Consider the following 56,733-nt stretch of genomic DNA (forward strand, 5'->3'; position numbering starts at 1 on the left):
GGCCGGCATCGCCCAGACGCTCGCAGGCCGGGCCGCCCCGGCTGCCCGGGTCGCCCGCGATGCAGCGAACAGCGCCGCCGAGCACGCCCTGAAGGCCGCCGCTGCCGCCGAGGAAGCGGCCGACAACGCGGGCAAGGCGATCGAGTACGCCAAGCGCTCCACCGAGTACGCCAACGCGGCGGTGACGGCGGCGAACACCGCCGCCGACGCCGTCAAGGAAGCCCAGGAGGTGGAGCAGGCGGCCCGCGAGGCCGAGACCGCGCGCATCGCCGAAGACACGGAACTCGGCGTCGCCGAGGCGCGGTTGCGGGCCCAGGCCGAGATCGAGGACACCAAGCGCGCCGACCAGCAGCGCACCCGTGCGGACGCGACCGCCACCGAGATCAAGGACCTCGTCGCCGCCGCCGAGGCGGCGCTCGGCTCGGGAGACACCGCCACCGCGGTCACCAACGGCCGCAAAGCCGCCGTCGAGCTCCTCGACTCGACCGGCAGCTGGACCCGGGAGGCTGCCGAGTACGCACTCTCCGGCTCCGACGACGACATCCTCAACTGGCTCGGCGCGGACCGGCTCCTCGCCCAGGGACAGGACGACCGGGAGAACGTCCTCACCGTCGCTGAGCTCGCAACGCCCGCCGTCGCCGAGGCCGCCGCCCTGGCACTGGCGAGCACAGCCCCGAACGCGATCCCCGACTTCCTCCACAGCGGCGCCATCGAGGCGGCGGCCGAGGACAACCGCGTGGCGGTCTTCGCACTCCTCAACAACGACCCGGGCGCGGCCGTCAAGGCAGGGGCAGAGGCGGCACTGAACGACGGCAGCGCCCGCGCCCTGCACCGCTTCCTCACCGTGGAACTGGCGGACGCCACGAAGGAGGACGACAACGTAGAGATATTCCGCCTGCTCAACTCGGGCGGCCCCTACATGAAACAGGCGGCGCAGATCGTGCTGGAGGGCTCCGCCCGCATGCGCCGCGCCTTCGTCGTCCACGACAAGTTCAAGGTCGCCCGCCTCGACGAGGACCACGCCACCCATGTGGCCGCGATACGCGCCGCCATCGCGCATGCCGCCAAAGTCGCGGCCAAGGCCCTGGAGAACGCCGCGCTGGCGTCCAAGGCCGCAGCCGAGGCCCGCGAGGCCGCCTCGGAGGCGTCGGAGTGGGCGGCCAAGGCGCAAGGGTACGCCAAGGACGCGGCGAACTCCGCCAAGGAGGCCAAGGACAACGCGGACGCCGCCGACCGTTCGGCCGCGGCCGCCGCCCAGTCCGCCAAGTCCGCCACGTCGGCGGCGGCCACCGCGCGCGGCGCCGCCCGCTCCGCGAACTACTCGATGAGGCAGGCGGCGGCCTCCGCCAAACAGGCTGTCGCGTCCGCCGCCTCGGCCCAGTCCTCGGCCTCCGCGGCCCGGGCCTCGGCCATCCAGGCGGGCAAGGACGCGCAGGCCGCCGCTGCCGCCGCCAGCGAGGCCCGCGCCATTGTCGTCGAGAAGCGGCGCGCCGAGGCCGCCGCAGCCGCCCGCAAGGTGGCCGAAGCGGCCAAGAAGGCCGAGGCGGAGGGCACCAATCCCTCCGACAAGCCCGAGCACGACAACACCGGTGACACCGACTACTTGGGCTTGTGGCCGGAGGACGCGAGCGACGTCAGGGACTGGGCGGCGGCCACCGGACACTGGAGCACGGTGCTCGGCGGGATCTCGCTCGGACTCTCTCTCGTCGCCCCGTTCACCGGGCCGTTCGCGCCCATCGTCGGAGGAGTCGCCGTCGGGGTCGGGCTCGTCTCCTGGGGCATTCAGGGTGTGAGCGCCCTCCTGTCCCTCGGATACGACGGCGGCTGGAGGTCCCCCGAGTTCCACACAGCGCTCGGCGTCTTCGTCATCGGCGGCATCTTCCAGGGCAAGAGCGCGATCTTCCGCAACTTCAAGATCGGCGGCAAGAGCATCGCCGAAGAGGTCGGGTCCCGGATCTCGAGCGCCGTCGGTGACACGGCAACCACGGTGATCGGCCTTCTCACCTGGTAGGAAGCACGCACTTGGGGTGATGCCCACGCACCCATAGGGTGGGTGCGCATCACCCCGCCGCCATCCGCAACCGGCGAGCAGGGCTCGATCCGCATCCCGGCCCCGGCGACCGCTCTAGTGGCGCCGTCGCCGTCACGCCGTAAGCCCGCACCAAACGGAGACCTGCCGTGCTGACCTCCCAATTCTCCCGTGTCGACTGGTGGATCGCCGCCTTCGTGGCGGGCACCGCGGCGGCGGTGGCGTTCCAGTCGCTGATCCTGGAGAAGAAGAACAAGTGGAAGGTGATCGTGCTCCCCTTGGGCAGCGCGGTCGGCATCGCCCTGGACTCGGCGGTACGGAACTACGAGGGAAACACCCCGCTGGCGCTGTACACAGTGGCCATGCTCGGACTGGCCCTGACGAGAGTCGTCTTCGCGGGCTACATCGGACGCCAGATCCGACTGGCTCGTTCCGGACAGCCCGTGGAAGAGCCGACGCGCCGGCAGATCGCCCTTTTCATCCTCACGCTCATGGCCGTCATTCTGGCCATCGCCGTCACGCTGTAGGCCCCGCTGCGCCGGCGCGAGGTGGCCCTGCTGTGCCGTACCGCTCCCGCAGCTCGATCTTGCGCACCTTCCCGGAGACGGTCATCGGGAAGGCGTCGAGGATCTGCAGGCGGCTGGGCACCTTGTAGTGGGCCAGCTGGTCCTCGCAGTAGGCGCGCAGCTCCTCCAGCGTGAGCGGGTCGGCCGCGTCGCGCGGGATGACGCAGGCGAGGACCTCCTCGCCGTAGCGCTCGTGCGGTACGCCGACGACCTGGACGTCCGCGATCTTCGGGTGGGCGTAGAGGAACTCCTCGACCTCGCGCGGGTAGATGTTCTCGCCGCCCCGGATGATCATGTCCTTGATGCGGCCGACGATCTCGACGTAGCCGTCGTCGCGCATCACCGCGAGGTCGCCGGTGTGCATCCAGCGGCCCTGGTCGATCGCCTCGGCGGTCTTCTCGGGCTCCTCCCAGTAGCCGAGCATCACGCTGTAGCCGCGGGTGCGCAGCTCGCCGGCGTCGCCGCGCGGCACGGTCACGCCGGTGACCGGGTCGACGACCTTGACCTCGATGTGCGGCAGGACCCGGCCGACGGTGCCGGTGCGGTGTTCGAGGTCGTCGTCCATCCGGGTCTGGAGGGAGACCGGGGAGGTCTCGGTCATGCCGTAGCAGATGGAGACCTGCTCCATGTGCATCTCGGCGACCACCCGTTTCATGACCTCCACCGGGCAGGGCGAGCCCGCCATGATGCCGGTGCGCAGGGAGGTGAGGTCGTAGGAGGCGAAGTCGGGGAGGTTCAGCTCCGCGATGAACATGGTGGGGACGCCGTACAGAGAGGTGCAGCGCTCCCGCTGGACGGCCTCCAGCGTGGCCTTCGGGTCGAACGCGCGGGCCGGGATCACCATGCATGCGCCGTGGGACGTGGCGGCGAGATTGCCCATCACCATGCCGAAGCAGTGGTAGAACGGGACCGGGACGCAGATCCGGTCCTGTTCGTCGTACGCGACCGACTCACCGACGAAGTAACCGTTGTTGAGGATGTTGTGGTGGGAGAGCGTCGCCCCTTTCGGGAAGCCCGTCGTCCCGGAGGTGTACTGGATGTTGATGGGGTCGTCGCAGGACAGCTCCTCGAACGGCACCGGCGTCCCGCGCGCGGTCAGCGCCTCCCAGCTCGGGTCGCCGATGAACACCGTCTCCCGCAACCGCGGGCACCTGCCGCGCACTTGCTCGACCATCGCCCGGTAGTCGCTCGTCCGGTGGCTGAGGGAGGCGATAAGGAGCGAGACACCGGCCTGGTTGAGGACGTACTCGACCTCATGGGTGCGGTAGGCCGGGTTGATGTTCACCATGACCGCGCCGATCCGGGCGGTCGCGTACTGGACGAGCACCCATTCGGGGCAGTTGACCGCCCAGATGCCCACCCGGTCGCCCCGGGCGACCCCGCTCGCGAGCAGCGCGTACGCCAACTGGTCGACGTCGGCGGCGAACCGGGCGTACGTCCAGCGCCGCCCGGTCTCCACGTCGACCAGCGCCTCGCGATCCGGCCAGGCCACGACCGCGCGGTCCAGGTTGGCGCCGATGGTGTCGCCGAGCAGCGGGGTGTCGCCGACCCCGTGGGTGTACGAGTTCACCGGAAGTCCTCCTCGCGGTATTCGGCGTCCGAGCCCGCCGCCGTGGCCTCGCGCAGTTCGATGCGGCGGATCTTGCCGGAGACGGTCTTGGGCAGCTCGCCGAACTCCAGGCGGCGGACGCGCTTGTAGGGGGCGAGGGTCTCGCGGGAGTGCTCGAACAGCACCTTCGCGATGTCCGGGCCCGGCTCCCAGCCGGCCGCCAGGACGATGTACGCCTTCGGCACGGCGAGGCGCAGCTCGTCCGGGGCGGGCACGACCGCGGCCTCGGCGACCGCCGGGTGCTCCAGCAGCGCGCTCTCCAGCTCGAACGGGGAGATCTTGTAGTCGGAGGCCTTGAAGACGTCGTCGGCGCGGCCGACGTAGGTGAGGTAGCCGTCGGCGTCGCGGGCGCCGATGTCGCCGGTGCGGTAGTAGCCGCCGGCCATCGCCTCGGCGGTGCGGTCGGGGTCGCCGTGGTAGCCGGTCATCAGGCCGACGGGACGGTCGGACAGGTCCAGGGCGATCTCGCCCTCGTCGGCGCCGGGCGCGCCGGTGACCGGGTCGAGGAGTTCGACGCGGTAGCCGGGGCTGGGGCGGCCCATGGAGCCGGTCTTCAGCACCTGGCCGGGGCTGTTGGAGACCTGGACGGCGGTCTCGGTCTGGCCGAAGCCGTCCCGGATGGTCCTGCCCCAGGAACGGCGGACCTGTTCGATCACCTCGGGGTTCAGCGGCTCACCGGCGGCGACGACCTCGCGCGGCGGGGTGGCGAGCTGGGTGAGATCGGCCTGGATGAGCATGCGCCACACGGTCGGCGGCGCGCAGAAGGTGGACACCTGGGCCCGGTCCATCTCGGCCATCAGCCGGGCCGCGTCGAACCGGGTGTAGTTGTACAGGAAGACGGTCGCCTCGGCGTTCCACGGCGCGAACAGGTTCGACCAGGCGTGCTTGGCCCAGCCGGGCGAGGAGATGTTCAGGTGCACGTCGCCGGGCCTGAGCCCGATCCAGTACATGGTCGCGAGGTGCCCGACGGGGTACGACACGTGGGTGTGCTCGACCAGCTTGGGGCGAGCGGTCGTGCCCGAGGTGAAGTACAGCATCAGCGGGTCGTCGGCGGCGGTGGGGCCGTCGGGGGTGAAGGCGTCGGAGGCCGTGTACACGTCCTCGTAACGCCGCCAGCCGGGCTCCGTCGTTCCGCCCACCGCGACGCGCGTGTAGTCGCCGGGTACGTCGGCGAACTTGCCGGTGTCCTCGGCGCGGACGACGACATGGCTCACCCGGCCGCGGTCGACGCGGTCCCGCAGGTCGGCGGGGCCGAGCAGCGGGGTGGCCGGGATGACGACCGCGCGGAGCTTCATCGCCGCGAGCGCCGTCTCCCACAGTTCGGCCTGGTTGCCGAGCATGACGAGGATGCGGTCCTCGGGGCCGACGCCCCACTCGCGCAGCCGGTTCGCGACCCGGTCGGAGCGGGCGGACATCTCGGCGAAGGAGACCCGGACCTCGGAACCGTCCTCCTCGACGATGTGCAGGGCGGTGCGCTCGTTGCCGTCGGCGATGACGTCGAACCAGTCCAGCGCCCAGTTGAAGTACTCGGGGCGGGGCCAGGTGAAGCCCTCGTGGGCGGCGGTGTAGTCCTCGCGGTGTTCCAGCAGGAAGTCCCGTGCGCTGCGGAACAGCTCCGTGGCCGTCGTCATCTGTCCTCCTCTGTGCCGGACCTTGCCGGGCGGCTCTGTGCCATCGTCTAATCCGTGATGCAGGTCTCACTACCCCCGAACGGGGGTGTGCGTCCCGGGACGGGGGCGTGGGTCCCCGAACGGGCGCGAGGGAGGGCGGAACGAGTGGCGGTGGACGCGGCCGACGTGGTGGAGATCCGGAACGCGCTGGTGAGGATGCGGCGCACGACCGGGCTGCCGGTCGCCTTCGGCGGGCTGGTGGAGGCCGGGCGGCGACGGGTGCGCATCAGCGAGCTCAGCGGCACCGCCACGACCGCGCTCAGCGCCCTCGCGGTGACCTCGGGCAACGGCCTGGGCGGCAGGGCCGTGGAGCTCACCCGGCCGTGCGCCGTGACGGACTACTCCGTCTCCCGGCAGATCAGCCACGAGTACGACCTCCCCGTCGCCGCCGAGGGCCTGCGCTCGGTGCTCGCGGTGCCGGTGGTCGTACGGCGCCGGGTGCGCGGCGTGCTGTACGGCGCCCTGCGCACGGCCCAGCCGCTGGGCGACCGTACGTTGAGCGCGGCCGTGGCGGCGGCGCGGGACGTGGAGCAGGCGCTGGTGCTGCGGGACGAGGCGGGCGAACTGCTGGCGGCGGCCCGGCCGGAGCCGGCCTGCGACCCCGCGGGCGCCGGGGCCTGGGAACGGGTGCGGGAGGCGCACGCGGCGCTGCGGGCGCTGGCGCCCAGGATCGCGGACCCGTCGCTGCGGGACGAACTGCTGCGCGCGTGCGGGCTGCTGGCGGTGGGGAGCGGTCCCGCCGCCGCGGGGCCCCGGCCGGCTCCGCGCGAGATGGACGTGCTGGCCTGCGTGGCCGCGGGCGCGACGAACGCGGTGGCCGCGGAGCGGCTCGGCCTGCGGCCGGAGACCGTCAAGGGCTACCTGCGCTCGGCCATGCGCAAGCTCGGCGCCCGGACGCGCGGAGAGGCGGTCGTCGCGGCGCGCAGGGCGGGGTGGCTGCCGTAGCCCGTGCACGGAGCGGTGCCGCTGTCGTGGGCGGGGAATCGCGGTGTTTTCCGGGGCCTTTGTTTTCGGTGCCGCCGTTTGTTATTCGCCTCACCCGCTCGTCCCCCCGTAATTCAATGGACCGTTGCCTAATATTGGCCGGGACACGACATACGAGGGGAGCGGTCACCGTGCGAGGGGACTTCGCGGAGTCTGGCGGGTGCCGTTCCGACCTGGTCATCGGGCGGGAGGAGTCGTTCGGCGCGGCGCGTGAGCAGCTCGCCCGAGGGGGGAGTGTGCTGCTGCACGGGCCCGCCGGAATTGGAAAGTCGACCGTCCTGCGGACCCTGGCCGCGGAATATGCCCGCACGGCACACACCGTGTTGCGGTGCTCGGCCACCGAGTCCGAATCCCATCTCCCCTTCCTGGCCCTCGCCGACCTCCTCGGGCTGGTCCTGGACGACGTGTCGGACGGGCTGCCCGCCGCCCAGCGCACCGCGCTGGAGTCGGCGCTCACCGGTCGCGGCGAGTCCACGCTCCAGCGCGACGGTCTCGCGCTGCGCCTGGCCGTGCTCTCCGCGCTGCGCGCGCTCGCCGCCGACGGGCCCGTCCTCGTCGTCGCCGACGACCTGCAATGGCTCGACCCGGCCAGCGCCGAACTCCTCGGCTTCGCCGCCCGCCGCCTGGGCGACACCCCGGTACGGCTGCTGTGCGCGGTGCGCACGGAGGGACCGGAGACCGAGGGCGCGGCGTACGACCGCCATCTGCGCGCGTCCCCGCCGGACACCCGCGCGGTCCGCCTCGGCCCGCTGACCCGCGCCCAGGTGTCGACGCTGCTCGACGAGCGCGGCTACGCGGGCCTGCCCCGCTCCACGGTCCGCGACATCCACCGCACCAGCGGCGGCAATCCGCTGTTCGCGCTGGAGCTGGGCCGGGCGCTGGCCGAGAGCCCCACCCCGCCGCGGCCGGGCGAGCCGCTGCCGGTGCCGACCTCGCTGCGCGCCCTGGTCCTGTCCCGGCTGGAGATGCTGTCGGACGAGGCGCGCCGCACCCTCCTGGTCGCGAGCGCCGGCGCCCGCCCCACCCCGGCGCTGCTGCACGCGGCCGGCCGGGAGAACGCGGAGGCCGAGACCGCCCAGGCGGCGACGCTCGGGCTGCTGGCGACCGACCCGGAGGGTCCGACCGTACGGTTCGCGCATCCGCTGATCTCGGCCGCGCTGTACGCCGAGGCACCGGCGCCGGAACGGCGGGCGGCGCACGCCGCGCTGTCCACGGCGGCCTCCGACCCGATCGAGCGCGCCCGGCACCTGGCCCTGGCCACCACCGGTACCGACCCGGAGGTGGCGGCCCGGCTGGCGGAGGCCGCCGCGCTGTCCCGGGACCGCGGGGCGCCGTCGGTGGCCGCGTCGCTGGGGCTGCTCGCGGCCCGGCACACCCCGGCGGACAGCGCACCGGGACCGGACGAGCGCCGGCTGACGGCCGCCGAGGACGCGATCACCGCCGGCGAGCCGGACCTCGCCCGGGACATCGCCCGCGAGGTGCTGACCCGGACCGGCGTGCCCGGCGAGCGGGTACGCGCCTGGATGGTGGTGATCGAGGCGGCCGGGCAGGCCATCGGCGAGGTCGACGCCGTCTTCCCGCAGGCCCTGGCCGACGCGGGCGACGACCCGCGGCTGCTCGCCCTGGTCCACTACCAGCTGGCCTGGCGCTCACTGGTGGTGCAGGGCGACTTCGCGCAGGGCCGGGAGGAGGCCGCGCACGCGGCCGGGCTGGCGGCGCGGGCCGGGGACCGGCGCACCGAGCTGCTCGCGCTCGCGTTCCAGGCGCAGGCCGAGACGCTGATGGGGCACCCGGCCGCCCCGGCGACCATCCAGCGGGCGCTGGAGGAGCCGCAGGACCCCCGGGTGGCGTGCCATCACAACGGGGCCGGCTCGTCGCGGTTCCGGTGGCTGGTGATGAGCGACCGGCTGGCCGAGGCGCGGACCACCGTCACCGCGCTGCTGCGCGAGGTGCGCCGGCGCGGCATGGCCGAGAGCGAGGTCCACTACCTGCGCTTCCTCGCCGAGACCGAACTGCACTCCGGGCACTGCGGCCGGGCCCTGGAACTCTCCCGGGAGAGTCTGACGCTGGCGCGGGACGCGGGCATCGGCGAGGGCGCGGGCGCGATGCAGGCGGCGCTCGCCGAGGCCGCCGGCGGTGACGTGGAACGGGCGCTGGCGCTGGGGCGGGAGGCGGTGCGGCGGGCCGAGGAGGACGGCGACGCCGTGTACCTGTCGCGGGCGCTGGCCGCGCTCGGGCACGCGAGCCTGGTGGCGGGCGACGCCGGGGCGGCCGTGCGGGCGCTGCGCCGGGTGCGGGAACTGGAGGCCGGCGCGGGCATCACCGACCCGGCGCGCGGCCGGTGGCAGGGCGACCTCGCGGAGGCGCTGGTGCGTACCGGGGAGCCGGCCGAGGCCCAGGACGTCATCGAGGTCACGCGCGCGCACGCGCTCCGGCTCGGGCGGGAGAGTGTGCTCGCCGTGCTGGACCGGGCCGAGGCGCAGGTACGGGCGGCGCGGGGCGAACACCGGGCCGCCGTCACCCGGTTGGCGTCGGCGCGGGAGCGGCTCGCCGGGCTGGGCTACGGCCTGGAGGAGGCGCGGGCGGCCTTCGCGCTGGCGGCGCTGCACGCCGGACGGCCGGGGCGGGCGCCCGGACCGGCGTCGTACGACGAGGCGGCCCGGCTGTTCCGGCGCTGCCGGGCGCTGCCCTGGCTGCGGCAGGTGGAGGCGGCGGTCGCGGCGCAGGCGGCGGGGCCGCCCCCCGCGCCGCCCGCCGTGCCGGACGGCCTCGCAGGGCTCGCCTCGATGGAGCGTCAGGTGGCCGCGCTCGTCATGGAGGGCGCCACCAACCGGGAGATCGCCGCCCGGCTGTTCGTCAGCGTCAAGACCGTCGAGGCGACCCTGACCCGGGTCTACCGCAAGCTCGGGATCCGATCCCGGGTCGACATCGTCAGACTGGCGGCGGGCCGGCGACCCGACTGAGAGAGCACGGCTCACCAGCCCTGGGACGGGCAGGGTTTACCGACGGTGAACCGAGGGTTTTCCCTGCCCGACTCCCCTAGGGGCTTCCCTCATTGGGCGGTCCGTACCGCCGGTTCTAGCGTGAGCACGTGCCGCTCGCCCGGGCATACGGGGGTCTGTCCCGAGACCCCCGTGCTACCCCCCACGCCCGTGCGACCCCCCACCGGCAACCCCTTGAGGAGACTCATGTTCGGGCTCACCCGCGCCAGATCGGCCGCCGCCGCCCTGGCCACCGCCGGCGCCGCCGCCACCGCGCTGCTCGCCGCCCCCTCCGCCGTCGCCGCACCGCAGCCGATCGTCGGCGGTACGACCACCACGACGAGCGCGTATCCGTTCGTCATGCAGATCACTGACGCCTCGCAGAACCAGTTCTGCGGCGGCACCCTGGTCAGTCCCACCAAGGTCGTCACCGCCGCCCACTGCATGGTCGGCGAGTCCACCCGCAGCGTGCGCGTGGTCGGCGGACGCACCTACCTCAACGGCACCAACGGTACGGTCGCGCAGGTCAGCAGGATCTGGATCCACCCGGGCTACACCCGCGCCACCAGCGGCGACGACGTGGCCGTGCTGACCCTGTCGAGGTCGATGCCGTACACCCCGGCGAAGTACGTCTCCTCCTCGGACACCTCCGTCTACGCGGCCGGCACCACCGCCCGCGTCCTCGGCTGGGGCACCACCCGGGAGAACGGCAGCTCCTCCCACCAGCTGCGGACCGCGACCGTACCGGTCGTCTCGGACACGAGCTGCCGCGGCTCCTACGGCTCCGACTTCGTCGCGAGCGACATGGTGTGCGCCGGATACACCTCCGGCGGTGTGGACACCTGCCAGGGCGACAGCGGCGGGCCCCTGCTCGTCGGGGGCGTCCTCGCGGGGGTCACCTCCTGGGGCGAGGGCTGCGCGCGGGCCGGTTACCCGGGTGTCTACTCCCGGCTGACCACGTTCTCGGACCTGGTGACCGCGCAGGTCACCTCGTAGCCCCGAACCGGCGGCTCTCCTGATCTCCTGAGTACCTCTCAGGTGAAAGACCGGGGGGCGTTGCGAGCCTCCACGAGCGGCCCGCAACGCCCCCTCTCCATGCCCGTCCCCATGTCACCCGCGTACCGTCCCGAAACGGACGTCGTACGCGGCCCCCGGGTGCATCGTCGCCAGCATCCGCTCCCCCTCGGCCGCGACCTCGTCCTTCCGCGCCTTGGTGAGGCGTTCGAAGGGCTCGATGACGAGGGCGTCGTCGTCGAGCTTCCACAGTCCGGCCACGAAGCCGTCGACGAGGAGGACGCGGTAGGCCTGGTTCTTCTTCCAGGTGCGGCCCTTGTACGCGGGCGGGACGACGCGGGTGCGGTCGGTGTGGGAGAGGAGCAGGTTGTCGAACTCCGGGAGGAAGCGCGGCGGGGCCGGCGTGTCCGGGTCGGGGCGGGGCGCGTCCGGGAGGTCGAACAGCTCGGTGCCGTCTACGCTCCGGAAGGTGACGAGCCGGGGGCGGAGCCGTTCGAAGGCGTCCCGGAGACGGGTCAGGCCCGCCCAGGTCTGCATGTCCTTCACGGAGGCGGGACCGAAGGCGGCGAGGTAGCGCAGCACGGTGTCGTCGGGTGCCGGCGCGGGCCGGGCGGGGCGTCCGAGCCAGTGCTCGGCGGTGGTGAGCGTGACCTGGCCGCTCCTCCCCCACAGTCCACGCGGCGTCACCTGCACGAGCGGGAGCCGGCAGCGGGCGGCGACGGACAGCGCCTGCGGGTCGGCGTCCGGCCACTCGGCGAGGAGGGCCTCGCGCAACTGGCCCAGGGTGCGCGGCTCGGCCTCGACGAGTTCGCGGGCGAGGACGGTGAGCCGGTCCAGGTCGACGCCCACGAGGCCGTCGCGGAAGTTCCGCAGCTCCCGGTCCCGGGCGGCCTGCACCAGCGGACGCAGGGTGAGGCAGTCCTCGGCGGTGTGGGTGTGGATGGTCGAGCGCATGGTGACGAGGCGGGCGACGCGGCGGCCGGCCATCGGTTCGGACAGGTCGTCGGGCGTGAAGCCGTCGAGGCGGGCGGCGAGCGCGTAGTACGGGGGCTTCACTTTCTGCGCCTGGAGTCCGACGAGGTGCGCGACGGCGGCCTCGGCGGGCATCGACGCGCGGCGCAGCAGCAACTGCCGGGCCAGGGTGGCCCGGTTGAGGGCGCGGGTGCCGAGGACGGGGGCCGTCGTCGTTCGTGCCTTGGTCGTCATGGTGTGCACGGTAGCGGGGCTTGCGGACAGCTTCTGTCCGCGAGAGGCCCGGGTGCGCGGGGCACCGCTCGTCCGGTCCCGGGCTTCAGCCCTCGGCCGATCCCCGGCTTCAGTCCTCGGCCGGTCCCCGGCTTCAGCCCTCGGCCGATCCCCGGCTTCAGTCCCCAGCCCGGCTCAGCTCCACCGCGAAGCGGGCGCCCGCCAGCAGGGCCAGGTGCGACACCCACAGCCACACCAGGAAGACGACGACGCCGGCCAGGGAGCCGTACAGCCTGCCGTAGGTGCCGATGCCGGAGGCGTAGAGGGAGAAGGCCGCCGAGGAGGCCAGCCACAGCAGTGCCGCCAGGGCGCCGCCGGGCAGGGCCTGACGGCTGCGGCGGGCCGCTGCGGGGCCGGTGCGGAACAGGACGAGGACCAGCAGCGCGACCAGGCACAGCAGGAGCGGCCAGCGCAGCACGGACCATGCGGTGGTCGCCGTCGCGCCGATGCCGATCCACCGGCCGAGCGCCTGGGCCAGCGGTCCGGTGAGCAGCAGCACCAGGGCGCTGGCGACGAGGAGACCGAGCAGGCTCAGCGCGGTCAGGACGATTCGGTGCAGCCGGTGCCACAGGGGTCGCCGGTCGGGGACGCCGTGCATGTCGTGCAGGGCGCGCCGGAAGACGGCCAGGTAACTGGAGGCCGACCAGAGCGCGCCGACGCCACCCGCCACGGCCACGGTCAGGGCGGCGGAGCGCTGCCCGGCCATCTCGTGCAGGGTGCGGTGCAGTTCGGCACCGGACTGCGCGGGCGCCCAGGACGTCACGTCCGCGATGAGACGGTCCGTCAGGTCGGGGGCCACCAGGCCGATGACGGACGCGGTGACGACCAGGGCGGGTACCAGGGCGAGGACGGCGTAGTAGGTGAGGGCCGCCGCCCAGTCCGAGACGTTGTCGTCCCACATCGCCCGCGGCACCCGGCGCAGCGCCCCGGTCCAGGGCACCGAACGGTCCCTGAGCCGGGTCAGCCGTGCCTCCAGGTACGCCGTCATCGCGTACGCCGCTCGCGGCCGGACCGCACGCCCACGCGGACGTCGGTGTCAAGGGGGTGGGGAGCCAGGGAGCGGCGGGCCTCGTCGAGCGCGCCGTGGGTGAGCCGTTCCAGGACCGGTCCGGGTGCGGCGTCGGGCTCCAGCAGCAGGCGTACGCGGGCCCGCGACCGCTTCGGGCCCGCGGGCAGCCGTACGTGGGCGCGGGCGACGCCGGGGGTGGCCTCGGCGCGCCGGGCGACGGCGTCGGCCAGCGCGCGGGAGCGCAGGGTGAGGGGCGGGCCGGCCAGCGGCAGCCGGCGGCGTCCGCCGGGTCGCGACTGGGCCAGGAACCAGGCGAGGCACAGCAGCAGCGCCGAGGCCGGGCCGGCGACGACCACCGGCGTCCACCAACCGTGGCCACGGAGGTCGGCGAGGCCCGCGCGGTCCAGCAGCACCGTGCCGGCACCCGGGCCGGGCCACCATCCGGGCAGCCGCTCGGCGACCGGGCCGGCGGTGAGGACGAGCCACCCACCGCCGGCCAGCAGAGCAGCCCCGGTCAGCGCGAGCAGCGTGCGGTTGACGGTGGTGCGCAACGGGTTCACGAGTCGGTCTCCTTCACGGACGTCCGGTCATACGGCTGCCCCGGTTCGCCGCCGCCACCGGTACGGCGGTGCGCCGGTGGGGCTCGGTGCGGGGCGGGGCACGACGCGTCTCCCCCGCGGCCGTGCCGCCGGACGTCGATCGTGTCCCCGCGGGTCGAGTCGCGGGACGCCGCCGGCCGCCCGGTCGCGGCCGGCGGACGCCGGGAGGGCTCGGTGCGCGGGGGCCTGCGCGGCGTGCTCAGGGCGCGCCTCCCTCGCGGTCCGGTCGCCCCACGGCGCTCGGCGCCTCCGGCGTTTCCAGCGCCCCCTGGGCCCCCGGCGTCGAGTCGGCGGACTCCCCCGGACCGTCCGCAGTCCTCGGCCCGTCCGCGACGGCTGTCCCGGGCGGGCGCCAGTAGGGCTCCGTGCGCAGGGTGACGCGTGGCTTCAGGGGCCTGGACAGGCCCAGGCCGGTGAGGGTGGAGTCGGCCGCGGCACGGACGGCGGCGTGGGCCGTGGGCCGGTCGCCGAAGCCGAGGCGGGCTCGTAGCCGTACGCGCCGTCTGCCGCAGCGCACCCGGACGTCCGTCACGCCGGGTACGGCGGTGGCGGCGTCACGCAACAGTTCCGCCACCGCCGACCGCTCCAGCACCGCGCGCTGGCGGCGGTGCGCGGGCGCCGGGACCATCGGGAGCACCCCGCGCAGGCCGGGTGTCGCCGCCAGCCACAGCAGCCAGGCGCCCAGGAGGGCGGCGACGGCGCCCCCCGCCACGACCGGGCCGTCTCCGGGCCCGTGCGTCGCCAGCCAGTCGACCGCCCCCGTGCGCCAGGCGGCCGGAGGCCGGTCGGCGAGGTGCACGGACAGGACGTCGTAGAGGAGGACGGCGCACAGCACGGCAGCGGCCAGGGACACCAGCACGGCCGGGGCCCGGCGCGGCGACCAGGGCCGCCGGGCCCGGCCGGCCGGCCGTTCCCGATCGGCGGCGGGCGGCGGCGGGGTCGCCCGGTCCGCGGTCAGCGCCTGGACGCGGACGGTCGCCGCCCGCACGGAGAGGCCGCTCAGCTCGGCGACCCGGTCCGTCATCCGGCCACGGACCCGTTCCCCCGCCTCCCCGAGCGCCGCCGGGTAGGGCAGCCGCACGTCGACGGAGACGTCGGCGCGGCGTCCGTGCACCGTCGCCGTGCCGTGCACCACCTGGGCGCGCCGCCCGGCGAGGTCGGCCTCACCGGCCGCGCGTTCCGCGATCCGGCGCACGGCACGGTCGGCGACGACGGTCCTGCCGCGGTCGGCCGGCGCCGTGCGGTCGGGGTTGCCGGGAGACGGTGCCGTGCGGTGGGAACCGCGGGGGGCCGAAGCCGTGCCGACTCCACCGCCGGGGGCCGATGCCAGGTCGGCCGCACCACCGGGGGCCGGTACGGAGCCGGCCGCACCGCCGGAGACCGACGCCGCGCCGACCCCACCGCCGCCGCCCGGCGGCGCCCCAGTCACCGCGTCCTCCGATCCCCGGGGGCCGGGAACTCACGCCGGCCCACGCCGCTGGACCCACCGAGGGCCGAAGCCGCGTCGACCCCACCGCCAGAGACCGACGCCGGCCCGAAGGCACCGTCGGCCCCCGACGCCCTGCGGACCCCACCGCCGAACACCGACGCCGTGCCGACCCCACCGCCGCCGCCCGTCGGCGCCCCGGTCACCGTGTTCTCCGGTCGCCGGGGGCCAGGAACTCGCGCCAGTCCGTGCCGTTGTCCACCAGGCGTCCCAGGATGCCGCCGACCGCGCCCAGCGCGGCCACCAGCAGGAACGCGCCGAAGCCGCCGAACCAGCCGGCGAAGGCCAGCGCCATGCCCACCAGCATGCCGATCACCGCTCTGCTCATCACTCACCTCCGCCTCTGCGAAACCGGTCCCTACTCGACGCGCGTCTCCACCGGGCGCTCCGGGTCCTCGTCGTCGGGCAGGTGGACGTCGTTGACGGTGATGTTGACCTCGACGACCTCCAGGCCGGAGATGCGCTCGACCGCGTCGATCACGTTCTCCCGGACGTCCCGGGCGAGGTCGGCGATGGGCACGCCGTACTCGACGACCAGGTCCAGGTCGATCGCGGTCTGCCGCTCGCCGACCTCGACCTTCACTCCGCGGCCCACGTTCGGCCGGCCGCCGGGCACCCGGTCGCGGACCGCGCCGATGGTGCGGGACAGGCCGCCGCCCATGTCGTACACGCCGGGGATCTCCCGCGCCGCCGTGCCCGCGATCTTGACGACCACGACGTCGGCGATGGACGTACGGCCCCGCGTGCCGGCCGGTTCGGTGGCGCCGGTGGAGCCGCCGCTCACGGTGGTCGTCGCGCCGCCCTGCGCGCTCCGGCCGGTGCCGCCCGCCTGGGGCGTGATGCCGTTCTTCTTCTCCGTCGAGGTCGTCTGCGGTGTCGTCGTCATGGTGTCCTCCGTCAGCCGTGGTCGTTTGGTGCTTCTGGACGTTGGACACGGCCGGCGGTACGGCGTTACGCGGTCGAGGGGAATTTCTTCCGCACCGACCTTTTCGGTGGGTCCGCGTAACGCCGGGCGCGGTCGGCGTGTCCAACCGGGGAACCCGTTGCGGGGACTGTGGGAACGACGGAAGGGAGCGCACGTGCCGGGGGACGACGGACTGCTCGCGGTACGGGCCGCCGAGGGCGACGAGGACGCCTTCGAGGCGCTCGTGCGCCGGCACGCGCCCGGGCTGCTGCGGCTCGCGGCGCGCATGCTGGGGAGCCCGTCCGAGGCGGAGGACGCCGTGCAGGACGCGTTCGTGAGCGCCTGGCGCAGGCTGCCGGAGTTCCGCGGGCAGTCGGCCTTCGCCACCTGGATGCACCGCATCGTCGTCAACCGGTGCCTGAACATGCTGCGTTCCCGGCACCCCGTGACGGCCCTCGACAGCGTGCCCGAGCCCGTCGCGCCGGACCACGTGGCCTCGCCCGCCCGGGCCGCCGAGTCGCACGCCGCCGCGGTGGCGCTGGGCCGGTCGCTGTCCGCGCTCTCCCCCGAGCAGCGGGTCTGCTGGGTGCTCAGAGAGCTGGAGGGTCTGTCGTACGAGACGATCGCGGAGACGGTCGGGATCAGCCCCGAGGCTGCCCGCGGCCGGGTGTTCCGCGCACGACGCTGCCTGACGGAGGCGATGACCGAATGGCGATGAACACCGGGGCGGAGCTGCCCGGGCCCGGCGCCGGGCCCGGCGGCGCGACGGACGGCATGACGGACGACGAGCGGCTGGCCTGCGGGCGGATGCTGTCCGAGGTGTGGGAGGCCTGGGAGGAGGGCGCGGACGACACGCACCCGCGCGCCTGCCCGCACTGCGCGGCGGCCGTCCGGCAGCTCGACCTGCTCGGTGCGGCGGTGCGCGAGGCCGGGAGCGGGCGGGAGCCCGACTGGGACGCCGGGGCGCTGACCGAACGTGTCATGGACGTCGTACGGCTGGAGCTGCGGCCCGGACGGCCGCTGCCCCTCGGGGAGCGCGAGGAGGACCTGTGGGTGCGCGAGGCGATGGCCGCCAAGGCGCTGCGGGCCGCCGCCGAGACCGTTCCCGGCGTGCGGGCGGGCTCCTGCCGGATCCGGCCCGCCGAAGCCGGCGGTACGCCCACGCGCGGCCCGGTCCGGGTGCGGCTGGAGGTCGTCGTGCCGCTCGCGCCGGGCCTGCACGACCTCGCGGAGGAGATCCGCCGAAGGGTGCGCGGGGCGGCGGACGAGGCTCTGGGACTGCCGGTGGAGGACGTGGACGTGCACATCACCGACGTGACGGACCCGGCCGAAGCGGATACGGGCACCACCGAAGAAGAAGGGGAACGACCGTGACCACTGCCGCCACCGGCCGGGACGACCTCGCCGGCACCGTCGCGCGGGTCACCGCCGACGTGCCCGGTGTCGCCTTCCTGCGGCCGGGACTCGTGGACCTGTTCCGCGGCTCCGCCCGCACCGGACCGCCGCTCCCGCCCGGCCGGACACCGGCGGGCGTGCGGGTGACCCGGGGCTCCGGGTCGGGGCCGTGGGAGGTGGACGTCCAGGTCGTCGTCCGCCGCGGTCACCGCGCCCTGACCGTCGCCCGCGCCGTACGCGACGCGGTGAGCAGCGCCCTCGCGGAGACGGCGCCCGGCGCGCAGGTGACGGTGACCGTCACCAACGCGGTGTGAATCCGTAGCCGCCTCTCACCCGCAGGTGCGCCGGTAGGCGAGCTGCGGCAGGAGTTCGTGCCAGGTGGCGGGGGTGAGATCGCCACCGGTGCGGGCGCAGATGTGACGGACCGTCCGTTCCGTGTCGAGCGTCCAGAGCCGCGCCGTGAGGTCGTTGCCCGCGGAGGCGAGGGTGTCGCCGTCGGGGCTGAACGCGACCGAGGTGACCGTCTCCAGGTGGCCGGTGAGTTCGTTGCCGAAGGGCTCGGCGTGGGCGGGGTCCGCGACGTTCCACAGGCGTACCTCGTGGTCCTCCCCGCCGCTCGCGAGGGTGCGGCCGTCCGGAGCGAAGGCCACGGAGGTGACACCGCCGCGGTGCCCGGTCAGTTCCTCGCCCAGGGGGCGGATCCGGCCGGGGTCGGTGGCGTCCCACAGCCGTACCGTGCGGTCCCGGCCGCCGGTGGCGAGGGTGCGGCCGTCCGGGGAGAACGCCACCGAGTTGACCCAGTCCCCGTGGGCGGTGAGGGGTTCGCCCAGGGGGCGGGCCCGGTCGCGGTCGCCCACGTCCCACAGGCGGGCCGTCTTGTCCTGGCTGCCGGTGGCGAGGGTGCGGCCGTCCGGGGCGAAGGCCACGGAGGTGATCCAGTCCGTGTGGCCGGTCAGGGGCTCGCCGAGGGGGCGTACGTCGTCCGGGCCGCGTACGTCCCACAGCCGGGCCCTGCCGTCCGCGCCGCCGGTGGCGAGGGTGCGGCCGTCCGGGGCGAAGGCGACGCTGAGGACGCCGCCCGGGTGCGCGTCCGGGAGGGTGCCGACGGGGGCGGGCCGGGCCGGTTCGGAGACGTCCCACAGACGTACGGTTCCGTCCTCCGCGCCGGTGGCGACCGTGCGGCCGTCGGGGGCGAAGGCCGCGGTCAGGACGGGGGCCTCGTGGCCGGTGAGGTGCCTCGGCAGGGCGCGGGGGTGTCCCGGCCGGCCGACGTCCCAGAGCCGGACCAGGGCGTCGTCCGTGCTGGCGGCGGCGAGGAGGCGGCCCTTCGGGTCGTAGGCCACGGAGGTGAGCGGGTTGGTGAAGTCGGTGAGGACGTTCTCCGGCAGATGCCAGACGCGGACGCTGCGGTCGGCGCCGGTGGTGGCGAGGGTGCGGCCGTCCGGGGCGAACGCCACGTCCCACAGGCCCTCCGTGTGCCCGGTCAGCGGTTCGCCGATCTGCTGTGGGTACTTCGGGTTGGCCACGTTCCACAGGATCACGGTGTCGTCCTGCCCGGCCGTGGCCAGCGTGTGTCCGTCCGGGCTGAACGCCACGGCCCACACGGCGGCGGAGTGCGTGGTGAGCGGATCACCCAGCGGGGTCGGGCCGTCCGAGCCGGACACGTCCCACAGGCGCACCGTCTCGTCGTAGCCGGCGGTGGCCAGGGTGTCGCCGTCCGGGGAGAACGCCACCGACCAGACGGCCTCCTCGTGTGCGCGCCGGGGCTCGCCGAGCGGGGTCGCCCCGTCGGCGCCGTCCAGTCGCCACAGGCGCACGGTGCCGGTGTGGCCGGCCGTGGCGAGGGTGCGGCCGTCGGGGGCGAAGGCGACGTCGCGGACGCTGCGGGCGTCGGCGCGGACCGGTGCGCCGAGCGGCTCGGGCCGGGCCGGGTCGCCCACGTCCCACAGGCGGACGGTGCCGTCGTCGCCGGAGGTGGCGAGCGTGCCGCCGTCCGGGGCGAAGGCGACGGCGACGACGGATTCCCCGTCGTGGCTCACCAGGGGCCGGCCGACGGGCCTGGGCCGCTCGCGGTCGTGCGCGTCCCAGAGCCGGACGGCGCCGCCGTGCCCGGCCGCCACCAGCAGGGCGCCGTCGGGTGAGTAGGCCACGGCGCCCACCGGTCCGCCGGCGAGGCGCAGCGGCTCGCCGAGCGGCTCGTCCGCGCCCGCCGTGTCCCACAGCCGTACGGTGCCGTCGTGGCCGCCACTGGCGAGGGTCCGGCCGTCGGGGGCGAACGCGACGGCGCTGCCGATGTCCTCGTGTCCGGACAGCCGGGTGGACAGCACCCGGCCCGCGTCCGTGGTGAGCCGGGTCCGCAGGTCGGCGGTGGAGCGCATGCCGAACGCGGCGACGTCGAGCCGGGCGGTCAGTGCGGTGTTGGTGCCGCGCAGCCGGTCGGCCTCCGCGGTGATCCGGCTGAAGACGGCGTCGTCCCGCTCGTCCTGGGCGGTGGCCCACGCCCGCAGAGCGACGACGGCGGTGCCCGAGGCGACCAGGACCAGCAGGGCGAGCGCCGCGGACAGGCCGCGCCGGAGCCATACCGCGCGGCGCCGCCGGCGGATCGACGCGGCCAGGAACTCCCCCTCCAGCGCCGTGAGTTCCGTACTCCGGTCGTCCTGCGGGAAGGCGTCGTGCGCTGCGGACAGGCGCGAGCCCGCGTAGAGCGCGGCGTTCTCCCGGCCGAGGGTCAGCCAGGTACCGGCGGCTTCGGACAGCGCCCGGTGGACGCGCAGCCGGTCGCGTTCGGCGTCGATCCAGCCACGCAGCCGCGGCCAGGCGGTGATGAGTGCCTCGTGGGCCAGTTCCACGGTGCCGTCGTCGAAGGTGAGCAGCCGGGCCCGGACCAGCCGGTCCAGCACGGCACGGGCGCCGTCGGGGTCGCCGAGGTCGAGTTCCGCGTGCTCGGCGGGCCGCCGGGTGTCGGGGGTGCCGTCGCCCGGGGCGACGAGCCGCAGCAGGATGCGCCGGGCCAGGTCGGCCTGGGGCCCGGTGAGTTCGCCGTACACCTCCTCGGCGGTGCGGACGACGGCGCCGCGCAGTCCGCCGGCGGCCTCGTAGGCGGACTCGGCCAGGGTCCGGCCGGTGCGGTGCCGCCAGGTCTCCAGCAACGCGTGCGACATCAGCGGCAGTCCGCCCGGCGCGTCCTCGACCTCGTCGAGCAGCCGTGCGGTCAGGGCGCGTTCGACGACCAGTCCCGCCGCGGCGGCCGGCCGGACGACGGCCTCCCTCAGCTCCTGACGGCACATCGGTCCGACGAGCAGGGTCGCGTCCTGCAACGCCGCGGTGAGCTCCGGGTGTTCGGCGCACCGTCCCAGGAAGTCGGCGCGTACGGCGATCACCACCCGCAGTGCGCTGTCGGGGGCGGTGGCGGCGAGCAGCCGGTCGACGAAGGCGTTCCGCTCCGCCGGGTCCGTGCAGAGGGTGTACAGCTCCTCGAACTGGTCGACGATCAGCCAGGTGTCCGCGTCGGTGTCCGGCACGGGGGCCAGCCGGTCCGCGTGGGTGCGCAGCGGGTGCGCGCCGGGGGTGAGGATGCGTACGGCCGCGGGGGGCTCCGGGGCGTCCGCGTCGGTTCCCGGCTCGCGCAGGCGCGGGATCAGGCCGGCCCGCAGCAGGGAGGACTTGCCGCTGCCGGAGGGTCCGAAGACGGCGGTGAAGCGGTGCCGACGGGTCAGTTCGGTCAGCCGGCCGACCAGCCGGTCACGCCCGAAGAACAGGGCCGCGTCGTCCGGTTCGTACCGGGTCAGGCCCCGGTACGGCGGTCGCGTGTCCTCGTCCGCGGCGGCGAGGGCGGCGGCCTCCGCGCTCGTCTCGCGCCAGCGCCGCTCCCATTCCTCCGGGTCGCCGCCGCAGACGTCGACGTAGGCGAGGGTCACCGCGAGCGTGGGCAGCTGCCGGCCGGCCGCCGCCTGCGACAGGGCGGTCACCGAGAACGGGACCTTCTCCGCCATCGTCCGGTACGTCGGTCGCCCCACCGACTCCCGCAGCGCGCGGAGTTCCGCGGCGAACCGCTGCACCGGTCCGGCTCCCGGGTCGAGCCGTCGCTCCCGGCGCCCCACTCCGCTTCCGCTCACGTATCCCCGCCCACGCCGTCGTCGCCTGTCGCTCTCGGTTTCCGTCCGGGCGCCCACGGTAGGGAGCCGCTGGACGGGGCGGCAAGCGAACGGGTGATCATCGGCGGGTGACGCACGGGGAGTTCACGGCCTCTTCACTCCGGTTCCGCATTGTTCCGCGGCGATTCGTGCCGTTCCGCATTGTTCAGTGCCGGGTCCGGGCTGCTGAACAACGGTGCGGCGCGGTGGAATCGGTGGCCGGGGGAGTGCGGGGCGGCGCGGACGTCGAGTCCGGTGTCCATCACGGCCGTGCCACCCCGCACCCACTTCGCCCGCTTCGGGGAAAGGCACACGAGGGAAGTGATCCGATGACTCCCGCCACCACTCGCCGACCGGCCAGCGTCACGCTGGCCGTGGTCCTGCTGGCGCTGGGGACCCTGACGGCCGCCGTCGCGGGGACGACCGACCCGCAGGCGCAGACGCGGACGCTGATGTCCGCGCTCTGGCTCGCCTGCGTCTGGTTCGCGGTCCGGGCCGGCCGCGGGCGGCGGGTCGCGCGCACCACGGCCGCCTGTCTGACCGTGCTGACCCTGCTGCTGGCGGCCCCGTTCGCGCTCGTCGACCCGCTGTACGGCGGCCTCATCCTCCTGGTGGCCGCGGTTCTGGCGGTCCCGGGGCTGTTCCTGCTGTACGCGCCCGCCGCCGAGGCGTACGTCCGTGCCCGGCAGGACGGCGAGGGGAGCGAGGCATGACCCAGCCGCCGTACGACGAGCCGGAGTACCCCGAGTCCGAATTGCCCGAACCGGAGTACTGGCCGCCCGCGCCGCCGCGTGAACCGCGGGAGCCCGATCCGCTCGCCGTCGCCGTCGGCAACGCCTCACTGCTCGGCGCGGGCTACCTGATCCTGGGACGGCGGGGGCTGTTCTGGGGCGCCGCGGTGGTCACCGGCGCGCTGGTGTGGCTGACGGTCTCGAAGGCCGAGACGTGGTGCGAGCTGCTCCTGCTGCTGTGGTGGGCGGTGGTCGTCGCGCACGGCCTGTGGCTGGCGCGGCGCAATCCGGCGGCGGGCCCCCGGCGCGGACAGCGGGTGCTCGCGCTCGCCCTCGCCCTCCCGGTGCTGGCGACCGCCGGGTGGCTGCGCTTCGACGCCCACGGGATCGAGGACGCCGTCACCGAGGCCCGCGAGGACGGGGACTGCGTGGCCGTGGTGGCCGCCCAGGACAGGGTGGGTCCCGGCCACCGGCTGGCCGCCGCCCCGGTGGCCGCCCGCGGCGACACGGAGGTCGAGACGTGCGAGCGCCTGGACACGGCGGCGGGCTATCTGAGCGGCGGGCTCACCGGTGACCTGGAGATGCTGGAGGCCGGCTTCGGACGGCTCGGCACGGTCCTCGACGAGCCCGGCAACGAGCAGACGGTCGGCACGACCCTGAAACGCTTCCTCGGGCAGCTGCCCACCGACGACGGCTGCCGGACCATCCGGATCGCGGACTGGCTGCGCGACCGCGAGAGCGGGCCGAAGAGCCTGGACGGCCCGTCCTCCGCCACCGCGGCCCGGATAGCGCCCGAGGCGCTGATGGAGTGCGCCGACACCCTCATGACCGACGGGGAGTGGGCGGACGCGCGCGACCGCTACCGGCGGCTGCTCGACGAGCACCCCGGCGACGACCGCGCGGAGGCCGCTCGCAAGGGGGTCAGGAAGGCCGGTCTGGCCATCGAACTGGACCACGTCAGGGAGCTGGTGACGGCGGCGGACGGCATGAACTCCGGGTACTGCCGGGAACCCGCGAAGTACTCGCAGGCACCCGCCTACCGCAAGGGCACGAACCGCGCCCTGTTCGTGGGCGACAGCGAGTACACGGACAAACTGCCGGACGGGTGGCACGCCTCCGACGCGGCCAAGGCGGCGCTGGTGGTGTGCGTGGACTCGGCGGGCGTGGGGAACACCGTCGAGACCTGCCAGTACCGGGACGACGACCAACGAATCCGCAGCGTCACCTTCCACAAGGTCGAGGTCCGGGTGAAGGCCTACGCGCTGCGGACGGGGAAGCTCGTGACCGACCGCAAGCTGCAGATCAGCGGCACCAGCTGCCCGTACCTCATCTCGTACTACGGCAGCCCGCCGTCGCAGCAGTCCGTCACGCCCTCGGACGCGAACGTGCGCGACGCCTTCGAGTCGGTGGTCAAGCGCTGACCGGCCACCGGCGGTGATTGCCGCGCCGGCGCCGGGGCACCCGTGCGCACTGTGCACGGACGAGACAAGACCCTGGTGACCGGCTGGTTCAGCTTCCTGCACGGGGAGGCGACCGCCGGGGACGTGCTGGCGCTGCGGCGGGTGGAGGAGGTGCTGCGGGACGCGGGGCTCGCGTACGACGTCGTATGGAGCCCGGGGTTCCGGGCGGACGGGCCGCACTTCGCGGACGTGGACCCGGCGGCGTACTCCCGGCTGGTCTTCGTGTGCGGGCCGGCGCACGGGCCGCAGGTCGAGGAGTTGCACCGGCGGTTCGCGCACTGTGTGCGGATCGCCGTCGGCGTCTCCGTCGTCGACCCCGGCTCCCCGGCCGTCACGGGCTTCCACGAGGTGCTGGCCCGGGACACCGCCGGCGCCGTGCCGACCCTGGATCTCGCGGCCCGCGCACCCGCGTCGCCCGCCCGGCCCGTCGTCGGGGTGGTGCTCACCCACGGACAGCACGAGTACGGGGGGCGGCGGCGGCACGAGGAGGTCGCCGCGGGGCTGACGCGCTGGCTGGCCGGCAAGGACTGCGCCCGGCTGGAGCTGGAGACACGGCTCGACGCGCACGACTGGCGGCTGTGCGGCACGCCGGCCCAGTTGGAGGCGGTACTGGCCCGGCTGGACCTGGTCGTCACCGACCGGCTGCACGGGCTGGTCCTGGCGCTGCGCGCCGGGACGCCGGCACTGGCGGTCGACCCGGTCGCGGGCGGCGCGAAGGTGACGGCGCAGGCCCGTGCCTGCGGCTGGCCGGCGCTGGTGGCCGCCGAGCGGCCGGCGGCGGACGTGCTGGAGCACTGGTGGGACTGGTGCCTGACCGGCGGACGGGAGGAGGCACGGCGGATCGGTGCCGGGTTCCGGGCGGCGGACGCGGCCGCGGACGCCGCGGACGGTCTCCTGCGGGCGCTGGAGGCGCCGGGGGTGCGGTCGGCCGGTTAGTTCGCCGGCCGCGCGGGCACTCGGGGAGCCGTCGGTCCGCCCCCGGGAGGAGACATCGTCGTGAGCATCGGCCGACTCCCCGATCACGAACAGCGCATACTCGACGAGGTCGAACGGGCGCTGCGCCGCGACCGCCGGCTGGACAGGCGCCTGCGCACGCTGCGGCTCGGCCGCCGCCCCGACCTGGGCCGCCTGGCCGCGTACCGCCCGCGTACCCTGACCGTCCTCCTGCTGCTCGCACTGTCGGTGACCCTGATGGTCACCGGCATCGTCACGTCCGAGCCCGGCGTGATCTGGGCCTTCGCCGCGGTGTGGCCGGTGACGCTGTTCGCGGCGTTCCGGTTGCTGTGCCGGTGGACGGAGGGTTAGGAGAGGGACGGCGGGTCGGGGAGGCGGGCGGTCGCGTCGTGTCGCGTTCGTCAGCCCGTGTAGCTGCGGGCCGTCGAGTCGCGTTGGGCGGGTTCCAGTGAGCGCAGGCGGGCCTCGACCTCCGGCGGCAGCACCCGGCGTTCGCGCAGCACCCACGGCAGGGCGGCCGTCGCCTCCGCGAAGGCGCGCAGCGACGCGGTGTCGCGCGGGACCGTGCGGGCCAGGTGGAGGGTGCGGCGCAGGGCCGGACCGGCCGGGCGGCGCAGCCAGGTGAACCACAGGGTGTTGCGGATGCCGTGCGCCCGCCGCAGCGTCGAGTCCCTCGCCTTGGAGGGGTGGTGATGGATCGTCAGGTGGTCGGCGTACGTCAGCCACCAGCCGTTCGTCGCCAGGTCGGCCGCGAGCAGTTCCTCCTCGCCACCCAGCCACAGTCTGGGGTGGAAGCCGCCCGCGGCGCGGAAGGCGTCGGTGCGCAGCACGGTCGCGGCGGCCAGGAAGGACCCGAGGGCCGGTCCCGGGAGCCAGTCCGGGCTGGGCACGGGCGAGTCGCGCAGTTCCTTGACGATCGGGTCCTCGGTGCCGTCGGGTTCGACGAGGATGCGGGCGGTGACCGAGCCGACCGCCGGGTGACGGTCGAGCAGGTCGGCGGCCCCGGCCAGGGAGCCCGGCGCCCACCAGGAATCGTCGTCGCAGAAGGCGACGTAGGGCGTGCGGACCTGGCGGACCGCCAGGTTGCGGCCGACGGCGCCGAGGTTGCGGCCGGGGCGCAGGAGCCGTACGCGCGGGTGGTGGCGGGCGACGGCGGAGGCGGTGCCGTCGGTGGAGGCGTTGTCGGTGACGATCACCGGGGGCTTTTCCGGGAGTTCGGCGAGGCGGTCCAGGGTGCGCAGGAGTTCCGGGCGCCGGTTGTGGGTGATGACGACGACGGTGGTCCGGGTGTCGCTCATGAGGTCGCTCCGTCCGCTCCGTCTGCTCCGTCTGCTCCCGCTGCTCCGTCGAGGAGGCGTGCGGCGCGTTCCACGTGCGGGGGCAGGGGCCGGCGGGCGCGCAGGGCGGCGGGCAGGCGGGTGAGCGTCTCGCGCAGCGCGCGCCGGGCGTGCGGGTCGTGGCGGGCGTCGGCGGCGAGCGCACGGGTGCGGGCCAGCGCGTGCGGGAGGGAGCGGCGCAGCCAGGCGGTGAGCAGTTCGTTGCGGCGCACGACGGCCGGGCGGTCGGTACGGGGACCGGGGTCCGGGTGGTGGTGGGCGGTCACGTCGGGGCAGTGCGTGACGCCCCAGCCGCGGGCGGCCAGGTCGTAGGCGAGGAGGGTCTCCTCGGCACCGAAGAAGAGCAGGGGGTGGTAGCCGCCCGCGTCGAGGTAGGCCGTGCGGCGGGTGACGGCGGCGCAGCCGAGGAAGCCGAGCACCTGGGTGCCGGGCAGGTCGGTGGCCGGGCCGAGGGGGGAGTCGGCGAGCAGGTCGTTGAGGGGGTCCGCGGCGTCGGCGGGACCGACGAGGGTGCGGGCGGAGAGCAGGCCGAGCCGGGGGTGCTCGTCGAAGTGCCGGGCGGCGGCGCGCAGGGCGCCGGGCGCCCACCAGGAGTCGTCGTCGCTGAACGCCACGTACGGGGTGTCGAGGGCGCGGACGCCGTGGGTGCGGGCGAGGGCGCCGCGGTTGAACGGCAGGGAGAGGACGCGGACCTGCGGGAAGTCGCGGGCCAGCATGGCGCGGGTGTCGTCGGTGGAGGCGTTGTCGACGACGAGGATCTCGGGCCGCTCGGGCAGGGCGCGCAGGTGCCGCACGGTGACGGCGAGGCTCGCGGAACGGTTGCGGGTGGCGATGACGATGCCGACGGGGGCGGGTTTCGTGGGGTCGGCGCGGGGCCGTTCGCGGGTGCTGGACCGACCGCGGTTCGTGGCGTGGTTCATGGTGCCTCTCCCAGGGCGTCCAGGGCGTCGAGTGCGTCCAGGACGTCGTCGGTGGTGATCCGCAGCAGCGCGGGGTCGGTCTCGTGGCCGTGCGGGTCGCCGTGGTCGCCGTCGGGGCCCGGGTGCCACAGGGCACGGTGCCGGGGGTGGTCGGGCGGGCCCCAGCGACTGGGCGGGACCGGGCCGAACAGGGTGACGGAGGGCGTGGCGTGGGCGACGGCGAGGTGGGCGATGCCGGTGTCGCCGCTGACGACGGCGCGGGCTTGGGCCACCAGGGCGGAGAACCGGTCGTGGGGCAGGCCGCCGCCGAACACGTCCGTGTCGGGCAGGTGGGCGAGCTTGGCCAGCCGGGCCACCAGGTCTCCCTCGTCCGCTCCCCCGGTGACGACGACCCGGCGCCCCCGTGCGCGCAGCGCTTCCGCGACGGCCGCGTACCGTTCTACGGGCCAGCGCCGGGAGGGGGCGCCGGCGCCGGGGTGCAGGACGACGGCGCCGGGGGCGGGGGACGGTGCGGCCGGGCGCGGCAGCCGCAGGTCGGCCGGGTCGGCGTCGATGCCGTACGCCCGCAGCAGCCGGCACCACCGGTCGCGCTCGTGCTCCTCGGCGTACCAGGGCGGCCCGTCGACCTCCGGCGTCTCCGGGTGCGCGAACGCCAGGAGCTTCAGCGGGCGCAGGCGCGTCAGCAGGCGGTGGCTGGGCGGTCCGTTGCCGTGCAGGTCGACGGCGACGTCGGGGGGCGGTCCGGCCCAGTCGAGGGTGCGCGGGACGGCACGGCCGGGTTCGGCGGCGGGCAGCAGCCGGTCCACGGCGCCGGTCGCCGCGACGACGGGCGCCAGCTCGGCGGGGGTGGCCAGCACCAGCTCGTGCCCGGGGTACGCCCGACGCAGCGCGCGCAGCGCGGGCACCCCGGCCAACAGGTCCCCGAGCCCGAGCGCCCGCAGCACAAGCACCCGGGGCCGCGCCCCGCCACGGGCCTCCTGCTCCCCCGGCCCGCTGCCCGGCACCGCGTCCGAGTCGGCGTACGCCGGCCCGACGTCGGGCGGGTGCGCCATCCCGGCGGAGGGCGGATGCACGGGGCCGCCCGTCACGAGCCCACCAGCGGACGTCGCCGGCACGCAGTCGCCCATCACGAGCCCACCAGCAGACGTCACCGGCACGCAGTCGCCCATCACGAGCCCACCAGCGGACGTCACGGGCACGCAGTCGCCCATCACGAGCCCACCAGCAGACGTCACGGGCACGCAGTCGCCCATCACGAGCCCACCAGCCGACGTCACCGGCACACAGTCGCCCATCACGAGCCCACCAGCCGACGTCACGGGCACGCAGTCGCCCATCACCAGCCCACCAGCAGACGTCACGGGCACGCAGTCGCCCATCACCAGCCCACCAGCCGACGTCACCGGCACACAGTCGCCCATCACCAGCCCACCAGCCGACGTCACCGGCACGCAGTCGCCCATCACCAGCCCACCAGCAGACGTCACCGGCACGCAGTCGCCCATCACGGGCCCACCGGCGGACGTCGCGGGCACGGGGTCAGCCCCCTCCGCCCCGCCCGCAGGCGCCGAAGGCGTCGTGTCCTCCGCACCCGCGGCGGGGTCCGCGCCCGCAGCCGCACCCGAAGCAGGGTCCGCACCCGCGGCAGGCTCCGCACCCCCGCGACCTCCACCAGCAGCCACACCTGGCCCACCACGCGCCGTCCCGGCGGGCGGCGCATGCACGGGACCCCGGGCGACAAGGCCGCCGGCGGTCACAGGGGGCGCGGAGCCACCCGCCCCGGCACGGCCGGCGGATGCCGGGGGCGTCGCATCACCGGCGAGCGACGCGGCCGGCCGGCAGCCCGCACCCGGCCCACCACTCCCCGTCCCGGCGGACGGCGGAGGTACGGGGTCGCCCGTCACCGGGCCGTCGGTCGAGGTCCGGGACGTGGTGCCGTTCGCCGGCAGGTCACCGGCGGGCGGTGGGGCGGCGGCCCGGCCGCGCCCCCTGGCCGGGGTGTCGGGGGTCATCGCACCCCCTCCGCGGCCCGGGCCATCAGGGCCGTGGAGGAGCGGCCGTCCAGGTAGGGCAGGAGGACGGCCTGGCCGCCCCATTCCTGGAGGAGGGCGGCCTCGGGGAGGTCCGCGCCCGCGTAGTCGCCGCCCTTGACCCAGACGTCGGGGCGCAGGTCGCCGAGGAGGCGTTCGGGGGTGTCCTCGTCGAAGACGGCGACCGCGTCGACGCAGGCCAGGGCGCGCAGCACGCGGACGCGGTCGGCGAGGGGGTTGACGGGGCGGCCGTCGCCCTTGCGGCGCTGGACGGAGGCGTCGGAGTTGACGCAGACGACCAGGCAGTCGCCGAGCCGCCGGGCGGCCTGGAGGAGGCCGACGTGCCCGGCGTGCAGCAGGTCGAAGCAGCCGCCCGCGGCGACCACCGTGCCGTGCTGGGCGCGGATGCGGGCGGCCAGGGCGTGCGGGTCGTCGGTGTCGGGCGAGGAGGGTGACGCGGGGCCGGTGCCGGCGGGGGGCAGGGCGCCCGCGCCGCCCGCGGCGACGAACGCCGTCGCGGCGCCCACCGCGCCCTCGACGGCCTCCCCCACCAGCGCCCCGTCGGCGAGCAGCCCGGCTGCGGTGGCGGCGAACCGGTCCCCCGCGCCGCAGGAGTCGCCGTGGTGGGCGGCGGGTGCGGGGACGAGCAGAGGGTGTTCGCCGTAGGACAGGAGGGCGCCTCGGGAGCCGAGGGTCACCGTCACCGCGGCCACCCGCCAGTCGCGTACGAGGGCGGCGGCGTTGAGCGCGGCGGCGCGCAGGCCCCCGCCCGGGTGGCCGTCGCGCGGTGCGAAGCCGTGCGCCTCCTTCTCGGCCGGTGTCACCAGCCGGGTGCCGGGCACCGGCGGGCCTCCGCGCGGGTGCGGGTCCCAGACCAGCGGCGGGCGTGCGGCCAGTACGTCCCGCAGGGCGTCCGCCGTACCGCGGCCGTAGTCGGAGACCAGGACGGCCCGGGCGGAGCGCAGTGCGGCGCGGGCCTCGTCCGTGGCCTCGCGGGCCCGGCCGCCGCCGCGGTCGAGGCGGACGACGGGGCGGTCCTGCGCCAGGACGCGGGTCTTCTCGGCCAGCGTTCCGGTGAGGGGGAGCGGGATCAGGGTCAGCCAGGGGTCGAGGAGTTCGCGCAGGGCCAGGCCGGCCGGGTCGTCGCCCGCGCCCGTGATCAGTGTGACCTCGCGGCCGTCGCGGGCGGCGAGGTACGCGGCGAGCGCGGCGCCGCCGGGGCGTACGCGCTCGGCGCACTCCGATACGACCGGGACCGGCGCGTCGGGCGCCAGCCGGTCGGCGGAGCCGGTCAGGTCGCGGTCCAGCAGGGCGTCGCCGACCACGACCAGGGGGGTCCGGGTCCTGTCAGCCATGCGTCCGGTCACCTCCGCGTTCCCTTGCCACGTACACGCCGTACACCCCGTTCCAGGGCGGCGTCGAAGGCCGCGCAGATCATGTGCACGGCGACCAGGTGGATCTCCTGGACGGTGGCCGTCGAGGGGGCGTCCACGCACAGGGACTCGTCGCTGCCCGCCATGAGCGGGTTGGGCTCGCAGCCGGTGAGCGCCCACACCCGTACGCCGGCCGCGCGGGCGGCGTCGGCCGCGGAGAGCAGGTTGGCGCTGGCGCCGCTGGTGGACAGCAGCATCAGCACGTCGCCGTCGCGGCCGTGCGCGCGGACCTGGCGGGCGAACACCTCGTCGACGCCGTAGTCGTTGGCGATGGCGGTCGTGGAGGACGTGTCGGCGTGCAGGGCGATGGCGGAGAACGGCGGGCGGTCGTCGCGGTAGCGGCCGACGAGTTCGGCGGTCAGGTGCTGCGCCTGGGCGGCGCTGCCGCCGTTGCCCGCGGCCAGCAGCCGGCCGCCGCCGGAGAGGACGGCAGCGAGCCGCGAACCCCAGCGTTCGGTGATGTGCGCGGAGGCGCGGAACGCCCCGAGCGCCTCCTGGAGTTCGTCGCAGTGCCCGACGACGGGCGGGTGCACGGTCATCACGCCACCTCCTTCGACAGTGCGTGGTCGGCGAGGGTCAGGCGGTACACCTGTTCCGCGCCGTCGGCGACGCGCGCCCAGGTGTAGTGCCGCAGGACGCGTTCGCGGCCGTTCCTGCCGTACTGGCGGCGCAGCCGTTCGTCGGCGAGGAGTTGGCGGGCGGCGTCCGCGATGGCCTCGGGGTCCTGCGGGGTGACCAGACGGCCCGTGGTCCCGTCGGCCACGGAGTCGCGGTGGCCGCCGACATCGGTGGCGAGGACGGGCACGCCGCAGGCCATCGCCTCCAGCGGCACGATGCCGAAGGGTTCGTAGAGCGGTGTGCACAGCACCAGGTCGGCGCTGCGGAGCAGGGCGGGCATGTCCTCCGGGTCGACCGCGCCGAGCAGCCGGACCCGGTCGGCGACGCCGGTGCGGCGGGCGAGCGCGGTCAGGCGCTGTGCCTCGGGGTCGGCGTCGAGGCCGCCGGCGGGCGGGCCGCCCGCGATGAGGAGTTCGGTGTCGGGGACCTGGGCCAGGGCGCGGATGGCCTGGTCGTATCCCTTGCGGGGCACGAGCCGGCCGCAGGCCAGCAGGCGGTGCCGCTCCTTGCGGGCGGGGGTGCGGCCGGTGTCGGCGGTGGGGTGGAAGTGCTCGGCGTCCACACCGCAGGGGACGACGGACACCTGGCGGGGCGGTACGCCCATGTCGCCGAGTTCGACGACCTCGTCGGTGCAGGTGGCCAGGACTCTTTCGCAGGCGCGGCCGAGCTGTCGTTCGATGCCGATGCGCTCGTACGGGCTGGTGTCCCGCATGCCCTGGTGGCGCCGCTTGACGGTGCCGAGGGCGTGGAAGGTCTGCACGAGGGGGACGCCGTGCGGCCGGGCGCCGATCTGGGAGGCCATGCCGGACATCCAGAAGTGGGCGTGCACCACGTCGGGCGTCTCACGGGCCCAGGCGCGGGCCAGGTGTGCGCCGAAGGCGGGCATGTGCGGGAACAGTTCGTCCTTGGGCACGACCGCGGGCGGCCCGGCCGGCACGTGCTCGACGACCGCGCCGCCGGGCAGCGGCACCCGGTCGGGCAGACCGGCGGCGTCCCGGCGGGTGTAGACCGTGACGTCGTGGCCGCGCCCCGCCAACTCCTCGGTGAGACGGGCCACGTAGACGTTCTGTCCACCGGCGTCGACTCCGCCGAGCGCGGCGAGCGGACTCGCGTGCTCGGACACCATGGCGATCCTCATCGGGTCACCTCCTTCAGCAGCCGCTCCCAGTCGTCCAGGAAGCGGGACAGCCCGTAGCGGGACAGGGCCGCCGCACGGGCGCCGTCGCCGACCGTCCGCGCGTGCGGCGGGTCGGCGAGGAAGTCGCGTACGGCGTCGGTCAGTACGTCGATGCGGTTGGAGACCACTCCGGCGCCGGGCGGCACGGCCTCGGTCACCTCGGTGGTGGCGAGGGCGACCACGGGCATGCCGAGGTGCATGGCCTCCAGGAGGGACAGGCCGAGGGAGGTCCAGCGGACGGGGTGGACGTAGACGCGGCGGCGGGCCAGTTCGGTGTGCAGGTCGCTCTGGGGGACGTCCTGGGTGCGGCAGCGGCCGGGGTCGACGCCGATGTGCTCGGCGAGCCCTTCGGTGCGCATGCCGAAGACGTCGAGCGGGGCGGCGCGGGAGAACGCGGGGAGCAGGTCCGTGCCGGTCGTGCGCCCGCGCCGGATGGGCTCGTTGACGACGACTGCGGCGCGGTCCAGCTCGCCGGTCCAGCGGTGGCCGGGGTCGATGATGCCGTGCTCGATGACCGTCGTGTCGGCCGGACCCGCGTCCCACATCAGCCGGTTGAAGTGGGTGACGTGGACGAGGGTGGTGATGTCGGGGAGGTCCGCGACGGGGTGCCGGGTGTCGGGTACCCCAGGAGAACGGCCGTCGGGGGCGTTGTGCTCCAGGTACACCAGCGGCGGGCGGCGGCCCAGCCACTGGTCGACCAGGGCGAGTTCGTGCGGGCGCTGAATGATCACGAGATCGATGTGCTCGTCCCGCAGCCGCTCCGGCGGTACTTCGACGACGGAGTCGGGCCAGTCCCAGGTACGGGCGCGGCCGAGGCCGTCGGGTCCGCGGTCCGGGGTGACGGGGACGAGGTAGGTGTGCGGGCCCTGCACGAAGGCCGTGGTCCACGACCCGTGCACGTGCCAGATGAGGATCCTCATGCCTCCCCCAGGAGTTTCTCGACGGCGGCCGCCACGTCGGTGGCCGTGACGGTGTTCAGGCAGGGGTGGCCGGGGACGGGGCAGTCCCGGGCCCGGCTGCCGGCACAGGGCGCGTCCTGGTCGCCGAGCAGGACGTACGGGACGCCGTACGGCCGCCAGCGCTCCGCCGGTACGACCGGCGCGAACAGGGACACGACCGGGGTGCCGACGGCGGCGGCGAGGTGGGCGGGCGCGGTGTTGCCGGTGACGACGACGGCGGCGCCCGCGAGGACGCCGGCCAGCTCGGGGGCCTCGGTGCGGCCGCCGAGGTCGGTGCCGTGCTCGCCGGCGACGTACGCGGTGAGGTCGCGTTCGTCGGGGCCGCCGGTGACCAGCACGCGGTGCCCGGCCGCGGAGAGTTCGCGCACGGCCTCGGCGGCGCGTTCGGGGCTCCAGGCGCGGGCGGGGACGCTGGCGCCGGGGTGCAGTACGACGTAGGGGTCGGGGCCGGTCAGCGCGTCGGCGCGGGGCGGCGTGCGCACGCGCAGCCGTCCGTCGTCGGGGCGGGGGAACCCGGCCGCCTCGGCGAGGTCGAGCGCGGCCTCGGCCTCGTGGGCGTGCGGGGCGCGCTGGTGGCGCAGGTCGAGGAGCGAGCCGGGGTAGTCCACGCTGTCGGCGGCGATGTGCCGGACGCCGGCGAGGCGCAGGACCAGGGCGGTGGGCAGCGGGGACTGGTGGAAGGAGGTGAGGATCAGCGCGGTGTCGGCGTCGATCCGGTCCACGAGCGCGTCGATGTCCTCCCGGCTGACGTCGGGCGGCTGGAACCCGCCCCACGGCGCGTCCCACACCAGCACCTCGTCCACGCCGGGCAGCAGGCGGGCGGCGGGCGCGCCGCGCGATCCGCACAACATGGTGACGTGGTCGGCCCGGGCGGCCACGGCCCGCACGGCGGGTCCGGCGAGCAGTACGTCGCCGAAGCTGTCGAGCCGGGTGACGAGTGCCTTCATCGCGGCCTCCCGGGGGTGTATGCGGCGGTACGTGACCGGGACGCCCCCTGCGCGGGGGCCGGTGCGGCCCCGTCGGCGGCCGCCTCCGCACCGTCCACGCCCGCGCGCGGCCTCCCGCGGGCGTCCACCGCGGCACGGGACCCGGCCGCCCCGGACGCGGGCACGGCCCCGTCGGCGTCGGCGACCGTCGCGGCGCGGTCCCCGTCGGCGTCGGCGACCGAAGCGGCGCGGTCCCCGTCGGCGTCGGCGACCGAAGCGGCGCGGTCCCCGTCGGCGTCGGCGACCGAAGCGGCGCGGTCCGCGCCCCCGGTGGACGCCTCCTCCTGCCGCGTTCCGTCGCCGCCCGTCCCGAACGCCGCCTGGAAGGGGCGTTCATCCGCGAGGACCCGGCCCCTCGGCGGGCCCGCGAGGACCGCCCGTACGGCGGTCAGCAGGTCCGGGGCGACGTGGGCCGCGGTGGCCGTCTCCTCCGGGCGGGTCCGCGTGTTGGGGACGAGGATGCCGTGGGCGCCCGCGCGCCGGGCGGCTTCCGTGTCGGCGCCTATGTCGCCGATGACGACGCAGTCGGCGGGGGCGGTGCAGACGCGTCCGGCCGCCCAGAGGACCAGGCCGGGCTGCGGCTTGCGGCAGTGGCAGCCGTCGTCGGGGCCGTGCGGGCAGATCGCCCAGACGTCGAAGGGGCCGATGAGGTCGTCGATCCGCCGGTTGACGTGGCGGACGTCGGTGTCGCTGATGAGGCCGCGGGCCACGCCGGACTGGTTGGTGACGACGCCGGTGCGGATGCCGTGGGCGCGCAGCAGCCCGACCGCCTCACGGGCGCCCTCGACGGGCCGGACCCGCTCCGGGTCGCCGTTGTAGGGGACGTCGTGGACGAGGGTGCCGTCGCGGTCGAAGAGCACGGCCTTGACGGGGCTCATGCGGCCACCTCCCGCCAGGCGGGGGCGGAGCGGTGCCGCCACAGTCCGCTCAGCCGGTGCCACGTCGCGGCGGGCGGGATGAGCGCGCTGGTGACCAGCATGGTCGTGACCTCGTAGCGGGTGCGCGGGCCGGGGATGATGCGGGCCCAGGCGAACTCGGCGGTGCCCGCGGCCCACCCGAGCCCGGCGACCGCGGCGGCGCGGGGCCGGCCGGCGGCGGCGAGGGCGAGGGCGGCCGCGCCGGCGGCGGTGATCGCCGCGTGGCGTCGGATGCGGCCCTTGGGCGCCACCGCCTTGGCCCACCAGTCGGGGCCGTGCAGCCGCCGCATCAGAGCGTCGTCGGCGTTGCCCCGCTGCTGCTTCAGGGACACCCAGCGGGAGGCGGGGCGTACGGGGTGGCGGGTGGTGCGGCGGCCCCGCCGGATGCGCCAGCCCGCGTCGAGGACGCGCAGCGCGAGGTCGGCGTCCTCGCGGAAGGCGCGGGTGAAGCGTTCGTCGAAGCCGTCGACCTGCCCCAGCACGTCCGTGCGGTAGGCCATGTCGGCGGTGATCCACTGGGCCCGTGCGAGACCGGCGGTGCCGCGCTCCCAGTCGGTGGGGCGGCGCTCGCCGGGCAGCGGCACGGCGATCACGCCCTGCACGGCACCGGTGTCGGGGGCCGCCTCGGCGAGGTCCTGGACCAGTTGGTCGCACCAGTGCGGGCCGACCTGCACGTCGTCGTCGAGGAAGGCGGTCCAGGGTGAGGTGACCGCGCGGATGCCCGTGTTGCGTGCGGCGGCGGGGCCCCGGCCCCCGCTGCGCAGCACCACCGTGCGCTCGCGCAGGTCGCCGAGGACGGTCAGGGGGTGCTCCAGCGCGTCCGGGTCGGCGTCCGGCCCGGGCCGGTCGTCGACGAGGATGATCTCGTCGGGGCCTGGCCCGGTCGCGGCGGCCAGCGCCGCGAGGCAGTCGGCCAGCGTGTCGCGGACGAGGGTGGGCACGACCACGGCGTAGCCCGTCCTGGGGCCGCCGGTCGCGGGTGCGCCGCTCATGCGAACGCCTTCCCCCGGCGCACCGCGAACGGTCCGATGGCCAGCAGGTCCACGGGTGCGGAGCCGAAGCACTCCAGCGCGTCGCGCGGGTCGTCGACCATGGGCCGCCCGGCGGTGTTGAGGCTGGTGTTGACCACGACGGGCAGCCCGGTGCGCCGTTCGAAGGCGTTCAGCATCCGGGCGACGAGCGGCTCGCGGCGCTCCTCGACGGTCTGGATGCGGGCGGTGCCGTCGACGTGGACGACGGCCGGGATGCGGTCCCGCCAGGCGCGGGCGACGTCGTGCACGAAGAGCATGTACGGGCTGGGGATCGGCCCGGTGAAGATGTCGGCGGCGCGGTCGGCCAGCACCATCGGCGCGACCGGGCGGAACTCCTCGCGGCCCTTGACGTGGTTGAGCCGCTCCAGGTTCTCCGCGCGGCCCGGGTGGGCCATCAGGGAGCGGTGGCCGAGGGCGCGCGGCCCGAACTCGCTGCGCCCCTGGAACCAGGCGACGACGCCGTCCCGTGCCAGTTCCTCGGCGACCGTCTCGGCGATGTCGTCCGGCTCCTCGTAGGGGATCGCGGCGGTCTCCAGCCACGCGCGGATCTCCTCGTCGCTCCAGCCGCGGCCGAGGTCGGCGCCGGGCATGGCCTCGGGAGCGGTGCCCTCCTGGGCGGCGGCCACGTGCAGGGCGCCGCCGAGGGCGGTGCCCGCGTCGCCGGCGGCGGGCTGCACCCACACGTGCCGGTACGGGCCACGGGCGGCGATCTTCGAGTTGGCGACGCAGTTGAGCGCGACGCCTCCGGCCATGGTCAGGGCCTCTCCCCCGGCCTCGCGGTGCAGCCAGTGGACGAGTTCGAGGAGCAGTTCCTCCAGTGCGGCCTGGGTGCTGGCGGCGAGGTCGGCGTGGTCCTTCGTCCAGTCCTCGCCCTTGGCGCGGGCCGGGGCGAGGGCCGCCCAGTCGACTCCGTGGGCGCGGAAGCCGCCGTCGCCGGTGGCGTGGACGTGCTCGCGCAGGCGGTCGAGGTGGCGGGGGGTGCCGTAGGAGGCGAGGGCCATCACCTTGTACTCGTCGCTGCTGCGCAGGAAGCCGAGGTGCTCGGTCAGTTCCTCGTAGACCAGGCCGAGCGAGTGCGGCAGCGCCTGTGTGGCGAGGGTGTCGAGCTTGCCGTCGCGGTAGCGGCCGGCCAGGTGGGAGGCGGACTCGCCGCGTCCGTCGAGGACGAGGACGTCGTTGTCGGGGTGCGGTGAGGCCGGTCCGGCGGAGGCGGCGTGGGCCACGTGGTGCGGGACGAAGACGACCTGGTCGGGGTCGAGTCCGGGCAGCGCGTCGGCGAGGAACTCGGGGGCGCGGCGGGCGTACTCCAGCCGCAGCGGGTCCCAGGGGTCGTCCAGGCCCATGTCGCGGGCGGGCCGGGCGAGCCCGGGGTCGAAGGAGTACGCGACGGCGTCCAGTTCCTCGGGCCGCACCCCGGCGTGTTCCAGGCACCACCGCGCCGACAGGTCCGGCACCTCCCACGCGGAGAAGGGCACCGGGCGCTTGCCGTGCTTGCGGCGGCTGAAGCGCTCTTCCTCGGCGGCCGCAACGGTCCGGCCGTCGACGACGAGTGCGGCGGCCGGGTCGTGGAACAGGGCGTTGATACCAAGGATGCGCATGGAGGGTGCTCCGTCCCGGGCGGCTCGTGGGTGTTACTCGATCCCTCTGGTACTTCTGGGTCTCTCTGGTACCTCTGGGTTTCTCTAGTACCTCTGGGTCACTCTCGGCTCGCGGGTCCCGTGGTGCGGCTGCCTCAAACACTTGGAAACAACTCAATGCCAGAAATGAGCGGATAAATCACCCACCGTAATGAGGTGCGCCGAAACCGCCGGTGGCCTACGCGGCGACGGAGTGCGCGAACCATCCGATGGTCCGCTCCAGCCCCTCGCTCCACCCGACCCGCGGCTGCCAGCCGAGCCGTTCCCGGGCCAGGGTGGTGTCGGGCTTGCGCCGGCCGGGGTCGTCGACGGGGCGCTCGACGAAGCGGATGCGGGAGCCGGAGCCGGTGAGCTCGACGACGCGGCGTGCCAGTTCCAGCATGGTGATCTCGTCGGCGCCGCCGATGTTCATCGGCCCGGTCTCGCCGGACCCGGCAAGTGCCAGGACGCCGTCGACGGTGTCGTCGACGTAGCACAGGGAGCGGGTCTGGCCACCGTCCCCGGCGACGGTGAGCGGCATGCCGTCCAGGGCCTGCGCGATGAAGGTGGGCACGGCGCGGCCGTCGCCGGTGCGCATGCGGGGGCCGTAGGTGTTGAAGATGCGGACGATGGCGGCGTCGGTGCGGTGCACCTGGCGATGGGCGGTGACCAGTGCCTCGGCGAAGCGCTTGGACTCGTCGTAGACGCTGCGCGGGCCGATGGGGTTGACGTTGCCCCAGTAGGTCTCGCGTTGCGGGTGTTCCAGCGGGTCGCCGTAGACCTCGGAGGTGGAGGCGAGCAGGAAGCGGGCGCCGTCGGCACGGGCCCGCTCCAGGGCGTTGCGGGTGCCGGTGCTGCCGACGTCGAGGGTCTCCAGGGGCAGCCGGAGGTAGTCGGCGGGCGAGGCCGGGCAGGCGAAGTGCAGGACCAGGTCGAACCGGCCGGGCAGGCCGCGCAGGGCCGCCGGGTCGGTGGCGTCGGCCCGGACGAACCGGAAGCCGCGGTGCCGTTCCAGGTCGGCCACGTTGCCGCGGGAGCCGGTGGCCAGGTTGTCGAGGCATACGACGTCGGTGCCGGCGTCGAGCAGGCGGCCGCACAGGTGGGATCCCACGAATCCGGCGCCGCCGGTCACCAGGGCCCGGCGCCAGACGCGTCCACTCACGGGGCTGTCGCCCAGGGGGCTCTCGCTCACGGGGTCCTCCTCTCTCTCACCGTCACTTGCGTGTCGGCTGAGTAACCCGGTGAACGCCCCCACTACCTCGAACTTCCATTCGAGAGGACAGGGGCGTCCGCGACGGCACCACGCCCGCCAGGCCCTGCGCCCGGTCACACGGTCGGTTCCCTACGATCGCTCCGTGGTCACCTTCTCGCTCGAACGCACCGCCCCGCTCCCGCTGGACGAGGCATGGCGCCGGCTCACCGAATGGCAGCGGCACGGCGACGCCGTGCCGCTGACCCGGGTCACCGTCACCACGCCCGGCCCCACCCGCCGGGGCACGGTGATCGTCGCCCGCACGGGCGCCGGCCCGCTCGCCTTCGACGACAGGATGGAGGTGACCGTCTGGGAGCCGCCCCGGGACGACACCCCCGGCCGGTGCCGGCTGGAGAAACGCGGCCGGCTGGTGAGGGGCTGGGCGGAGATCGAGGTCCACCCGGGCCCCGGCGGCCGGACCCGCGTCCTGTGGCGCGAGGATCTGCGCGTCCGCCCGCTGCCGTCCCTCTTCGACGGCGCCCTGGGCCGCGCGGGACGGCACGTCTTCGGCCGCGCGGTCAACCGGCTCCTGCGGCGTCCGTGAACCACGGGTTGCGCACGGGGTACGGGTCGCGGACGGGACCGCGTCGCACGCCACGCCCCGGGCGTTTCCCGCGTACCGTGCCGGCATGTCTGCCAGAGCGCGCACCTTCATCCAACTGTCCGTAGCCGGTGCCCTGTTGAGCCTGGCCGTGGCGGCACCGGCCGCCGGGACCGGCCAGGGGCCCTCGGTCCCGCTGCGCATCGCCACGTACAACATCCACGCCGGAACGGGGTCGGACGGCGTCTTCGACCTCGACCGGCAGGCCGCCGTACTGCGCGCCCTCGACGCCGACGTGATCGGCCTCCAGGAGGTCGACGTGCACTGGGGGTCGCGCAGTCAGGGACTCGACGTCGCCGAGGAGTTGGCGCGGCGGCTCGGCATGCGGGTGTCGTTCGCGCCGATCTACAGCCTCGACCCCGTGGCGGCCGGGAGCCCGCGGCGCGAGTACGGCGTGGCGGTGCTGTCCCGCTTCCCGATCCGCTCCGCGACGAATCACGAGATCACGCGCCTGTCCACCCAGGACGAGAACCCGGTGCCGGCGCCCGCGCCGGGGTTCGGCGAGGTGACGCTGAACGTGCGCGGAGTGCCGGTCCAGGTGTTCGTCACCCACCTCGACTACCGCTCCGACCCGGCGGTACGGGTGGCGCAGGTCGCCGACACGCGGCGGATCATGGCGCGGGAGCGGGCGGCTGTGCCGGGGGCACGGCAGGTGCTGCTCGGCGACTTCAACGCCGAGCCCTCGGCCCCCGAGCTGCGGCCGCTGTGGGTGGACCTGCGCGACGCCGGAAGCGGAACCGGTGGCACGTATCCGGCCACGGCACCCGTGAAGCGCATCGACTACGTGACGGTGGGCAAGGGCGTGCGGGTGCACGGCGCCTCCGTGCCGGACGAGGCCGTGGCCTCGGACCACCGGCCGGTGGTCGCGGACGTCACCCTGTCGAGGAAGCCGGGGAAGGGGACGGACCGGGCCTGAACACGGGTTCAGGCCACCGAGCCGATGCGGCCCGCCGGTGCCGTCTGGCCGTCGTGGTGGATCGGGGTGTGGGCGCCCGTCAGCGAGGCGCCCGTGCCGCCGCGGCGGGCCGCGACGATCTCGGCGGCGATGGAGAGGGCCGTCTCCTCGGGGGTGCGGGCGCCCAGGTCGAGGCCGATGGGGGACCTGAGGCGGGCCAGCTCCAGGTCGGTCACGCCGACCTCGCGCAGGCGGGCGTTGCGGTCCAGGTGGGTGCGGCGGGAGCCCATCGCGCCGACGTAGGCCACCGGAAGGCGCAGCGCCAGTTCGAGCAGCGGTACGTCGAACTTGGCGTCGTGGGTCAGGACGCACAGGACCGTGCGCGCGTCGACCTCCGTGCGCCCCAGGTACTCGTGGGGCCACTCGACGACGATCTCGTCCGCGTCCGGGAAGCGGACCTCGGTCGCGAAGACGGGGCGCGCGTCGCACACCGTCACGTGGTAGCCGAGGAACTTGCCGACGCGGACCAGTGCCGAGGCGAAGTCGACCGCGCCGAACACGATCATGCGGGGCGCCGGGACTGAGGACTCGATCAGCAGTGTGAGCGGTGCTCCACAACGCGAGCCCTGCTCTCCGATCTCCAGCGTGCCGGTGCGGCCGGCGTCCAGGAAGGCGCCCGCCTCGGCGGCCACCGTGCGGTCCAGTTCGGGGTGGGCACCGAAACCGCCGGTGCGGGAGCCGTCCGGGCGGACGACGAGCGCGCGGCCCGTCAGTTCCGCCGGTCCGCTCACGATCCGCGCCACCGCCGCCGCCTCACCTCGCGCGGCGACGGTGAGCGCGGTGGCGAGGACCGGACGGGCGGGGTCGTCCGCCCGTACCGGGGTGACGAGGATGTCGATGACGCCGCCGCAGGTCAGGCCCACGGCGAAGGCGTCCTCGTCGCTGTAGCCGAAGCGCTCCAGGACGGTTTCGCCGTCGTCCAGCGCCTGCCGGCACAGCTCGTACACGGCCCCCTCCACACAACCGCCGGAGACCGAGCCGATCGCCGTGCCGTCGGCGTCCACCGCGAGGGCGGCGCCGGGCCGGCGGGGTGCGCTGCCGCTGACGGCCACCACGGTGGCCACGGCGAAGTCACGCCCCTGCTCGACCCACCGGTTCAGCTCTTCGGCGATGTCCAGCATCTGTCGGTCTCCTCACAGAGCGGCTATACGGAAGGGGTTCCCGCGGCAGCGGCTAGTGCACGCCCATCCAGCTCTCGATCGGGTTGAGGGCGAAGTAGACGATGAAGATCACCGTCAGTGCCCACATGAACACGCCGATCTCCCGGGCCTTGCCCTGGGCGACCTTGATGGCGACGTAGGAGATGACGCCGGCGGCGACACCCGCCGTGATCGAGTACGTGAACGGCATCAGGACGACGGTCAGGAAGACCGGGATCGCGGTGGCCCGGTCGGCCCAGTCCACGTGCCGGGCGTTCATCATCATCATCGCGCCGATGACGACCAGCGCGGCGGAGGCCACTTCCTGGGGCACGATCGCGGTGATCGGCGTGAAGAAGAGGCAGGCCGCGAAGAACAGGCCGGTGACCACGGAGGCGAGCCCGGTACGGGCACCCTCGCCGACGCCGGTCGCGGACTCGACGAAGACGGTCTGGCCGGAGCCGCCCGCCACACCGCCGATGGCACCGCCGGCGCCGTCGACGAACAGCGCCTTCGACAGGCCCGGCATCCGGCCCTTGTCGTCGGCGAGCTTGGCCTCGGTGCCGACGCCGATGATCGTGGCCATCGCGTCGAAGAACCCGGCCAGCACCAGCGTGAAGACGATCATGCCGACCGTCATCGCGCCGACCTCGCCCCAGCCGCCGAACTCCAGGTCGCCGAAGAGCGAGAAGTCCGGCATGGAGACCGCGCTGCCGTGCAGCTCGGGGGCTCCGTTGGCCCACTGCTTGGGGTCGATGACCCCGGTGGCGTTCAGCAGGGAGGCGATGACCGTGCCGGTGATGATGCCGATCAGGATCGCGCCGGGGGTGTTGCGCGCCTGGAGCATGAAGATCAGGAGCAGGGTGCCCGCGAAGAGCAGGACGGGCCAGCCCGCGAGTTCACCGGCGGGGCCGAGGGAGAGCGGGGTCGCCTTGCCCGGGTGGACGAAGCCGCCCTTGACCAGGCCGATGATGGCGATGAACAGGCCGATGCCCATGGTGATGCCGTGCTTGAGGGCGAGCGGGATCGCGTTCATGATCATCTCGCGCAGCCCGGTGACCACGAGCAGCATGATCACCACGCCGTACATCACACACATGGCCATGGCCTGGCCCCAGGTCATCTGGGGAACGACCTGTCCGGCGATCACTCCGGACACCGAGAGTCCGGCGGCCAGGGCCAGCGGCACCTTGCCGACGAAGCCCATCAGGAGCGTGGTGACCGCCGCGGCGAGCGCCGTCGCGGTGATCAGTGCCTTCTGGCTCAGAGTGTTGCCCGCGGCGTCCTCGCCGCCGAGCAGGATGGGGTTGAGCAGGACGATGTACGCCATCGCCATGAAGGTGGTGGTACCGCCGCGCACCTCACGCGCGACCGTCGACCCCCTGTGGGTTATGTGAAAGTACCGGTCGAGCCAAGACCGTCCGGCGGGGACGCGGGAACCCGCGGCCGCGTCATCGGCGGTGGTCTTGGGCTCCACTGACTGCTGGGTCATGGGGCCGTCTCCCAAGGTTCATAGGTGCACCCGGTCGGCCGCTGGGGCGGTCCGCGGGATTTGGGATATGCACGACCCGGGGGACGGCCCGAGACGAACGCATGTGTGGTGGTACGTGTGGTGGTTCGTGTTGTGTTACGTGTGTGGTGTTACGTGTGGTGTTACGTGTGGTCTTGCTTCAAGCACCGCGAGCGGAGCGGTACTTGAGGTGTGCTCCGGGCGGCGCGGAGTGTGTGACGTTCCGTGCGCCGCCCGGAGGGTCTTCTCACGCCGTGCCGGTCAGGTGCTCCGGTCGTACCGGCGTGCGGTCGAGCGCCAGCCCGGTCGCGTTCCGTACGGCCGCGAGGACCGCCGGAGTCGACGACAGGGTGGGTGCCTCGCCGACGCCGCGCAGCCCGTACGGGGCGTGGTCGTCGGCGAGTTCGAGCACGTCGACCGGGAGGGTCGGCGTGTCGAGAATCGTGGGGAGCAGGTAGTCCGTGAAGGACGGGTTCCTGACCTTCGCGGTCTTGGGATCGACGACGATCTCCTCCATCACCGCGATGCCCATGCCCTGGATGGTGCCGCCCTGGATCTGGCCGATCACGGAGAGCGGGTTGAGCGCCTTGCCGACGTCCTGGGCGCAGGCCAGTTCGATGACCTTGACCAGGCCGAGTTCGGTGTCGACCTCGACGACGGCGCGGTGCGCGGCGAAGGAGTACTGGACGTGGCCGTTGCCCTGGCCGGTGCGCAGGTCGAAGGCCTCGGTCGGCCGGTGCCGCCACTCCTCCTCGACCTCGACGGCCTCGCCCTCCAGGACGTCCACGAGGTCGGACAGGACCTCGCCGCCGTCGGTGACGACCTTGCCGCCCTCCAGGAGGAGTTCGGCGGTCGCCCAGGCCGGGTGGTAGGAGCCGAACTTGCGGCGGCCGATCTCCAGGACCTTCTCGCGGACCAGCTCGCAGGCGTTCTTCACGGCGCCGCCGGTGACGTACGTCTGCCGGGAGGCCGAGGTCGAGCCGGCCGAACCGACCTGGGTGTCGGCCGGGTGGATGGTCACCTGGGTGACGCCCAGCTCGGTGCGGGCGATCTGCGCGTGGACGGTGACGCCGCCCTGGCCGACCTCCGCCATGGCGGTGTGCACGGTGACCACCGGCTCGCCGCCGACGACCTCCATACGGACCTTGGCGGTGGAGTAGTCGTCGAAGCCCTCGGAGAAGCCGACGTTCTTGATGCCGACCGCGTAGCCGACGCCGCGGACGACGCCCTCGCCGTGCGTGGTGTTGGACAGGCCGCCGGGCAGCTGCCGTACGTCGGCGCCCTCGCTGGACTCCCACTGGCGCTCCGGCGGCATGGGCATTGCCTTGACGCGGCGCAGCAGTTCGGCGACCGGGGCCGGCGAGTCCACGGGCTGCCCCGTGGGCATGATCGTGCCCTGCTCCATGGCGTTGATCCGGCGGAACTCCACCGGGTCCATGCCGAGTTCCGCGGCCACCTTGTCCATCTGCGCCTCGTAGGCGAAGCACGCCTGGACCGCGCCGAAGCCGCGCATGGCGCCGCAGGGCGGGTTGTTGGAGTAGAGGGCGATGGCCTCGATGTCCACGTCGTCGACCACGTAGGGGCCGACCGACAGCGAGGAGGCATTGCCGACGACCGCCGGGGAGGCGGAGGCGTAGGCGCCGCCGTCCAGGACGATGCGGCACTTCAGGTGTGTGAGCTTGCCGTCCTTGGTGGCGCCGTGCTCGTAGTGGAGCTTCGCCGGGTGGCGGTGGACGTGGCCGAAGAAGGACTCGAAGCGGTTGTAGACGATCTTGACCGGCTTGCCGGTGCGCATCGCCAGCAGGCAGGCGTGGATCTGCATCGACAGGTCCTCGCGGCCGCCGAACGCGCCGCCGACGCCGGACAGCGTCATGCGGACCTTGTCCTCGGGCAGGCCGAGGACCGGGGCGATCTGCTTCAGGTCGGAGTGCAGCCACTGGGTGGCGACGTACAGCTCGACGCCGCCGTCCTCCGACGGCACCGCGAGGCCGGACTCGGGGCCGAGGAAGGCCTGGTCCTGCATGCCGAAGTAGTAGTCGCCCTTGACGATCACGTCGGCCCGCTCGGCGGCCGCGTCGGCGTCGCCCCGGACGATCGGCTGGCGGTGCACGATGTTGGGGTGCGGGACGTGGCCGATGTGGTGATCGTCGCGGCCCTCGTGGACGAGGATCGCGTCGGGGGCGGTCGCGGAGGCCTCGTCGGTGATGACGGGCAGCTCCCGGTACTCCACCTTGATCTTGGCGGCGGCGCGGCGCGCGGTCTCCGGGTGGTCGGCGGCGACGATCGCGACCGGCTCCCCGTGGTGGCGGACCTTGCCGTGCGCGAGGACCGGGGTGTCCTGGATCTCCAGGCCGTAGTTGCGCACCTCGGTCGGCAGGTCGTCGTACGTCATGACGGCGTAGACGCCCGGCGTGGCGAGGGCCTCGCCGGTGTCGATGGAGACGATCTCGGCGTGCGCGACGGTGGAGCGCAGGATCTGGCCCCAGAGCATGTCCTCGTGCCACATGTCGGACGAGTAGGCGAACTCGCCGGTGACCTTGAGGGTGCCGTCCGGGCGGAGCGTGGACTCGCCGATGCCGCCCTTGGTCTGCGATCCCTGGGTGATTTTGGTGGGTGCGCCTGTGGCAGCCATGCTCAGACCCCCTCGGACTGACGGGCGGCGGCCAGGCGGACCGCGTCCATGATCTTCTCGTAGCCGGTGCAGCGGCACAGGTTGCCCGAGAGCGCCTCGCGGATGTCCGCGTCGGTCGGGTTCGGGTTGCGCTCCAGCATCTCGTCGGCGGCGACCAGCAGGCCGGGCGTGCAGAAGCCGCACTGGACGGCGCCGGCGTCGATGAACGCCTGCTGGATCGGGGCCAGTTCGGTGCCCTCGCCGGTCTGGGAGTCGGTGCCCCGGGCCTGCCACCGCTTGGCCTCGTCGAGCGTGGTGCCCTTGCCCGTGCCGTTGCTGCCGGCGCCGCTGCCGCAGGCGCCGGTGGCGCAGCCCTCGGCGCGTTCCCTGGCGAAGTCGGCCAGGCCCTCGACGGTGACGATCTCGCGGCCCTGCGCCTGGCCGGCGGCGACCAGGCAGGAGCACACCGGGAGGCCGTCCAGGCGGACCGTGCAGGAGCCGCACTCGCCCTGCTCGCAGGCGTTCTTGGAGCCGGGCAGGCCCATCCGCTCGCGCAGCACGTACAGCAGGGATTCGCCCTCCCACACGTCGTCGGCTTCCTGCGGACGTCCGTTGACAGTGAAGTTGACGCGCATTACGCCGCTCCCTCCGTGGTGTGGCGGGCGCCGCGGTACGACTCCCAGGTCCAGGTGAGCGTCCTGCGGGCCATGACGCCCACCGCGTGGCGGCGGTAGCTCGCGGTGCCCCTGACGTCGTCGATCGGGTTGCAGGCGGCGGAGCACAGGTCCGCGAACTGCTTGGCCACCGACGGGGTGATGATCTTTCCGTTGTTCCAGAAGCCGCCCTCCACGAGCGCCGCGTTCAGGAACTCCTCGGCCGCCTTGGCACGGACCGGGGTGGGCGCGGCCGAGCCGATGCCGGTGCGGACCGTGCGGGTCCCGGGGTGCAGGGCGAGCCCGAAGGCGCACACGGCGATGACCATGGCGTTGCGGGTGCCGACCTTGGAGAACTGCTGCGGTCCTTCGGCCTTCTTGACGTGCACGGCACGGATCAGCTCGTCGGGCTCCATCGCGTTGCGCTTCACGCCCGTGTAGAACTCGTCGATCGGGATCATCCGCCTGCCGCGTACCGACTCGACCTCGACCTCCGCCCCGGCAGCGAGCAGCGCCGGATGGGCGTCGCCTGCCGGGGAGGCGGTGCCGAGGTTCCCGCCCACGCCGCCGCGGTTACGGATCTGCGGGGAGGCGACCGTGTGCGAGGCGAGGGCGAGACCCGGCAGCTCGGTGCTCAGGTTCTCCATGATCCTGGTGTAGGGCACGGAGGCACCGAGCCGTACGGAGTTCTCGCCGACCTCCCATTCGAAGAGGTCGCCGACGCGGTTGAGGTCCATGAGGTACTCGGGCCGGCGGTGGTCGAAGTTGATCTCGACCATCACGTCGGTGCCACCCGCGATCGGCACAGCGGTGGGGTACTCGGCCTTCGCGGCGAGCGCCTCCTCCCAGCTGGCGGGGCGAAGGAAGTCCATGACCGGCTCTCTTCTTCGTCTTCGTCTGGCGAGTCGTACAGATTGAGCCAATGCGTGTGCGGCGGGCCCGGCTCGTTCATGTGCTGTTCACGTGGAGTGGCCTCAGTACACCGCCCGCTGCTCCACCAGGGTCAGTCGCAGAAACCATGAAGGAGTTGGCTGGCCAGGGCGGTCATCTTGTAGATTCGTATGAAAGGAGGCGCTCAATAACCTCCTGGTTTTCCTCTGGTCCCTCCGGAAATCGGGCGACACAGCCGCGTGACCTGGAACACTTCGAGACAAAGATCGGCGGCGACGAGAATGCGGCTGCGCGCACTGCTGGACACCGACGCGCTGGGCCTCAAGCTGCTCGGCGGCGAGGACGAGCTGGACCGCTCCGTCCGGGGCGTGATGACCACCGACCTGCGGGACCCGAGCCGCTACCTCTCGGGCGGGGAGCTGGTCCTCACCGGCCTGGCCTGGCGGCGGGACGCCGACGACTCCGAGCCGTTCGTCCGGATCCTGGTGCAGGCCGGGGTTGCCGCGCTGGCCGCCGGTGAGGCGGAGCTGGGGAGCGTGCCGGAGGACCTGATGGTGGCGTGCGCGCGGCACCACCTGCCGCTGTTCGCGGTGAACGAGTCGGTCGCCTTCGCGACCATCACCGAGCACGTCGTCCGCCAGGTCTCCGGCGAGCGGGCCGGGGACCTCGCGGCCGTGGTGGACCGGCACCGCCGGATGATGACCTCCGGCCCGGCGGGCGGCGGCCCCGACGTGGTGCTGGACCTGCTCGGCTCCGACCTGGACCTGCGGGCCTGGGTGCTCTCTCCGACGGGGCGGCCGGTCGCGGGCCCGAAGGACGCGGCTCCCGCGCTCTCCACCGAGCTGTGCGCGAAGCTGGCGGCGGATCACCTCGCGGCCACCCGCGCGGGCCGGCGCGCGCCGCACCGGGTGCCGCTGGGCGGCACGACGTACAGCCTCTTCCCGGTACGCGGCGCCGCGCGGGCCCCGCAGGCCGCGGGCGCCGCCCGGGACGTGCGCGAGACGGTGCTGTCCGACTGGCTGCTGGTCGTGGAGGCGGACGCCGGGGAGTGGGCCGAGGAGCGGCTCGACCTGCTCTACGGCGTCACGCAGCTGATCGCGGTCGAACGGGATCGGCGGGACGCGGCGCGCACGGTGCGGCGGCGGCTCGCGCAGGAGGTCCTGGAACTGGTGCAGACGGGCGCCGCCCCCGCCGAGATCGCGGCCCGCCTGCGGGTGGCGGCGCCGGTGCTGCTGCCGGGCCTCGGCGCGGCCCCGCACTGGCAGGTCGTGGTGGCCCGCGTCGAGTGGGAGGACGGCTCGGCGGAGACCGGCCCGGTCGCCCAGACCCTGCTGGAGGAGATCCTCGTCGACCCGCTCGCCACGGGCCCCGAGCACTCCGACCGCATCGCCGTGGCGCACACCGGCGGCGAGGCCGTCGCCCTGGTGCCGCTGCCGGCGGTCTCCAGCGAGCACGACGGCTCCGAGACCGGCATCCTCGCGGACGCGCTGCTGGCGTCCGTACGGGAACCGCTGTCGGCCGGGCTGGACGGCGACGGGCGGGTCACGCTCGGCGTCAGCGCGGCCGTGCACTCGGCGGAGGGGCTGCGCGGCGCGCTGGAGGAGGCCCGGCACGCGCGGCGGGTGGCCGCGGCGCGCCCCGGACGGGTCTGCGCGGCCGGCCACCAGGAACTGGCCTCGCACGTCCTCCTCCTCCCCTTCGTCCCCGACGACGTCCGCCGGGCCTTCACCGCCCGGCTGCTGGACCCGCTACGGGACTACGACCGCCGCCACCGCGCCGAGCTGATCCCGACGCTGGAGGCGTTCCTCGACAGCGACGGCTCCTGGACGCGCTGCGCGAGCCGCCTCCACCTGCACGTCAACACGCTGCGCTACCGAGTCGGGCGGATCGAGCAGTTGACGGGGCGTGACCTGTCGCGCCTGGAGGACAAGCTGGACTTCTTCCTGGCACTGCGGATGAGCTGAGCCGCGGGGCGCGAGGAGGCCCGGAGGTTTCCAAACCTGCGGACCCGGAAGTCCCTCACTTTGTGAAATCTTTCACCCATCCCCTTGGCCGGGCCGCCGGATCCGTGCTGAGATGCGGCCACCACTCGAGAGCTCGATGGCGTGCTAAGGGGAGGGCAACGTGGCGCATTCCGCCATGGCCGGTTCTGGTTGGGGAACGACCGAGGGTGACGATCCGCTCCAGACCGCCGTGTGGCGGTTGCGCTCGCGCGCCTGCTGGGCCGACGCGGCGGCCCTGCTGGAGCCGGTCACCGCGGCCACCGCCTTGCAGCGGACCGCGCTGCTGGTGGAGCGGTGCCTGTACACCGAGCAGGGCTGGGCGGAGGCCGAGGACGCGCTGCGCACCGCCGAGGCGCTGGCCCACAGCGACGACGAGCGCGGGGCCGCGGCCTGTGAACGCGGTCAACTCGCGTACGCCGCCACGGTGCACGGGGTGCGCGACCGGTCCGACGAGGCGCGAGCCGCGCTGGGCCGGGCGGCGGCGCTGATCGCGCCGGGGGCCGAGGGACGGGCGCTGCTGGACTTCCGGCGCGGGCTGCTCGCGGAGAACCTCACCCGCTCACCGCAGGCCGCCCGAGCGGCGTACCGGCGCGCCCACGCCGGCGCCACCGCGCACGCCGACCCACTGCTCCAGTCCTTCACCTGGCGGCATCTGGCCGGACTCGCCCTGCGGGAAGGGGAGTTGGCCGAGGCGCGGCACGGGTTCGCCGAGTCGCTGCGCATCCGCGAGGAGCTGGGATATCTCGTCGGTACGGCGCCGGCGCTGGCGTCGCTCGCCGACGCGGAGACCGAACCGGAGGCGTCGCGGCTGCGGGAGGAGGCACGGCGGCTGTTCCGGCTGCTGGGCGGTGTGCCGACGTGGCTGGCGCGGCAGCTGGCCCCGCCGGCCGCGGGTGCGGCGACGGCGTGACGGCCGTTCACGGGGACCTGCTCCAGCGCGGGGCGGTGGCGGTCCAGGCGGCATCCCACCCGGCGAGGTTGCGCCTTTGCAGCACGAGCCCGGTGGCCCCGTGGGCGGCGAGGCCGGTGAGGACGACGCCCAGGAAGGCGAGGATCGCCCAGCCCATCGTGCGGCTGCGGATCTGCTCCGCGGTCAGCGGCGGCTCGGTGAGCTCCCCCGCCGTGTCGACCCAGACGAGGACGGTGCTGTCCGCGGGCAGCCCCGGCTCGACGTCGGTCCTCCCGGTCCGCGCCGCTCCGTCCGGACCGGTGAAGCGGACCTCGACCGGATACCGGGTCTTCTCCGCCTCTTCCGACCCGGGCTCGGGGTGGCGCGGGACGTCGTGGACGAGGACGGCGGGGCGGTGGTCCCGGGTCCTGGCCTCCTGCTCGGCGGTGCTCCGGTAGTGGCGGTAGGCGCTGTCACCGACCGCGAACATCGCCGCCGGGGCCGCCACCAGCACGGCGAGCAGCAGCCCGAGCGCCACCCACGCCTGCAGCCGGTCGGTACGGCGCCGCAGGGGGTTGCGCCGCCACCGCCACAGCAGGAAGTGCGGGTGTCGTCCGGGGGCGGGAACGTCGGGCGGTGGCTGTGCTCGCGGAATCTCACCGGCCACGGTGTGCCTCCTTCCAGGCTCGGGGCAGCCGGAACGGCGCCGCCGACGCCGGTCCGGCATCGACGGCGGGTCGGGGGTCAGGGGTCGGGGGTCGGGGGACGGGGGACGGGGGACGGGGGACGGGGGACGGGCTGGGGACGCTCGATCGCACGAGGGGCTCAGGCTCAGGGGTTGCGGCGGGGCGGGCGGTACGGCCGACGCCGGGCGGGTGTCGGCCGTGGGAGGTGCCCCACGTCCGTTGCCAGGTACGGCGACGGACGTGGGGCGCGAGTGGGTCTGCGGGGCGGTGTCGGCGCGGGTGGTACGGGGCCGACGGTGGCGGGTGCGGCCGGGCGGCCGCGCGGGGGTGTGCCCGGCGTCGACGGCCGGGCGGCCGCACGCGGGTGTGCACGCCGTCGACGGCCGGGCGGCCGCGCGGGGGTGTGCCCGGCGTCGACGGCCGGGCGTATGGCCGGGGGTCTTCCCGGCTTCGCCGGCCTGGTACCCTGGTGGCAGTGCGGGTGCCTGTCCGGTGGGTCCGTGCCCGCGGTCGGTGGGTGGGAGTGCGCGGTTTCCAGGAGCTTGGCGGCGCCCCGGACCGCGGCCGTGTGCGGGGCCGGCACGGCCCGCAGAGGGACGTGCAGCCCGGCCGTGAGACGGCAGGTGATGTCGGGACGCAGGGCGCCCCCGCCCGCGAGCAGTGGGCCCCTGCTCAGGGCGTCGACGGTGAGGGACGTGTCGTCCTGCCGCAGCATCGAGGTCGATGTCGACCACCGCCTCGGCGACCCGCGCGGCCGGGGTCGCGTCGTCGATGTCCCCCGTGCCCAGCGCCGTGCGGCGCGCGTCGAAGACGGCGCCGTCCACCAGCAGCACCACCTCCGTGAGATGTGCGCCGATGTCGATCACGAGCAGCGGCCGTGACAGGTCCGCGCCCGCCGCGAGGGCCACGGCCCGCGCGCTGGGGACGGTCAGCACACCGCGCGGACGCAGCACCTCCACCGCCGTACGGGCCTCGGTCCGGTAGGCGAACCCGTCCAGCACCGGCGCGGTCACCACGACCAGGGGACGGGCGAAGCGGGGCAGGCGGTGGCCGAGCAGCCGGTCGAGCATCCGGGCGGTGCCCTGGGTGTCGACGATGGCGCCGCGCTGGATGGGGTACACCGCACCGGCCCCGGGGAAGGTCACCGTCGGCACGTCGAGGATCATTCCGCGCCCGGCGACCCAGGCGCGGGTACGGGCGCTGCCCATGTCGAGGGCAACGCCGCCGCACCGCCGGCACAGCGGCCACGGCCGGTGCCGGGCGAGGCCGGCCCGGGGCCGGCGGACCACGGTCATCGGCCGGCCTCCCGCACCTGCTGGCAGCGCGCGCAGTAGCGGGCCTGCGGCACGATCAGCAGGCGCTCGTGGTCGATGGGGCGCCGGCACAGGTGGCAGCGGCCGTAACGACCCTCGGCCATGCGTTCGAGCGCCGCTTCCACGTCGGCGAGGACCATGCGCGCGGAGGCCGCGAGCTTCACCCGCACCTCGGTCCGCGCGGCGGACCGCCGCTGGACCGGCTCGTCGGTGCGGAACGGGACGTTCGCGATCTGCCGCAACTGCTCCTCCCGGAACAGCCGCTGCTCGTGGAGGTTGTCCCGGAGCGCGGCGAGGTCCTCGGGCGACAGCCGCGTGTGGCGGTCGCCGATGATCTGGTTGTTCACCACTTCACCCACTTCACCCACTTCACCCACTCGCCCCTCGGGCGGGGTGGAAGACGAAGACTGGACGTACGTACGGACGGACGGACGGTCGGTCAGGCGGCGGCGCGGCGTTGGCAGGCGACGCAGTACCGCGTGTAGGGGAGGATCTCCAGGCGCTCCCCCGGGACGGGCTTGCGGCAGCCCAGGCAGGTGCCGTAGGTGCCGTCGTCGATACGGGCGAAGGCCTCCTCGATCTCCTTGAGCACCCGCTCGATGGCGGCCTGCTGCGCGGACATCAGCTGGTCGTCCGCCTGGCCGCTCTCTCCGAGGGCCCGCAGTTGGGTCATGCGGGTGTTGCGGGCGTGTTCGAGACGCTGGCGCGCCTCGTGAGCGGTCAGCCGCTCGGGGCGGGGTTCGATGCGGGAGGCGTCGAGCGACACGGTGAGTCCTTCTCTCGGGAAGTTCTGCGGGTATGACGAGAGCCGGGCCGATCGGACCCGGTCGTCCTCAACCTTGGCCGTGCCGTCGGGGGAAACCCATCGGGCGCAGGCCCCATTTGCCCGGGGACGGAGGATCCACTCGGCGGCGCGCGGGGGCGGCCGTATGGGTGTACCGCGACCCGGAAATGGGGGTCGGACCCCATCGACCCGGCGGCGGCGGACGGGGGAAGCTGGTCGCTTGCTCGGTCGCGACCTGGGCCGCAGCTCCCACCGAGGGTGCGCGATGGCCGACAGTAGAGGCGTACCAGTCGACGCGTCGCAGAAGGAGGCGTACCCCCCGGTGTCCCTGTTCTGGCGGATCTTCGGGCTCAACGCGGTGGTGCTGGGCTTCGCCACGGCACTGCTGCTGTGGGCTCCGGTGACCGTCTCCGTGCCGGTCCTGCTGACCGAGGCCGTCATCCTGGTGGGCGGCCTGGGCGTCATGCTGGTGGCCAACGGCGCCCTGCTGCGCTGGGGTCTGGCACCGCTGGACCGGCTCACGAAGCTGATGACCACCGTCGACCTGCTGCGCCCCGGCCAGCGCCTGCCGGTGTCCGGCGGCGGCGAGGTCCCCGAGCTGATCCGCACCTTCAACGCCATGCTCGACCGGCTGGAGCACGAGCGGGCCACGAGCACCGCCCGCGTCCTGCTCGCCCAGGAGGAGGAGCGGCGCCGTATCGCGCAGGAGCTGCACGACGAGGTCGGGCAGAGCATGACCGCGATCCTGCTGGTCCTGGGGCGTGCCGCGGACGACGCCGACCAGCCGCTGCGCGACGAGTTGCAGCAGGCGCAGGAGATCACCCGGGAGAGCCTCGACGAGGTCCGCCGCCTGGTGCGCCGGCTGCGACCCGGTGTCCTGGACGACCTCGGCCTGATCAGCGCGCTGTCCTCGCTGACGCACGACTTCGCCACCCACACCGGGCTGCGGGTGATGCGGCGTTTCGACGCCGATCTGCCCGCCCTGGACCCCGAGACCGAGCTGGTCCTCTACCGCGTCGCGCAGGAGAGCCTGACCAACGCCGCCCGGCACGCGGACGCCCAGCGGCTGGAGGTGAGCCTCGGCCCCGCCGACGGCGCGGTGACGCTCACCATCGCCGACGACGGCCGCGGCATCGAGGCGGCGTGCGAGGGCGCCGGTATCCGCGGCATGCGCGAACGGGCCCTGCTCATCGGGGCCGCCCTCGACATCACCTCGGCACCCGGCGCCGGCACCCGGATCCGGCTCACCGCACCCGTCCCCAGGAAGCAGCCCTGACCATGTCCGACCCCTCCCTGCCCGATCCGACCGCGTCCGGCCCGGCCACGGCGCCCACGTCCGATCCGTCGAGGATCCGCATCCTGCTCGCCGACGACCACGCGCTGGTACGTCGCGGCGTGCGGCTCATCCTCGACCGGGAGCCGGACCTGGAGGTGGTCGCCGAGGCCGGGGACGGCGCGGAGGCCATCGACATGGCGCGGGCGCACGCCGTCGACCTTGCCGTCCTGGACATCGCGATGCCGCGCCTGACCGGGCTGCAGGCCGCCCGGGAGCTGGCCGCGCTGAAGCCGGGGCTGCGCATCCTGATGCTGACGATGCACGACAACGAGCAGTACCTGTTCCAGGCGCTGAAGTCGGGGGCCTGCGGGTACGTGCTGAAGTCCGTCGCCGACCGCGACCTGGTCGCCGCCTGCCGGGCCGCGATGCGCGACGAGCCCTTCCTGTACCCGGGTGCGGTGACCGCGCTGATCCGCAACTACCTCGACCGGGTCCGGCACGGCGAGGAGAGCACCGACCACATCCTCACGCCCCGCGAGGAGGAGGTCCTCAAGCTCGTCGCCGAGGGCCACTCCTCGAAGGAGATCGCCGACATCCTCTTCATCAGCATCAAGACCGTCCAGCGGCACCGGGCGAACCTGCTGCAGAAGCTCGGTCTGCGCGACCGCCTGGAACTGACCCGCTACGCCATCCGGGCCGGACTCATCGAACCCTGACGAGTCCTGACGGTCCCCCGGCCCGTCCCTCCGAACCGCCCGAGGCTCTGGCCGCCACTCCCCGGCCGGAGCCCCGGGCTTCCTCTCCGCCTCACCCACCACGCCTCACACAACGAAAGGGGACGGTGCATGCGCCCCGCACGACGCACCGCCCCCGCACGACGCACCGCCCCCGCCCCGGGTCACCGGCTCGCGGCGACGCTCACCGCGCTGCTGGCCGTTCTGCTGACCCTCGTCCCGGCCTGGCCCGCGGCCGGCGCGGGCATCACCGTCCCCGTCCCGGGGCCGGCCCCGGTGCCCGCGGCGACGACCGTCCCGCACCCGGACAGCGGCCACCACGCCGACGACGGCTGTGCCACCACCTGCGCCGCCCAGGCCAGGGCCCGGCACGACCATCTCGGTGAGCGCCCGGCACCACCGGACCGCCTCGGTACCACCCCGCGCGCCCCGGGCACCGCCCCGGCCGCCCACGTGCGGACCGCGGCCGTGCCCGGTTCCGTACCCGTCTCCCCCGGCCGTACGAGCCACGACCGCGGGCGGGCTCCTCCCGTCTCCTCCGGCACCTGAGACAGCCCGTCCTTTCACCATCCCTCGCCGCGGCCGCGCTGGGCCGCTGCCGCGGTGTGCCCGCCGGAGGCCCGTGTTGAAACGTTCTCGTCCCCGCTCCCGAGCCCACTCCCTGAAGGGGCGTGCGCTCGTCGCCCTCCTCGTGATGGCCGGGGCCGTGGCCATCGTCCTGACCATGCCGATCCGCCTCGGACTCGACCTGCGCGGCGGCACCCAGATCGTGCTGGAGACCAAGTCCACCGCCACCACCGAGGCCGACCGTGAGGCCACCGACCGCACCGTGGAGGTGCTGCGCGGCCGTATCGACGCGCTCGGCGTCGCCGAGCCGACCATCGTCCGTTCCGGCGACAACCGCGTCGTCGTCGAGCTGCCCGGCGTACAGGATCCGAAGAAGGCGGCCGACGTACTGGGCCGCACCGCGCAGCTCACCGTCCACTCGGTGCTCGGCCCGGCCGAGGCCGCCGGAAACGACACCGAAAACGACACCGGAAACGACGCCGAGAACGACGCCGAGAACCCGTCCGGCGCGGACGCCGAGCGCGTCCTGCCGGACGAGTCCGGTCAGTCGCTCCGGCTGAAGGCCGCCACGCTGACCGGGCAGGACGTCAAGGGCGCCGACCCCCGCTTCGACCAGCAGGGCGGGGCCGGGTGGCATGTCACCGTCGACTTCAAGGACGCGGGCAGCGACCGCTGGGCCGAGGTGACCGGCGAAGCCGCCTGTCACCCGGCCGGCGACCCGCAGCGCCGGGTCGCCATCGTGCTCGACAACAAGATCATCTCCTCGCCGCAGGTCGACCCCTCCGTGGCCTGCGGGGCGGGCATCGCCGGCGGCTCCACCCAGATCACCGGCTCCTTCGACGACGCCGAGGCCCGCGAACTGGCGCTGCTCATCAAGGGCGGCGCCCTGCCCGTACCGGTGGAGACCATCGAGCAGCGCACCATCGGCGCCACCCTGGGCGACGAGGCGATCTCGGCCGGCGCCTGGGCCGCCGTCATCGGCACCGCACTGACTGGGCTGTTCATCATCGTCGTCTACCGGCTGATGGGCGCCCTCGCGACCGTGGCCCTGCTCTGCCACGGCGTGATCTCCTACG

At 74.6% G+C, this 56,733-nt stretch carries 48 protein-coding genes and 2 pseudogenes (1 of these 50 only partly in view); 20 read left to right on the forward strand and 30 right to left on the reverse strand.

Annotation, left to right across the window (positions count from 1 at the left end):
• Positions 1–2,011: ALF repeat-containing protein (locus tag ACFCZF_RS16590; protein WP_376672261.1), on the forward strand; the 2,011-nt coding region annotated here is incomplete at its 5' end.
• Between the two features lie 167 nt (positions 2,012–2,178).
• Complete coding sequence (locus ACFCZF_RS16595; RefSeq protein ID WP_376672262.1) at positions 2,179–2,556, forward strand: hypothetical protein; 378 nt, start codon at positions 2,179–2,181, stop codon at positions 2,554–2,556.
• Here ACFCZF_RS16595 and ACFCZF_RS16600 read toward each other — a convergent pair.
• Together ACFCZF_RS16600 and ACFCZF_RS16605 are read right to left on the reverse strand one after the other, a co-directional pair.
• On the reverse strand, positions 2,546–4,186 hold the full coding sequence (locus ACFCZF_RS16600; protein ID WP_376672350.1) for an AMP-binding protein: 1,641 nt from the start codon (positions 4,184–4,186) through the stop codon (positions 2,546–2,548). The genes ACFCZF_RS16595 and ACFCZF_RS16600 overlap by 11 nt on opposite strands.
• The gene (locus tag ACFCZF_RS16605) at positions 4,162–5,835 is read right to left on the reverse strand and encodes an AMP-binding protein (RefSeq protein ID WP_376672263.1); all 1,674 of its coding nucleotides are present in this window, start codon (positions 5,833–5,835) and stop codon (positions 4,162–4,164) included. Before ACFCZF_RS16605 ends, ACFCZF_RS16600 begins: the two co-directional genes overlap by 25 nt.
• Before the next feature lie 144 nt (positions 5,836–5,979).
• Between ACFCZF_RS16605 and ACFCZF_RS16610 the strand changes: the two genes are divergently transcribed.
• The 3 genes from ACFCZF_RS16610 to ACFCZF_RS16620 all read left to right on the forward strand — a co-directional run bounded on the left by ACFCZF_RS16610 (position 5,980) and on the right by ACFCZF_RS16620 (position 10,835).
• Positions 5,980–6,819 carry a response regulator transcription factor gene (locus ACFCZF_RS16610; protein ID WP_376672264.1) on the forward strand — a complete coding sequence of 280 codons (840 nt, stop codon included), beginning with the start codon at positions 5,980–5,982 and terminating at the stop codon, positions 6,817–6,819.
• A 116-nt stretch (positions 6,820–6,935) separates the two neighbouring features.
• Positions 6,936–9,821, forward strand: a complete 2,886-nt coding sequence (locus ACFCZF_RS16615) for an AAA family ATPase (protein WP_376672265.1) — start codon at positions 6,936–6,938, stop codon at positions 9,819–9,821.
• 225 nt (positions 9,822–10,046) lie between these two features.
• Positions 10,047–10,835: a trypsin-like serine protease gene (locus ACFCZF_RS16620; RefSeq protein ID WP_376672266.1), complete on the forward strand. Its 789-nt coding sequence runs from the start codon at positions 10,047–10,049 to the stop codon at positions 10,833–10,835.
• 114 nt (positions 10,836–10,949) lie between these two features.
• Here the strand turns inward: ACFCZF_RS16620 and ACFCZF_RS16625 are convergent, their stop codons facing one another.
• From ACFCZF_RS16625 to ACFCZF_RS16650, 6 genes are all read right to left on the reverse strand, one after another.
• Positions 10,950–12,059, reverse strand: a complete 1,110-nt coding sequence (locus ACFCZF_RS16625; RefSeq protein ID WP_376672267.1) for a winged helix DNA-binding domain-containing protein — start codon at positions 12,057–12,059, stop codon at positions 10,950–10,952.
• A gap of 157 nt (positions 12,060–12,216) precedes the next feature.
• Positions 12,217–13,086, reverse strand: coding sequence for a YihY/virulence factor BrkB family protein (locus ACFCZF_RS16630; protein WP_375911634.1), 870 nt, complete (start codon positions 13,084–13,086; stop codon positions 12,217–12,219).
• Entirely contained in the window at positions 13,083–13,667 is a 585-nt protein-coding gene (locus tag ACFCZF_RS16635; protein ID WP_376672268.1) for a hypothetical protein, read from the reverse strand. Before ACFCZF_RS16635 ends, ACFCZF_RS16630 begins: the two co-directional genes overlap by 4 nt.
• Before the next feature lie 238 nt (positions 13,668–13,905).
• Positions 13,906–15,135: a DUF6286 domain-containing Asp23/Gls24 family envelope stress response protein gene (locus ACFCZF_RS16640; RefSeq protein ID WP_376672269.1), complete on the reverse strand. Its 1,230-nt coding sequence runs from the start codon at positions 15,133–15,135 to the stop codon at positions 13,906–13,908.
• A 199-nt stretch (positions 15,136–15,334) separates the two neighbouring features.
• Entirely contained in the window at positions 15,335–15,520 is a 186-nt protein-coding gene (locus tag ACFCZF_RS16645) for a hypothetical protein (protein ID WP_375911639.1), read from the reverse strand.
• A 30-nt stretch (positions 15,521–15,550) separates the two neighbouring features.
• Positions 15,551–16,078 carry an Asp23/Gls24 family envelope stress response protein gene (locus ACFCZF_RS16650; RefSeq protein WP_376672270.1) on the reverse strand — a complete coding sequence of 176 codons (528 nt, stop codon included), beginning with the start codon at positions 16,076–16,078 and terminating at the stop codon, positions 15,551–15,553.
• 193 nt (positions 16,079–16,271) lie between these two features.
• Here ACFCZF_RS16650 and ACFCZF_RS16655 point away from each other — a divergent pair, with 193 nt between their 5' ends.
• Genes ACFCZF_RS16655 through ACFCZF_RS16665 form a run of 3 tightly spaced genes read left to right on the forward strand, consistent with a single transcriptional unit; the run spans position 16,272 to position 17,805 of the window.
• Complete coding sequence (locus ACFCZF_RS16655; protein WP_376672271.1) at positions 16,272–16,814, forward strand: RNA polymerase sigma factor; 543 nt, start codon at positions 16,272–16,274, stop codon at positions 16,812–16,814.
• A complete protein-coding gene (locus ACFCZF_RS16660; protein ID WP_376672272.1) occupies positions 16,805–17,470 on the forward strand; it encodes an Asp23/Gls24 family envelope stress response protein in 666 nt (221 codons plus the stop codon). Before ACFCZF_RS16655 ends, ACFCZF_RS16660 begins: the two co-directional genes overlap by 10 nt.
• On the forward strand, positions 17,467–17,805 hold the full coding sequence (locus ACFCZF_RS16665) for an Asp23/Gls24 family envelope stress response protein (RefSeq protein WP_376672273.1): 339 nt from the start codon (positions 17,467–17,469) through the stop codon (positions 17,803–17,805). The genes ACFCZF_RS16660 and ACFCZF_RS16665 overlap by 4 nt, the downstream gene beginning before the upstream one ends.
• Positions 17,806–17,820: 15 nt before the next feature.
• Here ACFCZF_RS16665 and ACFCZF_RS16670 read toward each other — a convergent pair whose 3' ends face one another.
• The gene (locus tag ACFCZF_RS16670) at positions 17,821–21,606 is read right to left on the reverse strand and encodes a WD40 repeat domain-containing protein (protein ID WP_376672274.1); all 3,786 of its coding nucleotides are present in this window, start codon (positions 21,604–21,606) and stop codon (positions 17,821–17,823) included.
• A gap of 347 nt (positions 21,607–21,953) precedes the next feature.
• On the opposite strand from ACFCZF_RS16670, the gene ACFCZF_RS16675 reads away from it, so the two are divergent.
• From ACFCZF_RS16675 to ACFCZF_RS16690, 4 genes are read left to right on the forward strand one after another with little or no spacing between them, the layout of a single operon-like run.
• Positions 21,954–22,337 (forward strand): hypothetical protein, encoded by a 384-nt coding sequence (locus tag ACFCZF_RS16675; protein WP_376672275.1) that lies wholly within the window; start codon positions 21,954–21,956, stop codon positions 22,335–22,337.
• Positions 22,334–23,776, forward strand: a complete 1,443-nt coding sequence (locus ACFCZF_RS16680; RefSeq protein WP_376672276.1) for a tol-pal system YbgF family protein — start codon at positions 22,334–22,336, stop codon at positions 23,774–23,776. The genes ACFCZF_RS16675 and ACFCZF_RS16680 overlap by 4 nt, the downstream gene beginning before the upstream one ends.
• Before the next feature lie 51 nt (positions 23,777–23,827).
• Positions 23,828–24,751, forward strand: a complete 924-nt coding sequence (locus tag ACFCZF_RS16685; protein WP_376672277.1) for a polysaccharide pyruvyl transferase family protein — start codon at positions 23,828–23,830, stop codon at positions 24,749–24,751.
• A gap of 60 nt (positions 24,752–24,811) precedes the next feature.
• A complete protein-coding gene (locus ACFCZF_RS16690; RefSeq protein ID WP_375911652.1) occupies positions 24,812–25,120 on the forward strand; it encodes a DUF3040 domain-containing protein in 309 nt (102 codons plus the stop codon).
• 50 nt (positions 25,121–25,170) lie between these two features.
• Here the strand turns inward: ACFCZF_RS16690 and ACFCZF_RS16695 are convergent, their stop codons facing one another.
• The 12 genes and pseudogenes from ACFCZF_RS16695 to ACFCZF_RS16750 all read right to left on the reverse strand — a co-directional run bounded on the left by ACFCZF_RS16695 (position 25,171) and on the right by ACFCZF_RS16750 (position 38,985).
• Entirely contained in the window at positions 25,171–26,067 is an 897-nt protein-coding gene (locus tag ACFCZF_RS16695) for a glycosyltransferase family 2 protein (protein WP_376672278.1), read from the reverse strand.
• On the reverse strand, positions 26,064–27,026 hold the full coding sequence (locus ACFCZF_RS16700; RefSeq protein ID WP_376672279.1) for a glycosyltransferase family 2 protein: 963 nt from the start codon (positions 27,024–27,026) through the stop codon (positions 26,064–26,066). Before ACFCZF_RS16700 ends, ACFCZF_RS16695 begins: the two co-directional genes overlap by 4 nt.
• Positions 27,023–28,078 (reverse strand): glycosyltransferase family 9 protein, encoded by a 1,056-nt coding sequence (locus tag ACFCZF_RS16705; RefSeq protein WP_376672351.1) that lies wholly within the window; start codon positions 28,076–28,078, stop codon positions 27,023–27,025. Before ACFCZF_RS16705 ends, ACFCZF_RS16700 begins: the two co-directional genes overlap by 4 nt.
• A gap of 956 nt (positions 28,079–29,034) precedes the next feature.
• Positions 29,035–30,411 carry a D-glycero-beta-D-manno-heptose 1-phosphate adenylyltransferase gene (gene rfaE2, locus ACFCZF_RS16710; protein ID WP_376672280.1) on the reverse strand — a complete coding sequence of 459 codons (1,377 nt, stop codon included), beginning with the start codon at positions 30,409–30,411 and terminating at the stop codon, positions 29,035–29,037.
• A gap of 8 nt (positions 30,412–30,419) precedes the next feature.
• Entirely contained in the window at positions 30,420–31,028 is a 609-nt protein-coding gene (locus ACFCZF_RS16715) for an SIS domain-containing protein (RefSeq protein WP_375911660.1), read from the reverse strand.
• On the reverse strand, positions 31,028–32,245 hold the full coding sequence (locus ACFCZF_RS16720) for a glycosyltransferase family 4 protein (RefSeq protein WP_376672281.1): 1,218 nt from the start codon (positions 32,243–32,245) through the stop codon (positions 31,028–31,030). The genes ACFCZF_RS16715 and ACFCZF_RS16720 overlap by 1 nt, the downstream gene beginning before the upstream one ends.
• Complete coding sequence (locus ACFCZF_RS16725) at positions 32,242–33,204, reverse strand: glycosyltransferase (protein ID WP_376672282.1); 963 nt, start codon at positions 33,202–33,204, stop codon at positions 32,242–32,244. Before ACFCZF_RS16725 ends, ACFCZF_RS16720 begins: the two co-directional genes overlap by 4 nt.
• Entirely contained in the window at positions 33,201–34,190 is a 990-nt protein-coding gene (locus ACFCZF_RS16730; protein WP_376672283.1) for a glycosyltransferase family 9 protein, read from the reverse strand. The genes ACFCZF_RS16725 and ACFCZF_RS16730 overlap by 4 nt, the downstream gene beginning before the upstream one ends.
• A 386-nt stretch (positions 34,191–34,576) precedes the next feature.
• Positions 34,577–35,107 (reverse strand): annotated as a pseudogene (locus ACFCZF_RS16735) (D-glycero-alpha-D-manno-heptose-1,7-bisphosphate 7-phosphatase); the annotation flags it as partial.
• Positions 35,104–36,138 (reverse strand): glycosyltransferase, encoded by a 1,035-nt coding sequence (locus tag ACFCZF_RS16740; RefSeq protein ID WP_376672284.1) that lies wholly within the window; start codon positions 36,136–36,138, stop codon positions 35,104–35,106. The gene ACFCZF_RS16740 and the pseudogene ACFCZF_RS16735, both read right to left, overlap by 4 nt.
• Entirely contained in the window at positions 36,135–37,775 is a 1,641-nt protein-coding gene (locus ACFCZF_RS16745) for a carbamoyltransferase (protein ID WP_376672285.1), read from the reverse strand. Before ACFCZF_RS16745 ends, ACFCZF_RS16740 begins: the two co-directional genes overlap by 4 nt.
• A 217-nt stretch (positions 37,776–37,992) precedes the next feature.
• Positions 37,993–38,985, reverse strand: a complete 993-nt coding sequence (locus tag ACFCZF_RS16750) for an NAD-dependent epimerase/dehydratase family protein (protein ID WP_376672286.1) — start codon at positions 38,983–38,985, stop codon at positions 37,993–37,995.
• A gap of 163 nt (positions 38,986–39,148) precedes the next feature.
• Between ACFCZF_RS16750 and ACFCZF_RS16755 the strand changes: the two genes are divergently transcribed.
• Together ACFCZF_RS16755 and ACFCZF_RS16760 are read left to right on the forward strand one after the other, a co-directional pair.
• Complete coding sequence (locus tag ACFCZF_RS16755; RefSeq protein WP_376672287.1) at positions 39,149–39,589, forward strand: SRPBCC family protein; 441 nt, start codon at positions 39,149–39,151, stop codon at positions 39,587–39,589.
• A gap of 85 nt (positions 39,590–39,674) precedes the next feature.
• Positions 39,675–40,562 (forward strand): endonuclease/exonuclease/phosphatase family protein, encoded by an 888-nt coding sequence (locus ACFCZF_RS16760; RefSeq protein ID WP_376672288.1) that lies wholly within the window; start codon positions 39,675–39,677, stop codon positions 40,560–40,562.
• Positions 40,563–40,570: 8 nt separating this feature from the next.
• On the opposite strand, the gene ACFCZF_RS16765 is transcribed toward ACFCZF_RS16760, so the two are convergent.
• The 5 genes from ACFCZF_RS16765 to ACFCZF_RS16785 form a co-directional block, all read right to left on the reverse strand.
• Complete coding sequence (locus ACFCZF_RS16765) at positions 40,571–41,722, reverse strand: XdhC family protein (protein WP_376672289.1); 1,152 nt, start codon at positions 41,720–41,722, stop codon at positions 40,571–40,573.
• 52 nt (positions 41,723–41,774) lie between these two features.
• Complete coding sequence (locus ACFCZF_RS16770; protein ID WP_376672290.1) at positions 41,775–43,232, reverse strand: NCS2 family permease; 1,458 nt, start codon at positions 43,230–43,232, stop codon at positions 41,775–41,777.
• A gap of 265 nt (positions 43,233–43,497) precedes the next feature.
• Entirely contained in the window at positions 43,498–45,882 is a 2,385-nt protein-coding gene (locus ACFCZF_RS16775) for a xanthine dehydrogenase family protein molybdopterin-binding subunit (protein WP_376672291.1), read from the reverse strand.
• 2 nt (positions 45,883–45,884) lie between these two features.
• Positions 45,885–46,496 (reverse strand): (2Fe-2S)-binding protein, encoded by a 612-nt coding sequence (locus ACFCZF_RS16780; RefSeq protein WP_376672292.1) that lies wholly within the window; start codon positions 46,494–46,496, stop codon positions 45,885–45,887.
• Complete coding sequence (locus ACFCZF_RS16785; RefSeq protein WP_376672293.1) at positions 46,496–47,386, reverse strand: FAD binding domain-containing protein; 891 nt, start codon at positions 47,384–47,386, stop codon at positions 46,496–46,498. The genes ACFCZF_RS16780 and ACFCZF_RS16785 overlap by 1 nt, the downstream gene beginning before the upstream one ends.
• Before the next feature lie 300 nt (positions 47,387–47,686).
• Here ACFCZF_RS16785 and ACFCZF_RS16790 point away from each other — a divergent pair, with 300 nt between their 5' ends.
• Together ACFCZF_RS16790 and ACFCZF_RS16795 are read left to right on the forward strand one after the other, a co-directional pair.
• The gene (locus ACFCZF_RS16790; protein WP_376672294.1) at positions 47,687–49,369 is read left to right on the forward strand and encodes a PucR family transcriptional regulator; all 1,683 of its coding nucleotides are present in this window, start codon (positions 47,687–47,689) and stop codon (positions 49,367–49,369) included.
• 160 nt (positions 49,370–49,529) lie between these two features.
• A complete protein-coding gene (locus ACFCZF_RS16795) occupies positions 49,530–50,318 on the forward strand; it encodes a hypothetical protein (protein WP_375911689.1) in 789 nt (262 codons plus the stop codon).
• A gap of 7 nt (positions 50,319–50,325) precedes the next feature.
• Here ACFCZF_RS16795 and ACFCZF_RS16800 read toward each other — a convergent pair whose 3' ends face one another.
• The 4 genes and pseudogenes from ACFCZF_RS16800 to ACFCZF_RS16815 form a co-directional block, all read right to left on the reverse strand.
• Positions 50,326–50,964, reverse strand: coding sequence for a hypothetical protein (locus ACFCZF_RS16800; protein ID WP_376672295.1), 639 nt, complete (start codon positions 50,962–50,964; stop codon positions 50,326–50,328).
• 494 nt (positions 50,965–51,458) lie between these two features.
• Positions 51,459–52,278 (reverse strand): annotated as a pseudogene (locus ACFCZF_RS16805) (rod shape-determining protein); the annotation flags it as partial.
• Positions 52,275–52,646: a TraR/DksA family transcriptional regulator gene (locus tag ACFCZF_RS16810; RefSeq protein WP_376672352.1), complete on the reverse strand. Its 372-nt coding sequence runs from the start codon at positions 52,644–52,646 to the stop codon at positions 52,275–52,277. The gene ACFCZF_RS16810 and the pseudogene ACFCZF_RS16805, both read right to left, overlap by 4 nt.
• 89 nt (positions 52,647–52,735) lie before the next feature.
• Entirely contained in the window at positions 52,736–53,062 is a 327-nt protein-coding gene (locus ACFCZF_RS16815; protein WP_375911695.1) for a TraR/DksA C4-type zinc finger protein, read from the reverse strand.
• Positions 53,063–53,402: 340 nt separating this feature from the next.
• Here ACFCZF_RS16815 and ACFCZF_RS16820 point away from each other — a divergent pair, with 340 nt between their 5' ends.
• The 4 genes from ACFCZF_RS16820 to secD all read left to right on the forward strand — a co-directional run.
• Positions 53,403–54,356, forward strand: coding sequence for a HAMP domain-containing sensor histidine kinase (locus ACFCZF_RS16820; RefSeq protein ID WP_376672353.1), 954 nt, complete (start codon positions 53,403–53,405; stop codon positions 54,354–54,356).
• A 2-nt stretch (positions 54,357–54,358) separates the two neighbouring features.
• The gene (locus ACFCZF_RS16825) at positions 54,359–55,072 is read left to right on the forward strand and encodes a response regulator (RefSeq protein ID WP_376672296.1); all 714 of its coding nucleotides are present in this window, start codon (positions 54,359–54,361) and stop codon (positions 55,070–55,072) included.
• Between the two features lie 129 nt (positions 55,073–55,201).
• Positions 55,202–55,639, forward strand: coding sequence for a hypothetical protein (locus ACFCZF_RS16830; protein WP_376672297.1), 438 nt, complete (start codon positions 55,202–55,204; stop codon positions 55,637–55,639).
• 145 nt (positions 55,640–55,784) lie between these two features.
• Positions 55,785–56,733: the 5' portion of a protein translocase subunit SecD gene (gene secD / locus ACFCZF_RS16835; RefSeq protein WP_376672354.1), read on the forward strand. 1,358 nt of this gene lie beyond the right edge of the window; 949 of the gene's 2,307 nt are visible here — the first part of the coding sequence; it begins with the start codon at positions 55,785–55,787; the stop codon falls past the right edge of the window.

The organism is Streptomyces sp. NPDC056296, assembly GCF_042268605.1.
Taxonomy (GTDB): domain Bacteria; phylum Actinomycetota; class Actinomycetes; order Streptomycetales; family Streptomycetaceae; genus Streptomyces.

Bases quoted from the DNA above. Each gene is read 5' to 3' on its own strand.
- ACFCZF_RS16725 (WP_376672282.1), bottom strand. From the start codon at position 33,204: ATGAGGATCCTCATCTGGCACGTGCACGGGTCGTGGACCACGGCCTTC.
- ACFCZF_RS16705 (WP_376672351.1), bottom strand. From the start codon at position 28,078: ATGGCGCACCCGCCCGACGTCGGGCCGGCGTACGCCGACTCGGACGCG.
- ACFCZF_RS16765 (WP_376672289.1), bottom strand. From the start codon at position 41,722: ATGCTGGACATCGCCGAAGAGCTGAACCGGTGGGTCGAGCAGGGGCGT.
- ACFCZF_RS16605 (WP_376672263.1), bottom strand. From the start codon at position 5,835: ATGACGACGGCCACGGAGCTGTTCCGCAGCGCACGGGACTTCCTGCTG.
- ACFCZF_RS16775 (WP_376672291.1), bottom strand. From the start codon at position 45,882: ATGGCTGCCACAGGCGCACCCACCAAAATCACCCAGGGATCGCAGACC.
- ACFCZF_RS16615 (WP_376672265.1), top strand. From the start codon at position 6,936: ATGGACCGTTGCCTAATATTGGCCGGGACACGACATACGAGGGGAGCG.
- ACFCZF_RS16745 (WP_376672285.1), bottom strand. From the start codon at position 37,775: ATGCGCATCCTTGGTATCAACGCCCTGTTCCACGACCCGGCCGCCGCA.
- ACFCZF_RS16700 (WP_376672279.1), bottom strand. From the start codon at position 27,026: ATGAACCACGCCACGAACCGCGGTCGGTCCAGCACCCGCGAACGGCCC.
- ACFCZF_RS16680 (WP_376672276.1), top strand. From the start codon at position 22,334: ATGACCCAGCCGCCGTACGACGAGCCGGAGTACCCCGAGTCCGAATTG.
- ACFCZF_RS16825 (WP_376672296.1), top strand. From the start codon at position 54,359: ATGTCCGACCCCTCCCTGCCCGATCCGACCGCGTCCGGCCCGGCCACG.
- ACFCZF_RS16715 (WP_375911660.1), bottom strand. From the start codon at position 31,028: ATGACCGTGCACCCGCCCGTCGTCGGGCACTGCGACGAACTCCAGGAG.
- ACFCZF_RS16695 (WP_376672278.1), bottom strand. From the start codon at position 26,067: ATGAGCGACACCCGGACCACCGTCGTCGTCATCACCCACAACCGGCGC.
- ACFCZF_RS16785 (WP_376672293.1), bottom strand. From the start codon at position 47,386: ATGGACTTCCTTCGCCCCGCCAGCTGGGAGGAGGCGCTCGCCGCGAAG.
- ACFCZF_RS16770 (WP_376672290.1), bottom strand. From the start codon at position 43,232: ATGACCCAGCAGTCAGTGGAGCCCAAGACCACCGCCGATGACGCGGCC.
- ACFCZF_RS16620 (WP_376672266.1), top strand. From the start codon at position 10,047: ATGTTCGGGCTCACCCGCGCCAGATCGGCCGCCGCCGCCCTGGCCACC.
- ACFCZF_RS16830 (WP_376672297.1), top strand. From the start codon at position 55,202: ATGCGCCCCGCACGACGCACCGCCCCCGCACGACGCACCGCCCCCGCC.
- ACFCZF_RS16650 (WP_376672270.1), bottom strand. From the start codon at position 16,078: ATGACGACGACACCGCAGACGACCTCGACGGAGAAGAAGAACGGCATC.
- ACFCZF_RS16630 (WP_375911634.1), bottom strand. From the start codon at position 13,086: ATGACGGCGTACCTGGAGGCACGGCTGACCCGGCTCAGGGACCGTTCG.
- ACFCZF_RS16780 (WP_376672292.1), bottom strand. From the start codon at position 46,496: ATGCGCGTCAACTTCACTGTCAACGGACGTCCGCAGGAAGCCGACGAC.
- ACFCZF_RS16660 (WP_376672272.1), top strand. From the start codon at position 16,805: ATGGCGATGAACACCGGGGCGGAGCTGCCCGGGCCCGGCGCCGGGCCC.
- ACFCZF_RS16675 (WP_376672275.1), top strand. From the start codon at position 21,954: ATGACTCCCGCCACCACTCGCCGACCGGCCAGCGTCACGCTGGCCGTG.
- ACFCZF_RS16720 (WP_376672281.1), bottom strand. From the start codon at position 32,245: ATGAGGATCGCCATGGTGTCCGAGCACGCGAGTCCGCTCGCCGCGCTC.
- ACFCZF_RS16730 (WP_376672283.1), bottom strand. From the start codon at position 34,190: ATGAAGGCACTCGTCACCCGGCTCGACAGCTTCGGCGACGTACTGCTC.
- rfaE2 (WP_376672280.1), bottom strand. From the start codon at position 30,411: ATGGCTGACAGGACCCGGACCCCCCTGGTCGTGGTCGGCGACGCCCTG.
- ACFCZF_RS16790 (WP_376672294.1), top strand. From the start codon at position 47,687: ATGCGGCTGCGCGCACTGCTGGACACCGACGCGCTGGGCCTCAAGCTG.
- ACFCZF_RS16740 (WP_376672284.1), bottom strand. From the start codon at position 36,138: ATGAGCGGCGCACCCGCGACCGGCGGCCCCAGGACGGGCTACGCCGTG.
- ACFCZF_RS16760 (WP_376672288.1), top strand. From the start codon at position 39,675: ATGTCTGCCAGAGCGCGCACCTTCATCCAACTGTCCGTAGCCGGTGCC.
- ACFCZF_RS16625 (WP_376672267.1), bottom strand. From the start codon at position 12,059: ATGACGACCAAGGCACGAACGACGACGGCCCCCGTCCTCGGCACCCGC.
- ACFCZF_RS16645 (WP_375911639.1), bottom strand. From the start codon at position 15,520: ATGAGCAGAGCGGTGATCGGCATGCTGGTGGGCATGGCGCTGGCCTTC.